The sequence below is a fragment of the Novipirellula rosea genome (assembly GCF_039541335.1).
Lineage (GTDB): Bacteria > Planctomycetota > Planctomycetia > Pirellulales > Pirellulaceae > Novipirellula > Novipirellula rosea.
Genome location: NZ_BAABGA010000073.1, coordinates 1 through 57,671, shown reverse-complemented (window position 1 = coordinate 57,671; position 57,671 = coordinate 1). Strand labels below are relative to the sequence as shown.

At 54.9% G+C, this 57,671-nt stretch carries 43 protein-coding genes (1 of these 43 running past the window's edge); 18 read left to right on the top strand and 25 right to left on the bottom strand.

Annotation, left to right across the window (positions count from 1 at the left end):
• The 5 genes from ABD971_RS25870 to ABD971_RS25850 form a co-directional block, all read right to left on the bottom strand.
• Positions 1–1,044, bottom strand: partial view of an efflux RND transporter permease subunit gene (locus ABD971_RS25870; protein ID WP_345326749.1) — the 5' portion only. 2,199 nt of this gene lie to the left of the window's left edge; 1,044 of the gene's 3,243 nt are visible here — the first part of the coding sequence; it begins with the start codon at positions 1,042–1,044; its stop codon lies off the left edge, out of view.
• On the bottom strand, positions 1,041–2,819 hold the full coding sequence (locus ABD971_RS25865; RefSeq protein ID WP_345326748.1) for an efflux RND transporter periplasmic adaptor subunit: 1,779 nt from the start codon (positions 2,817–2,819) through the stop codon (positions 1,041–1,043). The genes ABD971_RS25870 and ABD971_RS25865 overlap by 4 nt, the downstream gene beginning before the upstream one ends.
• A gap of 137 nt (positions 2,820–2,956) precedes the next feature.
• Complete coding sequence (locus ABD971_RS25860) at positions 2,957–3,670, bottom strand: TetR/AcrR family transcriptional regulator (RefSeq protein ID WP_339942219.1); 714 nt, start codon at positions 3,668–3,670, stop codon at positions 2,957–2,959.
• Between the two features lie 281 nt (positions 3,671–3,951).
• Positions 3,952–4,977, bottom strand: a complete 1,026-nt coding sequence (locus tag ABD971_RS25855) for a zinc-binding alcohol dehydrogenase family protein (RefSeq protein WP_339942220.1) — start codon at positions 4,975–4,977, stop codon at positions 3,952–3,954.
• Positions 4,978–5,086: 109 nt separating this feature from the next.
• Complete coding sequence (locus ABD971_RS25850; protein WP_339942221.1) at positions 5,087–5,917, bottom strand: amidohydrolase family protein; 831 nt, start codon at positions 5,915–5,917, stop codon at positions 5,087–5,089.
• A gap of 17 nt (positions 5,918–5,934) precedes the next feature.
• Here ABD971_RS25850 and ABD971_RS25845 point away from each other — a divergent pair, with 17 nt between their 5' ends.
• From ABD971_RS25845 to ABD971_RS25825, 5 genes are all read left to right on the top strand, one after another.
• Positions 5,935–7,332 carry an AraC family transcriptional regulator gene (locus ABD971_RS25845; RefSeq protein ID WP_345326747.1) on the top strand — a complete coding sequence of 466 codons (1,398 nt, stop codon included), beginning with the start codon at positions 5,935–5,937 and terminating at the stop codon, positions 7,330–7,332.
• A gap of 278 nt (positions 7,333–7,610) precedes the next feature.
• Positions 7,611–8,186 carry a superoxide dismutase family protein gene (locus ABD971_RS25840; RefSeq protein ID WP_339942223.1) on the top strand — a complete coding sequence of 192 codons (576 nt, stop codon included), beginning with the start codon at positions 7,611–7,613 and terminating at the stop codon, positions 8,184–8,186.
• A gap of 672 nt (positions 8,187–8,858) precedes the next feature.
• The gene (locus ABD971_RS25835) at positions 8,859–9,788 is read left to right on the top strand and encodes a sigma-70 family RNA polymerase sigma factor (RefSeq protein ID WP_345326746.1); all 930 of its coding nucleotides are present in this window, start codon (positions 8,859–8,861) and stop codon (positions 9,786–9,788) included.
• Between the two features lie 263 nt (positions 9,789–10,051).
• Positions 10,052–10,951: a leucine-rich repeat domain-containing protein gene (locus tag ABD971_RS25830; RefSeq protein WP_339942225.1), complete on the top strand. Its 900-nt coding sequence runs from the start codon at positions 10,052–10,054 to the stop codon at positions 10,949–10,951.
• Complete coding sequence (locus ABD971_RS25825) at positions 10,951–11,688, top strand: M90 family metallopeptidase (protein WP_345326745.1); 738 nt, start codon at positions 10,951–10,953, stop codon at positions 11,686–11,688. The genes ABD971_RS25830 and ABD971_RS25825 overlap by 1 nt, the downstream gene beginning before the upstream one ends.
• A gap of 5 nt (positions 11,689–11,693) precedes the next feature.
• On the opposite strand, the gene ABD971_RS25820 is transcribed toward ABD971_RS25825, so the two are convergent.
• A complete protein-coding gene (locus tag ABD971_RS25820; RefSeq protein ID WP_345326744.1) occupies positions 11,694–12,002 on the bottom strand; it encodes a Dabb family protein in 309 nt (102 codons plus the stop codon).
• Positions 12,003–12,119: 117 nt separating this feature from the next.
• Positions 12,120–12,584 carry an FHA domain-containing protein gene (locus ABD971_RS25815; protein WP_339942228.1) on the bottom strand — a complete coding sequence of 155 codons (465 nt, stop codon included), beginning with the start codon at positions 12,582–12,584 and terminating at the stop codon, positions 12,120–12,122.
• A 210-nt stretch (positions 12,585–12,794) separates the two neighbouring features.
• Between ABD971_RS25815 and mnmL the strand changes: the two genes are divergently transcribed.
• The 5 genes from mnmL to ABD971_RS25790 all read left to right on the top strand — a co-directional run bounded on the left by mnmL (position 12,795) and on the right by ABD971_RS25790 (position 20,490).
• A complete protein-coding gene (gene mnmL / locus ABD971_RS25810; RefSeq protein ID WP_345326743.1) occupies positions 12,795–13,904 on the top strand; it encodes a tRNA modification radical SAM protein MnmL/YtqA in 1,110 nt (369 codons plus the stop codon).
• Positions 13,905–14,116: 212 nt separating this feature from the next.
• The gene (locus ABD971_RS25805; protein WP_339942230.1) at positions 14,117–14,494 is read left to right on the top strand and encodes a hypothetical protein; all 378 of its coding nucleotides are present in this window, start codon (positions 14,117–14,119) and stop codon (positions 14,492–14,494) included.
• 368 nt (positions 14,495–14,862) lie between these two features.
• Complete coding sequence (gene cimA, locus ABD971_RS25800; RefSeq protein WP_345326742.1) at positions 14,863–16,452, top strand: citramalate synthase; 1,590 nt, start codon at positions 14,863–14,865, stop codon at positions 16,450–16,452.
• A gap of 13 nt (positions 16,453–16,465) precedes the next feature.
• Complete coding sequence (locus tag ABD971_RS25795; protein WP_345326741.1) at positions 16,466–19,558, top strand: valine--tRNA ligase; 3,093 nt, start codon at positions 16,466–16,468, stop codon at positions 19,556–19,558.
• 104 nt (positions 19,559–19,662) lie between these two features.
• On the top strand, positions 19,663–20,490 hold the full coding sequence (locus tag ABD971_RS25790; protein WP_339942233.1) for a hypothetical protein: 828 nt from the start codon (positions 19,663–19,665) through the stop codon (positions 20,488–20,490).
• A 116-nt stretch (positions 20,491–20,606) separates the two neighbouring features.
• Here the strand turns inward: ABD971_RS25790 and ABD971_RS25785 are convergent, their stop codons facing one another.
• From ABD971_RS25785 to ABD971_RS25775, 3 genes are all read right to left on the bottom strand, one after another.
• A complete protein-coding gene (locus ABD971_RS25785; RefSeq protein ID WP_345326740.1) occupies positions 20,607–22,250 on the bottom strand; it encodes an arylsulfatase in 1,644 nt (547 codons plus the stop codon).
• A gap of 64 nt (positions 22,251–22,314) precedes the next feature.
• On the bottom strand, positions 22,315–24,312 hold the full coding sequence (locus tag ABD971_RS25780) for an NHL repeat-containing protein (RefSeq protein WP_345326739.1): 1,998 nt from the start codon (positions 24,310–24,312) through the stop codon (positions 22,315–22,317).
• Between the two features lie 237 nt (positions 24,313–24,549).
• Positions 24,550–25,770 carry an OmpP1/FadL family transporter gene (locus ABD971_RS25775; RefSeq protein ID WP_345326738.1) on the bottom strand — a complete coding sequence of 407 codons (1,221 nt, stop codon included), beginning with the start codon at positions 25,768–25,770 and terminating at the stop codon, positions 24,550–24,552.
• A 915-nt stretch (positions 25,771–26,685) separates the two neighbouring features.
• On the opposite strand from ABD971_RS25775, the gene ABD971_RS25770 reads away from it, so the two are divergent.
• The 4 genes from ABD971_RS25770 (at position 26,686) to ABD971_RS25755 (ending at position 32,195) form a co-directional block, all read left to right on the top strand.
• The gene (locus tag ABD971_RS25770; RefSeq protein WP_345326737.1) at positions 26,686–29,862 is read left to right on the top strand and encodes a two-component regulator propeller domain-containing protein; all 3,177 of its coding nucleotides are present in this window, start codon (positions 26,686–26,688) and stop codon (positions 29,860–29,862) included.
• Positions 29,859–30,485, top strand: a complete 627-nt coding sequence (locus tag ABD971_RS25765) for a response regulator transcription factor (protein ID WP_339942238.1) — start codon at positions 29,859–29,861, stop codon at positions 30,483–30,485. Before ABD971_RS25770 ends, ABD971_RS25765 begins: the two co-directional genes overlap by 4 nt.
• A gap of 361 nt (positions 30,486–30,846) precedes the next feature.
• A complete protein-coding gene (locus ABD971_RS25760; RefSeq protein WP_339942239.1) occupies positions 30,847–31,218 on the top strand; it encodes a response regulator transcription factor in 372 nt (123 codons plus the stop codon).
• Between the two features lie 356 nt (positions 31,219–31,574).
• Positions 31,575–32,195, top strand: a complete 621-nt coding sequence (locus tag ABD971_RS25755; protein ID WP_339942240.1) for a hypothetical protein — start codon at positions 31,575–31,577, stop codon at positions 32,193–32,195.
• 147 nt (positions 32,196–32,342) lie between these two features.
• On the opposite strand, the gene ABD971_RS25750 is transcribed toward ABD971_RS25755, so the two are convergent.
• From ABD971_RS25750 to ABD971_RS25735, 4 genes are read right to left on the bottom strand one after another with little or no spacing between them, the layout of a single operon-like run.
• A complete protein-coding gene (locus ABD971_RS25750; RefSeq protein WP_345326736.1) occupies positions 32,343–33,107 on the bottom strand; it encodes a hypothetical protein in 765 nt (254 codons plus the stop codon).
• Positions 33,104–34,039: an ABC transporter ATP-binding protein gene (locus ABD971_RS25745; protein WP_339942242.1), complete on the bottom strand. Its 936-nt coding sequence runs from the start codon at positions 34,037–34,039 to the stop codon at positions 33,104–33,106. Before ABD971_RS25745 ends, ABD971_RS25750 begins: the two co-directional genes overlap by 4 nt.
• A 7-nt stretch (positions 34,040–34,046) precedes the next feature.
• Positions 34,047–35,039 (bottom strand): ABC transporter permease subunit, encoded by a 993-nt coding sequence (locus ABD971_RS25740; RefSeq protein ID WP_345326735.1) that lies wholly within the window; start codon positions 35,037–35,039, stop codon positions 34,047–34,049.
• On the bottom strand, positions 35,026–36,102 hold the full coding sequence (locus ABD971_RS25735) for an ABC transporter ATP-binding protein (protein WP_345326734.1): 1,077 nt from the start codon (positions 36,100–36,102) through the stop codon (positions 35,026–35,028). Before ABD971_RS25735 ends, ABD971_RS25740 begins: the two co-directional genes overlap by 14 nt.
• Between ABD971_RS25735 and ABD971_RS25730 the strand changes: the two genes are divergently transcribed.
• A complete protein-coding gene (locus ABD971_RS25730; protein ID WP_339942245.1) occupies positions 36,101–36,553 on the top strand; it encodes an FKBP-type peptidyl-prolyl cis-trans isomerase in 453 nt (150 codons plus the stop codon). The two genes, ABD971_RS25735 and ABD971_RS25730, sit on opposite strands and share 2 nt — an antisense overlap.
• A gap of 273 nt (positions 36,554–36,826) precedes the next feature.
• On the opposite strand, the gene ABD971_RS25725 is transcribed toward ABD971_RS25730, so the two are convergent.
• The 10 genes from ABD971_RS25725 to queF all read right to left on the bottom strand — a co-directional run bounded on the left by ABD971_RS25725 (position 36,827) and on the right by queF (position 52,058).
• Entirely contained in the window at positions 36,827–38,704 is a 1,878-nt protein-coding gene (locus ABD971_RS25725; protein WP_339942246.1) for a DEAD/DEAH box helicase, read from the bottom strand.
• 213 nt (positions 38,705–38,917) lie between these two features.
• Positions 38,918–39,427, bottom strand: coding sequence for a hypothetical protein (locus ABD971_RS25720; RefSeq protein WP_339942247.1), 510 nt, complete (start codon positions 39,425–39,427; stop codon positions 38,918–38,920).
• Positions 39,428–39,668: 241 nt separating this feature from the next.
• Positions 39,669–40,616 (bottom strand): patatin-like phospholipase family protein, encoded by a 948-nt coding sequence (locus tag ABD971_RS25715; protein ID WP_345326733.1) that lies wholly within the window; start codon positions 40,614–40,616, stop codon positions 39,669–39,671.
• Between the two features lie 235 nt (positions 40,617–40,851).
• Positions 40,852–42,849 (bottom strand): acyl-CoA dehydrogenase family protein, encoded by a 1,998-nt coding sequence (locus ABD971_RS25710; protein ID WP_345326732.1) that lies wholly within the window; start codon positions 42,847–42,849, stop codon positions 40,852–40,854.
• A 97-nt stretch (positions 42,850–42,946) separates the two neighbouring features.
• The gene (locus ABD971_RS25705; protein ID WP_345326731.1) at positions 42,947–45,163 is read right to left on the bottom strand and encodes a 3-hydroxyacyl-CoA dehydrogenase NAD-binding domain-containing protein; all 2,217 of its coding nucleotides are present in this window, start codon (positions 45,161–45,163) and stop codon (positions 42,947–42,949) included.
• A gap of 1 nt (position 45,164) precedes the next feature.
• Entirely contained in the window at positions 45,165–46,451 is a 1,287-nt protein-coding gene (locus ABD971_RS25700) for a thiolase family protein (RefSeq protein WP_339942251.1), read from the bottom strand.
• Positions 46,452–46,529: 78 nt separating this feature from the next.
• Complete coding sequence (locus tag ABD971_RS25695; protein ID WP_345326730.1) at positions 46,530–48,287, bottom strand: AMP-binding protein; 1,758 nt, start codon at positions 48,285–48,287, stop codon at positions 46,530–46,532.
• 543 nt (positions 48,288–48,830) lie between these two features.
• Entirely contained in the window at positions 48,831–50,099 is a 1,269-nt protein-coding gene (locus ABD971_RS25690; RefSeq protein ID WP_345326729.1) for a tetratricopeptide repeat protein, read from the bottom strand.
• A 363-nt stretch (positions 50,100–50,462) separates the two neighbouring features.
• Positions 50,463–51,461, bottom strand: a complete 999-nt coding sequence (locus ABD971_RS25685; protein ID WP_345326728.1) for a sugar phosphate isomerase/epimerase family protein — start codon at positions 51,459–51,461, stop codon at positions 50,463–50,465.
• Positions 51,462–51,686: 225 nt separating this feature from the next.
• On the bottom strand, positions 51,687–52,058 hold the full coding sequence (gene queF / locus ABD971_RS25680; RefSeq protein WP_339942255.1) for a preQ(1) synthase: 372 nt from the start codon (positions 52,056–52,058) through the stop codon (positions 51,687–51,689).
• 2 nt (positions 52,059–52,060) lie between these two features.
• Here queF and ABD971_RS25675 point away from each other — a divergent pair, with 2 nt between their 5' ends.
• A complete protein-coding gene (locus tag ABD971_RS25675) occupies positions 52,061–52,828 on the top strand; it encodes a 7-carboxy-7-deazaguanine synthase QueE (protein WP_345326727.1) in 768 nt (255 codons plus the stop codon).
• 172 nt (positions 52,829–53,000) lie between these two features.
• On the opposite strand, the gene alaS is transcribed toward ABD971_RS25675, so the two are convergent.
• Positions 53,001–55,826 carry an alanine--tRNA ligase gene (gene alaS / locus ABD971_RS25670; protein ID WP_339942257.1) on the bottom strand — a complete coding sequence of 942 codons (2,826 nt, stop codon included), beginning with the start codon at positions 55,824–55,826 and terminating at the stop codon, positions 53,001–53,003.
• A 113-nt stretch (positions 55,827–55,939) separates the two neighbouring features.
• Between alaS and ABD971_RS25665 the strand changes: the two genes are divergently transcribed.
• Both ABD971_RS25665 and ABD971_RS25660 read left to right on the top strand, forming a co-directional pair.
• Complete coding sequence (locus ABD971_RS25665; protein WP_345326726.1) at positions 55,940–56,098, top strand: hypothetical protein; 159 nt, start codon at positions 55,940–55,942, stop codon at positions 56,096–56,098.
• A gap of 111 nt (positions 56,099–56,209) precedes the next feature.
• Complete coding sequence (locus tag ABD971_RS25660) at positions 56,210–57,538, top strand: hypothetical protein (protein WP_345326725.1); 1,329 nt, start codon at positions 56,210–56,212, stop codon at positions 57,536–57,538.
• Positions 57,539–57,671: the final 133 nt, after the last annotated feature.

Genomic DNA, 57,671 nt, shown 5'->3' with positions numbered 1-57,671 from the left:
CAAGAACACAAGAAACAAGCCTTGGGCACCGTTTCGCAACAACAGCGAAAGGCGGTCTCGCACGTCCTTGCTGCTATCGCCCCAGATTTCGAATCGATAGCCCTCGGGAAGCTCTTTTGCTTCGACGTATTCGTAGACGGCGTCTACCATCGCCAACAGGTCTTCGCTTTTGGTGCGTTCCACGTTCACGACCATGGCCGGTTCCCCATTGATTTCGCCGGTCGCGGTGACATCAGCGAATTCGTCTTTGACCACGCCCAGATCGGCGACCGTCAACACGACACCGTTGGGCTGGGTGACCAGCGGAAGCTTGGCTATTTCTTCGCCAATGCGTCCTTTGTTTTTTGCACGCAACAGTACTTCTTGGCCTTCGGATTTAAGCAATCCGCCAGGCAGTTCGACGTTTCGAGCTCGCAGGATCGACGCCACTTGGCTAAGCGATAGTCCATAGCTACGCAGCGTCGCCTCGGGAATCTCGACATCGATCTGGTAATCACGTGAACCCATGATCGATGCGGACGAGACCGCATTGATTTGTAGCAGGTCATCACGCACCTCTTCGGCCACTTCGCGCAATCGCAACTCGGCTTCTCGCGAACGGTCGTCCGGACCGACGACTCCGACACGAATGGCAGCTTCGCGAAACGTGATCTGTTGAATCTGCGGATCTTCGGCCAACACCGGAAAGCTGGGAATGCGATTGACTTCGCGGTCGATCTCGGACATCACCTTTTGCACGTCTTTGACATCGCTGCGCAATTCTGCCAACACGTAACCCGAGCCTTCTTGGGCAATCGAGGTGACCTTTTTGATCCCGTCGATAGCGCGAATCGCCTCTTCAATCTTTTGACAGATCGCTTCTTCGGTGTCCTGAGGTGTCGCGCCAGGATAGGGAACGGTCACCATCACGACTTCGAGTTCAAATTCGGGAAAGACTTCCCGACGCATTTTCCAGAGCGAAATGCCGCCGACTAACATGAGCGCCAACATCAATACGTTCATGCCTGGCGAATTTTTGATCGCCCAACCAATAAACCGTTTCACTGAGCGGTCTCCTTGGTTACGTCCAATCGCAGGTCGGACGACACATTGCTTGTCGCCGGAGTCGTTTGAGTTGCCACCCCCGCCGCTTCAAGCGTATTCATTCGGGCGGGCATCGTGTCGCCATCGACCGTGCCCACGGGAGACACGACCACGTAGGCGCCCGCTTTCATGCGTTGGTCTTGGACTTCACAGACCCACCATTTTTTATCGCCATTTTGCAGCGGATTGTCTTGGTCCGAATCGGCGAACACGCCAGCGACCGACAACGAATCGACGGGAAAGATCGAGTCGCGATTGACAATGCGTCCGGCCTGCCATGCCGACGGATCAAATCCGTCCGTGATGGTGTCTGGTGTATTACCGGAATCTTCGTCGGTTGCGGGCGTGTCGGTTTTGGCAGACGCCGCATCCGCCTGCTCTGCCGCCTTGGAAACCAATGTTGTTGCCGGTGACGGGCCCTCGGATTGATTTCCGGGCACCGACGTTTGCGAGGAAATTTCGAGCACCGATTCGTCGGGGACAAATTCCCAAGCACGGTTACCCGGTTTCATCGCCGCAGCGGGGATCACGACCAGCGGTGTTTTGGGTTGGATCAGCAGTTTGACGGTCACGTACATGCCACGAACAAGCGTCGAGGGTCCCGACAGCGATGCCGATCCACCCTCGGTTTTAAACGCACTTGGGGCATCGACAAGAATACGAACGGGAACCGTCCGCGTTGTGGGGTCAAGTCCAATCCCGTCATAGCTCAACAATCGCCCGTCCCAGCGGTAGACTTTGCCTTCGCGACCCGAAATTTCAAATTCGACGATGGCGGGGGTTTCGGGAATATCGTATCCACGCCCCTCTCCACTAATCGGAGTGACCGATCGATCGGCTTGATCAAGCACCCAATAGAGTTGATCCATCCGTAAACTTGTAGCCACTTCGACTTTGGTGGTGTCTTCGATCGTGACGATCGTGCTGCCGCGGGCGACGAACGTGTTCAGTTCGGCATCTTCGTTAACAATCACGCCGTCGATCGGCGAACGAATTTCGGTTCGTTCGAGGTTGACGTTTGCAGTGTTCAATTGGGCACTGGCCAAACGTTCGGATGCTTCCAGTCGAGCGCGGCGTTTGCGGAGCAAATCGAGTTGGTTTTCGTAACCGACACGCTGCTGAGTGGATTGCAGTACGGCCCGTTTCGCTTTATCGATTTCCCCTTCGCTGGCAAATCCGCCTGGCAACGATTGCAGCCTCTGAACTTCACGCTGTTGCAATGCTTCGTCTTGGATCGCGACTTCGATCAAACGTTTGGTGTTTGCCATTTCTTGGTCGACTTCACCGAGCGCTTCGTACTCTTGTTCTTTTAGTCGTGTCAATCGTGTGACTTCGAGCTCGTAATCGGTCGGATCAATTCGCATCAACAGATCATCCTTTTTAACAAAGGCACCTGCTTCGCACTTGTCCGATTTGAAGATGATTTTTCCCGCCACCTCGGTGGCAAGACGCACTTCACGATAGGGCACCACAGTGCCATCGACATGCAACTGTAGTCGCTTGCCAAAGTCGCTTAACGATTTGACTCGCTCGGTTCGTACCGGCGTCAACGATTTCATTCGTCCCGCGTAACTCGCATCGGCCGGTGGCCGCTGGGACGGACCAACCTTTCCGAGTGCGATCACCGTCCCTACCGCGACCACCACAATCGCTAGCGGGATGATCAAGTTGAACAGGAACCACGATGGCGTAAAAACGTGCCGGGGTGCCGGAGGATGCTTTGGGGCAGGATTCATAGGTGAAACCGAGGGATCCGGTGAATGTCCAGTATCAATGGACCGAGAGGCTTCGGATGACGGCGGTGAAGCCACGTCGGTGTGTTTAGAAAGAGTCGGAGAAGGCATGATGAATATTGGGTGAAAACGACGTTCGGTTATTTTTCTTCGAGTGCTTTGGCACGAGCGTCAATCAACTGAGTCAGTTGCGTCTTGTGCTCTAACAATGCAGCCTGGTCCGCCGACGCCAGGATCACCGCAGTGATGTGATGGCTGAGCGATCGAACGTCATAGTGCTCGGCTCGCTCGGACTCGGGAATCAAAATCTTTACGACGCCGCCGCTGACTCGGTAATAAAGGCATTGTCCGACCGCACTGAGCGCTAATTGATCGATCACATGCTGCGATACGGGGCGACCGAGAATGGACTGCACCGCATTGCGAATCTGATCGAACATGGGGCGGAAAAAATCGTTCACCATCTCGCGAAACACCGAAGTGGGATTCTGCATCTCACGTAAAAACAACTCGGTTTCCCAGCCACCTTCGTCGTCGGTCAACATTCGCGAAAGCAGTGTGTGGACAAGACAAAAAAGGTCATAGCGTGGTTCGTCACCGAGACATCCGGGAACCGGGAAGGCATGCTCACGCGATTGACGTACGTACTCCATCACTTCGCGATAAAGCCCCAGCTTGTCGCCAAAGTAGTATCCCACCGAGGCAATGTTGACGTTGGCTTCGCCGCAAATCTCGCGAACCGTCGCTCGATTAAAACCGCGATTGGCAAACACCGCCCCCCCGGCCATCAACAGCCGGGTACGGGTATCGGTCGCCGCATCGGGCGGCGGAAGAGAAGAATTGGTTTCAGACAAGCGATCACCCTATGTCTCATTTTAAACAACTGTTTTAAACAATCGTTTGAAATCGCCAGGATGTCAAGCCGGAAAAGCGGAAATGCTCTCAGCCGCCCTTCCGCCAAACAGGACGCCCCGTGTCTCTAAGTGCATCGACAGAAAAGACTTGCGGCACATGGATCACCAGGTTTGGCGAGGTGGGAAGCGTGCTGCGAATGGACTCCAAGGGCTTCCGGAACGACAAACAAGGCGGCGAATTCCGATGAATTGCCGACCTGTTGCCGAAGTGTGGTGGGCGGTTAAACCACTTCGATGATCGCTTTGATCACGCCGGTTTCGGGCTTGGTGAACGATTCAAAATCATCCATCACCCCATCAAAACTGGTTCGGTGGGTGATCCAAGGATCGGTATTGATCGTGCCGTCTTCGATCAGCCCAATGATGCGAGTGAAGTCCGGTGGCAGCGCGTTGCGGGAAGCCAATATCGTCGCTTCGGGGCGATGCATCACCGGATGTTTAAAGCTCAATTCGTCGGTTGTAATGCCGACATAGACAAGTCGTCCGGTCGGCGCCAAGTACTGGAGCGCTCCCGACATCGAGTACTTGTTGCCCGTCGCGTCGGTGATCACTTGGTACATGTCACCGCCGGTAAGCTCTTTCATTCGCTCGACTTCGCTGCCATCCCCTTTGAACAGCACGGTGTTTTCGATCCCGTAGTTTTCACGAACAAAATCGAGGCGGCCTTGATTCATGTCCATCACGCTGATGGTCGCGTCGGTCAGCCGAGCGAATTCGAGTGTCGCCAATCCAATCGGTCCCATCCCAATGATCAACGCGTGGTCGCCTTTCTCGGGAGCCCCACGATCGTTTGCGTGACACCCGATCGCCAAGGTTTCAACGAGCGCCAATTGGTCATAGGACAACTTGGCCGACGGGTGCAATTTATCCGCACGTACCAAGAACGATTCGCAAAGCCCGCCGTCCATCATCACGCCAATGACTTTCAAGTTTTGGCAACAATTGATGGCTCCGCGGCGGCACGCGTAACACTCGCCGCAATTCATATACGGTTCGATGCTGCAGCGGTCACCGGCCTGGACATTGGTAACTCCTTCGCCGACTGATACGACTTCTACACCAAGCTCGTGCCCTGGAATCCGTGGGAAATCAAAGAAGGGAAACTTACCCAGGTAGCAACTGATATCGGTTCCACAAACGCCCATCCGATGAGTGCGAACGAGAGCTTGGCCGGCTGCCGGCGCTGCGGGCTCGTCGATGTCCACTTGCTTTAACGTTTTGAGTTCCGAGATTTGGATGGCACGCATGGTAACGATTTTTTGTCCGTACGAGATGGTTTGAAGATGGAAGTGGTTTTGCAGAGGAGAGCCGACGGCTCAAAGTGATGCAGTCGAAAGATATCGAAGCAGATGAAAATTAGAGTTGGTACTGGCGAATCGCATTGTTAGCGAAGAAGTCGTCTTGTTCGTCCTGTGACAATTCGCTCGCCAGTTGGCGAACGACGCCCAGCCAACGCGAGTATTCGCTGGCCAGCAGACACACAGGCCAATCACTAGCATACATCAACCGCTTTGGCCCAAAGGCTTCCAGCGCGATATCCCAATACGGTCGGAGCGTTTCAATATCCCACGAGGGGTCACGAACTTCGGTGGCGATGCCCGAGAACTTGCAAGCGACGTTGTCGCGTTTGGCTAATTCGCGAAAATGAATTTCCCAGTTCTGGTCAAACTCTGATTTTTTGATCGTCGGTTTCGCGACATGGTCCAGCACGAACACTTGGTCGGGATGTTGGCTGGCAAATTCGACTGCGGCGGGCAATTGACGAGCAAAGATCAAAATGTCGTAAACCAATCCGCGGTCTTTTAGCAGCGAGACTCCGCGATTGAAGTCGCTGCCGAGTAGGAAACGATCGTCCGGCTCGTCTTGAACCACGTGCCGAACTCCCTTTAGTAATTTGGCATCGGCATAGCGATCCAATGATTTTTCGACATCGTCGGCGGCAAGCGGAACCCAGCCCACGACGCCGCGAACGAGAGGCTCGGTTGCGGCGAACCGAAGCAAATCGTCCGTTTCTGACAATGATTGCCGAGCCTGGACCGAGACGAATCCGGTGATCGCCGATTCGCTGGAAATTTGACGGAGTTCCGCAGTCCAAAAATCCTGCTTCAACACCGACATTTCGTCTGAAATCCATCCGTATTGTTCGGCAGAATATTTCCACAAATGATGATGGCAATCAATCAGCATGAAACTTCAAGTGGCGTTTGAGTGAAACGATTCGCGGCATGCGAAACATGGGGGCTGCCGCAGGGGACAGGACCGATGAACGATACCCGCTGCGGTATTCGGCTACAATCCACTTTTGCGTCACGAACTATCAATTTTGCGTCAACCGTGATTTAAGAAAGAACCGAGCAATGGCAGTGGCGGATCGCAAGGTCGCGTTATTAGTCGAAACGTCCAAGGCGTTTGGCCGCGGTTTATTGGCGGGGGTGGGGCGTTATGCGCGGCTCCACCCGCGGTGGTCGATCTATGTCGAAGAGCGGGGGCTGGACGATCCGATCCCAAGGTGGTTGCTTGCCGATTCCTCGGCAGCCGATCGCTTTGATGGAATGCTAATTCGATCGCTGCGGCTCGAGACGATGAAGCAAGCGTCGGAACTGGGGATCCCGGCGGTCTATCTGGGCGAAGAAAATCCGGACGACGTGATCGCGGTGTCCAGCGATGACCGAGCCTGTGCAAGGCTAGCCGCCGAACATTTGCTCGAGCGTCACTTTCGGTCTTTTGGTTACGTCGGGCTCCGCGGTTACGGTTGGTCAGAATCGCGTCGCGATTGTTTTGCGCAGTGTATTGAGCAGTCTGGGTTTCCCTGTGCCATTATCGAGATGAGTACCGAACCACGACAGCATGAAGCTTGGTATCAGCATCGCAACGAACTCGCGAACTGGATCGAGTCACTGCCCAAACCGGTTGCGGTGATGGCGTGTTACGACGCCACCGCCCGAACGTTGTTGGACGTGTGTCGCCAACATCACTGGCTCGTTCCTGAACAGGTTGCCGTGGTGGGTGTGGACAACGACCAAGTGTTATGTGAATTGAGTGATCCCCCGCTGACAAGTGTTGCCTTGGATACCGAAACGATCGGTTACGAGGCGGCCCGCTTGCTCGATCAACGGATGCAGGCAAATTCTTGCGCCGACGTGAAATCGATCAAGTCGATCGTTGTGCCACCACGGGGAGTTCAGTTGCGGCAAAGTACGCAGACCGACGCTATCGACGATCCCGAAATCGCCTTAGCGCTCGGTTTCATTCGCCGCCATGCCTGTGATGGAATCGGCGTGCCGGACGTGCTCGCTCATATTGCGGAATCATCGAATAGGAACACGGTGCCAAAAACGGCCTTGTCGCGGCGAACGCTAGAGCGGCGGTTCCATGCCGCGACCGGCCATTCTCCACTTGATGCGATCCGCGAGGTGAGGATCCAGCGGGTAAAATCGCTGCTGTGCGAATCGACTATGAAACTAGAGGAAGTCGCATCTTCGAGTGGTTTTCAGTATCCCGCCTATATGGCGAGCCAATTCCGCGCTAGCGAGGGGATGACTCCGGGCGAATATCGGAAACTGCATTCAAACGTCTCCGATTCAGTAAGCCGGCCGCGTTAGTAGTGAGCTGGCCGACTGGCTGTGGGCCGGACACGTCAGCAACTAGCTGACCGGTTCGCTGACAAAAACGGGTAAAAGATAAAAATGCGACAGCCTGGATAATCGGAACGGGCTTTGCGGGCCTTTGCGAGCAAGATGCCAAGTCGAGAATGCATCGTTTTGAAAAAACATCATTTGGGCAAACGACTTGCATTCACTTAATGTGTACAATCGCTAACTTAGAAAAAGTGAACCAAATCGCTCCTTCCCCATTCCCCCCTTACAACGAGAGACGAACGATGAAACTGGGTTTTATGAAAACAATGGCACTGGTTGCGCTCGCCGCATGGTTTGTTGCTCCTGTGGCAAACGCCGAAGACAAGCACTCGCATGATCATGCTCACGCTGAATTGCCAACGCTTGGCGTTTGCGTGTTGATGCCGACCAAGGACAACAAGGCCCGCGGCACGCTGCGTTTGGTGCAAAAGGGCGACGAGCTTGTGATCACGGGTAAAGTTCGCAACCTGACTCCCGGCGAACACGGTTTCCACATCCACGAGTTTGGCGATCGTCGCGCAGCTGATGGAACCTCGGCTGGCGGTCACTTCAACCCAGCAGGACATGACCATGGCGCCCCCGGATCCCACAGCCACGCAGGCGACCTCGGAAACATTCTTGCTGACGACCAAGGAGTTGCCACAGTCAATGTGACGACCAAGGACACCGCGCTGCACTTCATCCTGGGACGTTCGTTTGTTGTGCACGCTGGCAAAGACGATTTGAAGAGTCAACCGTCGGGTGACGCTGGCCCACGTGTTGCCGTTGGAATCGTTGGAATCGGCAACGAAAGCTTCAAAGGCACTGCGAAGAAATAATTCGTTCGCTGCGAACGAAACCGAGTTGGCTTCAACGCGATTCGATTTTTCAAACGCTGTCGGATTTTGGTCCGGCAGCGTTTTTTTTGTTCTATCGGTGCGGGGCGAGCCGCCCGGTTGCAGCGAGTAAAACGTTCGAGATTTACCGGCCGGCTTGCGCCGCTCCGCTACAGGAACCACCCGGTTAGTGCCAAAGTAGATCGCACTGGGCCCGCGCCGCTAGGCATGAATCACTCGGTGAATCTCCGCTGGTTCCGGTTGAGTGTGGAAACCGTGGCTAGCGGCTTGTTGATTTTAGTGAGCCGCTCGCGTGTGAGCGGCCGGGGTTCCACACATAATCCGGTGCCTTGCGGCCCACGGCTCATCTCGTTTGCGCAACCGTTTAGCTCCGCCGTGTTCGGCAATCTTTGGGCAACCCAAGGGGGCCGCCTAATCGGAATAACCGGAAACACTGATCCGCTTTTCCGGAAACTGGAGTCAGAGTCAAGAACTTGCCGATGCTAGCATTGTTCACCTGACCTCCACCCCGTCGAATGCGACTTTCGCGTCACGTTTCCTCCCCTTTGTTTAATCCTTTTGGTGCTCACATCCTTCCAATGTGTGGCGCTGTCATTTGGATCGAACACGTGATGGACGAAAGCCGATGTTCGCCCCCTAGCGTCCGAGTAATCCATGTCACAAATCGAAGAACTGTCTAACGACTTCGAGTCGGAAGTTGATACCGAACTTGCGGAGTCTCGAATTCGTCCGTCCAAGCGAGCCACTCCCCGCAGCAATGCGGCTCAGTCTCCCTTGGAAACCTATTTGCGTGAGATCAACGAAACGGCGTTGTTATCTGCGGATGACGAGACCGAACTCGCCTCGCGAATTGCGCAGGGCGACGCGTTGGCTCGCGATCGTATGGTTCGCGCCAATTTGCGTTTGGTTGTTAACATCGCTCGCGGCTACACCGGCAAAGGCTTGGGGCTGCAAGACTTGATCGAAGAGGGCAACCTTGGCCTTTTGCGTGCTGTCGAAGGGTTCGACCCAACGATGGGTACACGCTTCAGTACCTATGCCAGCTACTGGATCAAACAATCCATCAAGCGTGCATTAATCAACAGTGCCAAGACCATTCGCATCCCCGCGTACATGGTCGAACTGCTAAGCAAATGGCGTCGAGCGACTGCACGTTTAAGTGAAGAGCTTGGCCGCACACCATCGAACGAAGAGATCGCTCGATTGCTGGGACTTCCGAAAAAGAAGCTGCCGATTATCCGCAAGGCGATCCGCATCAGCAACAGCACGCCTCAGAGCGACCAAACTGAAGCGGGATGGTCACTTGGCGACATGGTGATGGACGAACGCTTGAAGGCACCCGACGAGGAAATGCTTGACCATGACATCCTGCGTCATGCAATGGAATTGCTCGGAGACCTCGAAGAACGCGAAGCCACCGTGCTGAAGCTGCGTTTTGGACTCGGTGGATGCGAGCCCAAGACACTGAAAGAAATCGGTGCGGAATTAGGGCTGACCCGTGAACGTGTTCGCCAGATTGAAACCGAAGCGTTGCGACGTCTCGCTGATGGTTTGACCGATCCCCACGAGCGTTTGTTTGGCTGAGTCGCCTCGCGACCGCGAAAACAGCACGAACCATGGCCGATGCTCTGTCGGCCCGAGGTGCAAAGACGCTTGCGTCATGGCTTTCCGTTTTGTCGGGTGGGGTAGAACCGACGGAAAGCCATCTTCGGTGTGCTGCGGGGATGTGGGAACTCGGCAGGAATTGGATTAGAATAGGCAGCAATTCATATTGCCCCTTTCAATGCCTGCGACGCGGCTAACCTTCGCCGCCCAGGTCCCACCTGCTGTACTGGAGAGACTTTCGCATGCCAGTTTTGAATCCCACCTCTGCTTTTCTGTTCGCACTGCTCATTGCCATTCCTGCCGCTGCACTTCGAGGCGACGACAAGGAAAACGCTGCTAAAGAAGCCGCGGCCAAAGAGGCTGCCGCCAAACCCGTTCCATCGATTTTTCCTGACCCTGCACTCGAAGCCGCCGTGCGGGCCGAAGTCTTTGCGAAACGCCACAATAACGAAGCGATCACCAAAGAAGATGTCGCCAATATTTCTCGCGTGGTCGGCAAGGGAAAGAAGATCAAGAGCCTCGATGGTCTCGAACATTGCCAGGCATTGATGCTGATCGATCTTGCGGATAACGAGATCACCGATCTGACACCGATTGCCGAACTGAAGCGGCTGCAATCGGTGACGCTGGCCAACAACAAAATCACCGACATCCAACCGCTGGCAGGTTTAACCGCGATGCAGCTCTTGGATCTGGCGGGCAACAGCGTCAGCGATACCTCACCGCTAGAGAAAATGGCGAATTTGCGAACGCTTTATTTGGCGAAAAACAAGCTGACCTCGATTGACGGGATCAAGGGGCTAAGCAAGGTTTGGTCGTTGGATGTCTCGGACAACCAACTCACCGATCTGGAACCGGTTCGCAATTTGGGATGGCTGTCGACGCTGGATATCGCGGGCAATCAAATCACCTCGCTTGAACCGATCACAGGTTTGCGAGAGTTAAGCATGTTGATCATGTCGCGAAACAAGATCGACAACCTTTCGCCGTTGGTGGAGATGTGCCGCAAGGATTTCCAGGGGGAACGACGGTTTGCTCCGTTTTTGCAGGTGTACCTCGGGGAAAACCCGATCGATGCAAAGAAACTCGAGGCTCAGAGTGCCGAATTGGAATCCTTCGGGGTTGAGGTTAACCAGAAATAATGTGGTCCTTCTTTCGCAACCGTCGTCGACGAGGTTGGTTGGCGGTTGCGTTACCGGAACCACAACTGCAAGTGCTGAAACAGAACGTTCCTGCATTTAACCGTTTGCAACCTGACCTGCAGAATCGAATTCTCGATTGCGTTCGCATATTGATCGCCGAACGCAATTGGGAAGGCTGTGAGGGGCTGGACGTTTCGGATGAAATGAAGACGACGATCGCGGGGCACGCCGCGTTCATTTTGCTGCGTTCGGGAGACTATTATTTCGATGGCGTGACCACGATTTTGGTTTACCCCGATGTGATGGTGCGAAGCCACGGCGGCGTGCTCGAGCACACCGTCGGCGAAGCCTGGGACAACGGCGGCGTGATCTTGTCGTGGCCCGAAGTCCTGCTGGCAGCCGACCATGACGACGGACGCAATGTGGTGATTCACGAGTTCGCTCATCACTTGGACGGTCTGGATGGCGAAATGGGCGGCTCGATTTCGTTTGACAAAACGGCGGACCAAGCGGCGTGGGACGAAATTGCCGGTCAAGAATTCCAGCAACTTGTGCACGACGTCAAAGCGGGCCGCCGGACGCTGTTGGATCCGTACGGCGCGACCAATGAAGCCGAATTTTTTGCCGTCGCCAGCGAATGCTTTTTTGAGCGGCCGCGGCCGATGCAGGATCGGCATCCGGAATTGTTCGGCCTACTAAAAACCTATTACCGGATCGACCCTCGAGATTGGCATTAAACCGTTTAGCGAAGATTGCTGTCGCAAACCTTCACTTCGGCCCAGCTCTCTTTGTTTTCGGCAATGAATTGCAAATGCCGTTCGGCGACTTGGTAGGCATCATGGGCTGCGCGGTCGGCAAAAACGGTGTGCAGCGAGACGTCAAAATCGTGATTGACGGGACGATCGAGCTCTTTTTCACGCGTCCCCACGGCGAAATCGACCAGTCCGTCGTGGTCGTCGAGATACTTTTCACAAGCTTCGACAAGCGTTTGCACGGCTTCGTCGCTGCGGTCTTTCAAGGTGAAAAAAACGTGATGAGCCAATCGAGTCATGGGGAAGTGCTTTGCTGAACGGTAGGAAAAACGGCTAAATTCCCCATCCAGAATTCGGTAGAACCCTGGATGGAGCCAAGACAACGCAGGTGTGTCCTGATCGAGTAGCCGCTAAACTTAACCGCTTCGGTCTTGGTTTGAAGAGGGCTTCTTCGGATCGCGACGGGACAATCCGGCTCGGTCCATCAAGGAGCTCTTCATCAGGTCTTCCATGTAATCGTCGTCGGCCGGCGGAGGTCCAAAGGCCCCTAACAACTGCGGCTCATATTCAATCAGATACTCGTGCCGTGCGATGGACACTTTGCTGTTGGGGTCGATACGCTTACGCTGAACGGGACGACCATCGACCTTCAATCCATTTCGGCTATTCAGGTCACGAATGAACCAATAGCCGTGTTCGAGAGTCAACCGGCAGTGTTGGCTCGAAACGTTGGCGAACTTCAATTGAATATCGCACTCGTTACGACGCCCCACCAGCAACCGTTCTTTCACAAGCGGAATAGGGTCACCGCCCCCGCAAGGGGTAAGCTGTCCATAGGGGCCGGCAAATTGAGGTTTCGAAATTTCGTCGTCAAATTCCACGATCAAAGTCTTCCTGTCCGAGTAAACAAAAACGGGGAATTAGCGGCCAGCTTAGCGATTCCCGTGATCGCTTCGGTCCCATATTCCCCATCGTATGACGTGAGTGGCTCTCAGGCGATGGATTTCAAAAGTCGAATTCACCGTCCCCCGCCAAACGGGCAATGAATTCCCGTTCACGTCAGTAATCATATTTTGACCAAGTTTTCACAAATGGCAACGGTTTGTAAATTGATCGACTCCGAATTCAACGAACGATTGAAATGGCAATCGGAAAAATTGCCATTTAACGCATTTGGCGCTTCGCTACGGCGTCGATTTGGTGGCCGAATCCAACGCGTCAGCATCGATGCGGGGTTCACTTGCCCCAATGTCGATGGTGCGGTTGCACGCGGAGGGTGCAATTTTTGTGACAACCGATCGTTCAGCCCTTCACGCCGTGTGCGGCTGAAACAGGTCAGTGAACAATTGGCGACGGGGATCGAAACGGTCACCAAACGCTATGACAAAGTGGCGGGTTTTATCGCTTATTTTCAGCCCGCGACGAACACCTACGCTCCGGTCGAGCAACTCGAAGAGGTCTTTCGATTGGCGCTTTCGATCGACCCGCGAGTGGTCGGTTTGGCCGTCGGAACCCGTCCTGATTGTGTGCCCGAAAGCGTTTTGACGCTGTTGGAAACTTTGGCCCGCGAAACCTACGTCTCGCTCGAATTTGGGATGCAAACGATCCACGATGCCGGGCTGCAATGGATGAACCGGGCTCACGATCACGCCAGTATGATCAATGCAATCGATCGTAGCCGAGGCCGTGGATTTGAATGCTGTAGCCACGTGATTTTGGGGATTCCAGGCGAAACCCATGCGATGATGATGGAAACGGCCAGCGAAATCGGTCGACTCGGCTTTGATGCCGTCAAAATTCACAATTTGTACGCCGTCTTGGGCACCCCGCTGGGTGACCAGGTGCAAAGCGGGGAAATTGTCTTGATGCAGCGAGACGAATACATCCACACCGTGGTCGATTTTCTCGAGCGGATTCCAGCCGAGGTGATTGTCGAACGGGTCAGCGGCGATGCTCCGTCGAGCTATCTGATCGAACCGAAATGGTGTTCGGAAAAATCCTCGCTACGTTTGGCGATTGAACAGGAGTTCAAACGGCGAGGGACACGCCAAGGGTCGCATTTTGTTGCTCCGGAAATCCCACCTGCGCAGCGTCCCCGTCCCGCCGACGAGACCCCCGAATCAATCCGAGATCAAATTGATTTGGGACGCCGGTTGCCCGTGCTAAAGATGGAGAAAAACGGGGCGAATTCGCAAGAGTAGCTTTTCCTAGCTGGTGCGGAGACGGAGAAACCCGTCGAGGCCTCGTCGGAAATTCGGTAGAATCAGATTGCGATAGAACGAGTTTCGGTTGGGCGAATCGTGTGGCTTGTTACAGCCCCCTCGCCCAATCAAACATCGGCCGATACCATTTCGGCCTTCGGAAGCTGAGCGGCGGAGCCTCGGCCATTAATTTAGGAGCGGAGTGGCGACAAATGTCACGTATTGCGATCGTATTTGGCTTGATGCTCTGCGCTGTCACGATGCTGGCGTTGATGGTGACGATGCAGAAGATGCCGTCCCAATTTTGTCCGATGATGTTCGGAATTCCGATGTTATTTTGCGGCGTCGTCGGGTTGAATCCTCACCGTCGCAAGCACGCGATGCACGTGGCGGCGACGGTCGCATTACTGGGCACCCTGATCGGGGGAAGCAACACCGTTTTCTCGCTATTCCGCGTCCTCCGTGGAATCCAAGTGAACTCATTGGCGATGCAAGTGGTCATGGCAATGACGGTGCTTTGTACGATTTTCTTGGTCGTCAGCCTGATTTCGTTTGCCCAAGCACGCCGCCGCCGTTTGACCCCGGGATAGCTGCGATTGACAGCGTCCGCAAAAAAACTATCCTCTGTGCTTCAAAACCTTACAGAAACAGACAATTCCGTGGCACTTCACAGCATTATCCAAACCATGATTATCCGCGTCGTCGGCATTGATAGCCGGCCATAACGCGGGGAACGAATCGGACTGGCCGCAGTCAATTGCGGAGCAGGGCTCGAATCGAGATGCCACTTTGACATTCACCCCCGAGGCCACCCATAGCTTCGGGGGTTTTTTCGTACCTGAAACACCAACGACCGCAGACCGACCGCCAATTTTCCTACTTTCACTCCCCGACGCTTTGCCCCCCACACGTCTTTCGCTTCTCTGCACCTTCCCCTTCTAACTCCAACACGCCCGCGATGAACGCCAAACCCATCTTGATCTACGACACAACGCTCCGAGACGGTTCTCAGGGCGAAGGTGTCAGTTTCTCTCTTCAAGACAAGCTCAATATTGCCGAGCGGCTGGCCGAAATTGGCATCGACTTTATCGAAGGGGGCTACCCGCTGTCGAACGAGAAGGACGTGGCATTCTTTCGCGAGATCAAAAAACGCAACCTCGGCAACACCAAGGTCTGTGCGTTTGGAATGACGCGGCGGAAATCGATGAAAGCCGAAGACGATCCTGGCATGAAAGCGTTGGTGCAAGCCGAAACGCCCTGCATCACCTTGGTCGGCAAAACGTGGGACTACCACGCCACCGAAGTGCTTCGCGTCACGCTCGAAGAAAACTTGGCGATGATTGGCGAGAGCACCGAATTTCTTGCTCGCGGCGCTGAATTGATCTACGACGCCGAACATTTCTTTGACGGCTACGACGCAAACCCCGAATACGCAATCAAAACGCTGAAGGCCGCCGCGTCGGCCGGCGCGACTTGGCTCAGCCTGTGCGATACCAACGGCGGCACGCTGCCCGAGCGGATTCGCGAAGTCACCGAAGCGACTAAGGCCGCTCTTTCCGATTTCAATGTGCAAATCGGGATCCATTGCCACAACGATTGCGAGCTTGCTGTGGCGAATTCGTTAGCAGCGGTCGATGCCGGGGCAACTCAGGTTCAAGGAACCGTAAACGGCATCGGTGAACGTTGTGGCAACGTCGACTTGATCACGGTGATGGCGAATTTGTCGCTCAAGAAGAAAGGTTACAGCGTGCTGGGCGGCCGATCGCTACAACCGTTGACGGAACTGAGCCGCTTTGTCTACGAAACCGCCAATCTGCAATGGCGTAACAACCAACCGTTTGTCGGCCAAAGTGCGTTCGCGCATAAAGGCGGCATGCATGTCCACGCGATCAATAAAGCGGCCAAGACCTACGAGCACATTGATCCAGCCTTGGTCGGCAATGAACGTCGCATTCTGGTCAGCGAACTTTCCGGACGTAGTAACATCGCCGCGCTGGCGACCAAGCACAACTTGGAAGACGACCGCGAATTGATGGACAAGATTCTGGCCGAAGTCGTCCGACTGGAAAACGAGGGCTACCAATTTGAAAACGCGGGCGCGTCGTTCGATCTGCTAATCAAACGCGTTTCCGGTACCTACACGCCCCACTTTGAAACGATCAAGTACCGAGTCGTGGCGGGGGATCGCAGCATCGAGAGCAAACAGCGTAGTGTGTTTGCGGAAGCGATCATCAAGCTCAAAGTCGGCGAGACGTTGTGGTTTGATGCTGCCGAAGGCCACGGGCCAATCAACGCACTCGATGCCGCACTTCGCAAAGCACTTGCCGACGAATACCCGATGCTCGCAGAGATGCGTTTGACCGACTACAAAGTACGCGTCGTTGAATCGAGCAGCGGAACCGAGGCATCGATCCGAGTGAATATCGAAAGCTGTGATGACCACGAATCGTGGGGCACCATTGGCGTCAGCGAAAACATTATCGAAGCGAGCTGGAGCGCGCTGGTCGATGCCGTCGAATACAAACTTCACAAATCCGAAAAAAAGTAACGCTAGAAAAATCATGACGATTCCGACTCGATTTGACCATTCGGACGCTGTAGCGGACATTGCCAAAGCTTGGGAAGATGCAAGATGCGCTCACGCCGAACCCAATCCTGATCGCAAACCCTTTACGATTGTGATCCCACCTCCGAACGTGACCGGGGCGCTGCACCTTGGTCATGGCTTGAACAACACGCTGCAAGACATCGTCATTCGCACCAAGCGAATGCAAGGTTTTGAAACGCTGTGGATGCCTGGCACCGATCATGCCGGAATCGCGACGCAAGCGGTGGTTGAAAAACGACTCAAAGAACAAGAGAACAAGTCGCGTCACGATCTTGGTCGCGAAGCGTTGGTGCAGCGGATCTGGGATTGGAAAGAACAATACGAAAAACGCATCCTCGACCAACTCAAACGCATGGGATGCAGTTGCGATTGGGAGCGAGTTCGATTCACCTTGGACGACCGCTGCGCTGCCGCGGTGCGAGCGACCTTCTTTGATCTGTTCAGCAAGAAACGCATCTACCGCGGCAAACGTCTGGTCAATTGGGACACTTATTTGCAGACCGCGGTCAGCGATGATGAAGTGATCAACCAGACCGAGAAAGGCCATTTTTGGCACATCTTCTACCCGGTCGTTGATCCCAAGTCCGGCGAACCGTCGCGAATCGAAATCGCCACCACGCGGCCTGAAACGATGCTAGGCGACAGCGCCGTCGCGGTGCATCCCGATCCCGAAGCGGCGATGGACAAGCTCGAAGCGGATCTGAAAACAAAGCGTGAAACCGCATCAGCCGGCGAAAAGAGTGAGATCGATAAACAAATCGAAGCCCTCGCGGATCGCCGCAAAACGATGCTGCCGCTGCTGATCCAATTGCGTGACATGGCGTTGGACGGTCGCAAAGTGATGTTGCCGTTGATGAATCGTGAAATCCCAATCGTTGCCGACGAATGGGCCAAACCCGAGATGGGGACCGGATGCGTCAAGATCACGCCGGCGCACGACCCGAATGACTACGAAGTCGGAAAACGGGTTGGATTGGCGATGATCAATATCCTGAACGCCGACGGAACGATGAATTCCGAAACCGGCGCTTACGAAGGTTTGACGATCAAAAAGACACGAGCCAAGGTACTCGAAGATCTCGAGGCACTCGATCTGCTTGGCGAAATCGAGGATCGTGAAATCGAGTTGCCACTGAGCGACCGCAGCAAGACACCGATCGAACCGTACTTGGCCGACCAGTGGTTCGTGGCGATGGAAGAGTTGGCTCAATCCGCCATGGATGCCGTTTCGACCGAGCAAGTCAAGATTTTCCCCGAGCGTTATCGCAAAGGCTATCTCGATTGGTTGAGCGAAAAACGCGATTGGCCGGTCAGTCGTCAATTGTGGTGGGGGCATCAAATTCCGATTTGGTCGCTGGGTGGGATCAGCGAAGCCGATGCAAACGCGGCCGCGGAAAAGATCAAAGCGTTTTCGGAATATGCATCGGGCAAGATTGCCGATCGGATTGATGAAAACGAAGATGGCACCTACTCGCTATTCGTTTGTTTGCGAAGCGATGATCCAAAGCTCGAAGCGAAAGTCGAGGGGTTGGGGTTGGTCCGCGACCCCGATGTTCTGGATACGTGGTTCTCATCGGCGTTATGGCCTCATAGCACGCTCGGATGGCCCGAGCAAACTGCGGAACTCGAGTACTTTTACCCGACCAGCACGCTGATCACCTCGCGTGACATCATCACGTTGTGGGTCGCGCGAATGGTATTGATGGGGCTCAATAACGTCGGCAAGATCCCATTTAACGAGGTCTTCATTCACCCCAAAATCCTCGATGGATTGGGGGAAACGATGAGCAAGAGCAAAGGCAACGGCGTTGACCCGATTGACGTGATCGAAAAGTTTGGTCCCGATGCACTGCGTTTTGGATTGGCTCGGTTGGCAACCGAAACGCAAGACGTGCGGATGCCGGTCCAGTACGAGTGTCCGCATTGCGAAAAATTGATTGACCAAACGAAGAAGAACCGATCCTTGCCGAAGCTGGATTGCCCAGAGTGCAAGAAAACATTCTCGACTCAGTGGGCTGAATCCGCCGCGGACAAGACGCATCCGCGAGCCGCGGTGGTCAGCGAGCGATTTGAAACCGCTCGCAACTTCGTCAACAAGTTGTGGAACGCAGCTCGGTTTGCCTTGATGAATTTCGAAGGCTACGAAGCACAGGAAATCGATGTCAAATCGTTGCCGCTGGAAGACCGCTGGTTACTCAGTCGATTGTCGACGGTGACAAAGCAGGTAACCGAAGCAACCGAGCACTACCATTTTGCCGAAGCCTCGCGAATCCTTTACGATTTTGCCTGGGACGAATTCTGCAGCTTCTACGTCGAAATCGCCAAACCACGATTGTCCGACGATTCGCTTCGTGGGGTCACTCAGTCGGTGATGGCTCACGGGCTCGATACGCTGCTGCGTCTATTGCACCCGATCATGCCGTTTGTGACCGAATCAATTTGGGGTTACTTGAACGAAGCGGCTCCAAAACGGGGTGTTCCGTCGCCTGCGGATGCTCCGCAGTTTGTGATGACCGCGGCTTGGCCGATCGCCGAAGCGGCACATTACGACGAGGGCATTGAACGGCAATTCAACGAGTTCCAAGAAGTCGTCGGAGCGATCCGCCGCATCCGTGCGAGCCAAAACATTGCTCCACGAGATACGGTGCCCGTGGCGATCCGCTGTAGCGAGTCATCGCAAGCACTTTTGGAACCGATGCGGACCTATTTCCAAGGACTCGCCGGCGCCGATGTTGTGGAACTGAGCCCCACGGCGAAGCCGTTTGAGATCGATGCCCCCTTGGCGATCACCGGACTGGACATCGAGGTGCACGTCGACTTAGAGCAGTTCATCGACTTTGCAGCCGAGTTGGCTCGCTTAGAAAAACTGCGAGACCAGGTGGTCAAACAGATTGGCGGAAAAGAGCAGAAGCTCTCGAACGAAAACTTCGTCGCTCGCGCCCCCGCAGAGGTAGTAGCGAAAGAACGCGAGTCGCTCGAAGAATTGAAACGACAACTCGAATCAGTTGAAAATGACATTCAGCGACTCAAAACTAAACTCGGTTAAACGCTAGACTCGGGTCGCAAAGCAGTTCAAGATAGTTTGCGGGGGCAACCGCGAACTTTTGGCCGCTGCGTTGTCGCACACATTCTCCTTATTGGCTTTTTGCAATGCCTATTAAAATGACTTGCCAATGTGGCAAAGTGCTCAATATTCCGGACGCTGCGGCTGGCAAAGCGGTCAAATGTCCTGGCTGTCAAACGGTATTGAAAGTGCCTGCGGCAACCGCAGCAGCTAAACCCAAGCAAGCGGCCGCTCCGGCACAACCGGCCCGTCGTCCCGCAGCGGCACCTGCACCGGCGCCCGCAGCGACCAGCAATCGCTTGGATGACTTGTTTGACGAAGAAGGGTTTAGTCAACAAGTCGCTGCAATCTGTCCGGCATGCCGGGCAGAGATGAAAGCCAACGCGGTGTTGTGCACTCAGTGTGGTTACAACAAGCAAACCGGTGACCGGCTGTCCGGTCATCAGACGCCTGGATTGGATGTATCGCACGGCACTCTCGCTCTGCAAAAAGCGGCCGCCGATATGGCGCGTGCCAAAGAGACGCAGGATCGGTTGTCAGGCAACAATGGGATGCCGACCTGGATGTTGGCGCTTGTGTTGTTTTTGATCGTCAGCTCGACGGGGATTGCCGTGGTTGCGATCAATGTGTCGCGTCAACTCGATGGCGGAGGCGGCTTCAATCCAATCGCGACGTTCCTTGTGTTAGGGTTCGGAGCGTGCATGGTGATCTCGCAAGGAGCTCAGCTGATGGTGATCGTCAAAGCGTTCAAAAAGGACATCAAAACTGGTTTGTTGACCCTGTTTGTTCCGTTTTACATCCTCTATTTTGTCATCAAGAATTGGCGCGAGACCGGGCGACTGTTTATCACCGCTGTGTTGATGGGGATGGTCGCGGGTGGTTTTCTCGCAGGCGCGATTTCCGCAGGCCTGTGATGAGGCGGTGATGCTGCCTGGGGGGGCTCCGATGCGACCCCCGTAAAACTGTCCCGGTGACTGCGGCTCGATGGACCGAGTTGGGTTTCGCGTCGCCACCGACCCTGTTGCGGTTCTCACCCACCATGATGAGACTGTACGGCTGCCTGGATTTGTTCCTTCACCGCCTCGAGATTAAATGATGCCCCCTTTTGCATCGGCGGAAACTCGATGGCCGTTTTCGCGAGTTCCGCTACCTTCTTTTGCACGAAGATGAATCGCCAAAATTCGCGAGCATAGAAGGACATCATGTAATCGGACGAACCAACGCCCCAGTTATGATCGCTATAGCGTTCAAACGGGTCACGCCGCAGGTTGTGAATGATTGGCATGTTCAATTTGTTTTTGGCACCCGGCCATCCTTCGGGTTGTTCGATGAACACATATTTCCAATCACCGATTCGCACCGCTCCGAGACTCGATTCACTAAAATACCAAACCTCTTCCCGTTGACTGCTGTCACCCTTGGTAAGCATGTCCAATTGGTTGTAACCATCCAAGTGAACTTTGTAGGTTCGGTCGCCCATTTTCTTACCCTGCTTTAGCTGTTCCGAGATATTCGGATTTCCCGCGGCGGCGGCCAATGTGGGCAGCCAATCCATGCCGGATGTGATTCCGTTTTGCACACTGCCAGCAGGGATGTGTTTTGGCCATCGCATAACCATCGGTGCGCGAAAGCCTCCTTCGGTCGTCATCCCCTTGGTTCCTTTGAACGGTGTATTTCCACCATCGGGCCACGTAAACACTTCGGTGCCGTTGTCGGTGGTGACGCCGATGATGGTGTTGTCGGCAATTCCCATTTCTTCCAGCTTGCTGATGATCGATCCGACGATGTCGTCAAACTGGGCCATGCCCGCTTCTTGTAGACCGTAGTTGTCTTGCCCCTCGAGTGCTTTGTATTTGTCATTCAAATGAGTGAAGATGTGCATCCGCGTGGGGTTCAGCCAAACAAAGAACGGTTTGTCATCCTGCTGCGCTTTCTGCATGAAATTGGTGGTCAGTTCTAAGATGTGATCATCAATGTCTTCCATGTTGTGCGTGATGCCGTCGGTGGGATGCGGCGGCAACGGGCCTTTGTCCTCAATCTTTTGCTTGCCGATTTTTCCCCAACGAGGTTGCACGGTCGGATCGTCCACGTCGCTGGCCCAGGAATGAACAAGATTGCGTGGTCCGATCTGGTCAAGCAGATCTTTGGGATATCCAGGCCAAAAAGGATCGGACATCGCATCAAGGTGATACAGGTATCCAAAGAATTCGTCGAAGCCGTGGACGGTGGGCAGGAACTCGTTCAAGTCGCCTAAATGGTTCTTGCCAAACTGGCCCGTCGTGTACCCCATGTCTTTTAGCACCGTGGCGATCGTTGGCGCGTCGGCGGGCAAACCGATCGGCGATCCTGCTTGCCCCACCGTGGTCATTCCCGTTCGATAGGGAAGCATGCCTGTAATAAAGTTGGCGCGACCGGCCGTGCAACTCGCTTCGGCATAGTAGTCGGTGAACATCATCCCCTCGCGTGCCAAACGATCAATGTTCGGCGTCTTGCCCGACATCATGCCACGGTGATAGGCGCCGATGTTGAACCAACCGATGTCATCGCCCATGATCATGATGATGTTGGGCTGCTTGGTTTGGGCGTGCAAGGTTGCGGGAATTGCGATCAGCGCAATCGCCAGCAGAGAGAGACGAATTTTTTGAAGGTACCGCATGTCGGGACTCATTGGCATCGAGAAAAGTTTGCTGGAATTGGGCCCAGTGCCCTATCGCGTTTGTTGACTAAGAAATACGAACTCAATTCGCTGCGCGAACGACCCCCATTCGTGGCGATTGCACCGGAGCCGCCACGCCGTAGATGATCGTGATGCCGGAACCACCACCCCAAGTCGAAGTGGGGCGGTTTGGATCCGGGGCAGCCGCAGCGTTGAGATTGTTCCAATTGTTCGCCGCCCAAACGTTGCCTGCCGGATCGATCGAAACATCGGTCAGCATCTGGATGCTGCCGCCTTTGAAGACGTGAAGCACATCGCCGGTCTTGATGTCCGCCGCGTGTCCTCGGGGGGTGTCGCCGGCCATCAGCACCACGCCGCGCCCCCAGAAATTGCCGATCCAAACGTCGTCGTTGCCATCCACATTCAAACCCCATGGGACGCTAACCTGTTTGTCGCCACTGAATCCGTTGGGCGCGGGCTGGCTGCCATCAGGGCGGATCATGTTGACTACACCGGTGACCATTGTGGGATCGCTCGAGAGCACCTTGAGCATATGTGCAGCAGCGATTTTAAATTGCTGCATGATCGATGCCCCGTCGGGGATGACGGGGGGCGGGAAGTCGAGTGACATGTTGCTAGCGACCCAAACATTGCCTTTCGAGTCGAGCGCGAGGGCACGAACGCCCATTCCCACACGGAACGATTCTGCCTTGGAAGGATCGTCGACAGGAAAGCGAACCACTTTGTCGGATTGCGAGTTGCTGACCCAGACGCGGTTCTGGGGATCGATGACGATGTCAAACGGTGACTTCAGACCCGGGACCTTCACGATCTGACCTGCCTTTACTTCTCCGCCGCGAAAATAGAGCAGTTGATTTTGGACACCGTCGGCGATCCAAACATCTCCGTTTGCGGCGACCCCGATGCCCATCAGGCCAAGTAACTTCTCTGTAAATGGCAGATCGCTTTCGACGGCGGCGGGTTTGCCGGCAAAATCCAAAACGAGAATTTTTCCGTTGAAGCTCGTCGCCCAAACCTTGTCACGCGTGACCGCAGTGCCCCAGCCGACTCCGTCGATTCCCATGCCGGTGTAGCCGGTGATCGGTGGCGATAGAGCTTTACCATTTGGCGAGAGTTTTGAAACGCCTCCACCAATGCTTTGGTTGACACCCGACTGCGATCCCGCCATCCAATTCTGACCGCTCCAAAGGTTACCCTCGGCATCAAACATCAGCCGTCCAGGCGAGTAAACACCGCCGCCAGCAAAGCACAGCGAGAGGGTGAAGTCATCTGGAGCGTAGGCGAGATAAGGGACAAACGGCGCGCTCCGTCGCGAGCCGTCCTTGGGTTGCGGATAGGCTTCCTCGAACAGCGAAAAGATTTCCTTAGGGGCTGCCCACGGCGTGCGAGCGATGCTGACCATCGCATCAAGCGTATCGACCGGAGCGGTGCCGCCAGGCGGGGTTGCTGCCTTCAGCAACTTGGCACCCCATGCGTCATCTGTGACGCGGGCAAACGCGGTGATCATCGACCCGAGCGTGTTCAGAGTTGCAAGTGTCGTGGTTTGGGTGCTATTGAGCGGGTTAAGAAGCACCTGTCCCCACTGACCTGTGACCGGATCGACCAGATTGGGAGTGTTGCTAGCTGCAATTCGCAGCCCTAATGGATTTCCACGAATCGAGTGTCCTTCAATAAACTGTGCGGCCGTGAAAGCGGATGCGACTGTGGTCAATTCGTTAACCACGACGTTGGCACGCGGGACGTTGTCGAGCAGCGAAAGTAGGACGAGAGGTTTTGCCGGATCGCTGGCGATCAGGTACAGCACCCCATCCTCGCGACCCGAATCGCTGGAAACCAAAAAAGAACCATCGTCACGTGTGACGGCGGTGGCGAGCTTGAGTGGTGCATCGCTGCCTTGAGTTGCAAAAAGCGTGACCTTGACTCCGCTGATCGGTTGACCGCCAAGTTCAACACGCCCCAGTATATCCGCAGCCGAAATCGTCAAGCACGGCAAGCAGAACGCCAAAAGAAACAGTGCGAAACCAAGGGATTGGTTTCGGTTCAGAAAAACGGGTTTCATCGAATTTTCCCCGGGGGTAGGGGCCTAGCTCAAGTATGCAGGCCGGTACCACTAATATCGGGGACGCTAAACCAATCACAATTACACCTTGGTGTAACTTGGCCTCAAGAGAGTCAAACGACCTCTGTCACTTGACCCGTCAAGCCTTGAGCTGCTTGCCGACGGATCGGGTCGGGCTTCTCTCCCAAAACACTGTGAAGATCTCTCAAGACAATGTGAAAAACTCGATGCGGCGATTTACGATCCGCGGCAAAAACGCCAAGTCAAACCGAAGCCAACCCAATAACCTTCCAACGACGCCGTTGTCGTCGAAAACGTTTGCGATTCCTTGAACATGCCCCCGGCGAAAAGATCAAGATCGACGCCTGGTAGCACATCAAGAACGCCGACGCCTGCGGTAATGCGGTGCTGCGTGATCGCCGCAAGTTGGCCTTGGATGTAGCGAATGTGGTCGCGGTCGCCAGGCGGTGAAACTCCGCCGATATTATCCGCTACATTCCCTCGCATCGGGTTTTCGTTGAATGCGTAACCCATTCGCATTTTCAGTCGCGAGCTATACGAATATTGCGCACCGCACTGCAATGACCACTGATCGTCGTAAATCGCTCGAAAGAAATCAGTATCAGAGTAATTCTGGTAAACACCATCGATCGCCAACAACAACTTGCCGTCCATCAGCGACGTATTGGAGATCCCCAAACCCAAGATTTCAGGCCGGTCAACGGAAACGTTTAAAGCGGGACCTACAGAAAATCGAACAAGGTTATCAAACGTGTAATCGACTTGCGATTTCCAATACATTCCAACAGTCGTATCGACCGGCAATTGGTAGTTGACGCCCAGGCCACCACGTAGCGCGTAATCGGAAGAGGCACCGGTGATACCCACAAACGGTCCGTCCATGGTGGCGCTGGAGAGTACAAATGTGGATCCGATCGAGAGTCGGTCGGTCAGATCAACGCCAGCACTCGCAACAATATCCAACGCGGAAAGATAGACGTGAGTCCCGTTGGACTCGGGCACGTTACGAAAATCGCCGGACGCGCCCGCACCCGACATCAACCCGAGTCCGGTCGTGATCGGAAATCCCATCGCGGTAAAGTCTTGAGTGACTCCGATGTTTGCCGCAGCAATCCCTTGAGCATCCGATTTGGATTGATCAAACTCGGAGACACCAAAGGCGGGTAGGTCAGCGGATTGGGTGACGTTGTACGTCGGTTCGATCCAAGCACTACTGAGCGAAAACTGCGTGCCACGGAATTGGGTTAGCGTTGCTGGGTTACCATAAATCGCTGATTGCAGGTCTTGTGGTTTGGCAATACTCGCCCCCGCCATCCCGCCCGAGGCCGGCATCACATTGTTCATTAGCTCGATCCCAAACGATTGAGCTTTTGCGTCGGTAGTACACATCGTCGCCGCAACGACGGTTACTCCAATCCATACGATTCGCTTGAACATACTGGCCTCCTGCCATTTGAATCTTCGCTCGCGAGTAACCAACGGTGGTACCGGCACGGCATCCCCTGTTGTGCCTATCGTCGCGGGTGTTGCAAGCGGTACAACCCAAACACCGCAAGGGGGGCGGGATGAGCACGGGGCGTCCGGTGATGCGAAACAATCGGCACAAATTATCACCGAGTTTGAATCACCTTGCGAAGCCCACGTGTGTTCCGTCTGTCCTTCCCAACCGCATCGCGGTCGAATCATTCCCACTGGCTTTGGTCAGTTTTTTGATCGCTGCAACGCGATCTCAAAGCGGTATTTATCCCATTAGATGAACGCAGCAAAATGCAGCGGTGAGCAGCTTTGTTTGGAATTGCTCGTAAATGAACCTGAGTTTTCGGCGACTACGGAGTGACGTTTGTGTTCGGTATTCCGAAGTCGAGTGCAGGAGAGTCTTAAGCGGATCGATTAGGATCTACATTTGCTCTTTGAAATGGGGTGGGTCGCCGACTTCATGAACCGCAGCAATTCCCGTTGCAGCGTTCGTCTGCGCTGTGACGGATAGGCACAATGTGTGACGTAAAGGGCCAGTGGCAGGTAAATCCTCGTTGTAGTTCGAAGCCCCGAACCCAAAAGTTGCATCCGATTGTTGCTACGGGTTACGAAAACGCCCCTGGCCAAAATGCCGCGTGGCGCTACGATTAAAAATAACTTTAGCATGAACGCTTCAGATAGGCAGTCCTTTTCGTTCGCGAACGACTACACTTTCGTAGGACACCGCGAACTCTTTTCTTAATCCTCTGCTGGTATCTGATCATCGTTTTCCGTTCGAAACGTGTCAGGCCAGATTGCGAAACTTTTGTGAATCGTCGCTGGGGTGATGTCCCCTTCATCAGAAATGCGAGAGTCTGGATTGCATCAGCTTTGCTGATGCATGCGGTTGCAATCGGCCGCGGCGAAGGTCACTCCGCGGATCGAAAACTTTCTTCGCAATCACAAACGCTACAGCTCAATCCTGGGCTATCGCTGGATCAATACGTGTCTCGTCACTGGACAATGCAGGACGGGCTGCCCTCGGACCAAGTGGTCGACATCATCCAAACGTCCGATGGTTATCTGTGGCTGGCGACAGTGCGCGGATTGGCACGGTTTGATGGATTGCATTTTACGATCTTTAATCGTGCCAACACGCCGGTGTTTGTCACGAATCAAATCAGCAAGCTTTGTCGGAGTCGAGATTCCGCGTTTTGGATCGGCACTGAGCGTGGCGGGCTGATTCATTGCCGACTTGGCCAACCACCTGTGTTCCAGCGTTCTGACGAATTGCTAGGACATCCGATTCAGTGTTTGTTTGAGGATCGTGAGGGCACACTTTGGATCGGAACGGAGGCGGAAACATGGACCGTCGTCGACGCCCAGTGCATTTGTCGGCCCGATGCTCCACTGAATGTACGAGCCATTTGTGAAGATGAAAATGGAACGCTGTGGCTGGGCGCGGCGATTTGGATGCAGTCTCGACCAGACCAACTGGCGGCAACAACGATTCAGCCCAAACCCGGACTGTATCGCCGTGACGATGATGGCTTTTACCGGTTCACGCAGGCCGACGGATTTCCCGACGTGCCGTCCGCCGACTCGATCACGGCACTTTGTTCGGATCACCAGGGTGGGTTGTGGATTGGCACGCTAGGTCGTTCCTTGTTCCGTTATCAGAACGGAAAATTTCAAGACCACGCTGCGGCGCTCGGTCCAAAAGCCTCAAATTACTTGCGGCTATATCAAGACCGCAGCCAGCAGTTATGGATTAGCACTTTTGCCGCCGGTTGTTACCGTCTTGTTCACGACAAGGCCACGAAGCTTTCCATCGGAAACCGGCCGGTGGTTTGTCTTGCCGAGGACCGTGAAGGAAATCTTTGGTTTGGCGGCGGTCAACGCGGTCTTCGCAGCATCCGCAATCCGGAACTTGCCAAGCTCAAACTCGATCAACGAGTCATGATGCGATGCGTCGTCGAAGACGCTGCGGGGGATCTCTGGTTCGGCAGTGGCAATCCTGGATCGAAAGATCGTCGAACGGGACTGCATCGTTTAGACGACGGAGTTTTTGTAAATTTCGGCACCGATCAGGGGCTGCCGACAAATCTGGTAACGGGACTGGCCCTTGGATCGGAGGGTCGGTTATGGATCGGTACGAACAAGGGGTTGGTTTGTCGTGACCAGGATCGGTGGACCACGTTTACAACCGATGACGGACTGGGACGAGATTGGATTCGTAACGTCTACGTTGACCACAACGATGTGGTGTGGATCGGTTTTTGGGAAGGCGGTTTGCAACGAATGCAGGACGGCACTTTCACTCGCGTCGCGGAATTTAGTGATGCCGATGTCAACTGGTTTCATGAAGATGCCAGTGGACAGCTTTGGATTGGATCCAATCGTGGATTGTACCGCTGGATCGACGGCAAGCTGCAGCGAGTCCGCGACGTTGTGCTCGACGAGCTGTCGACGATCAGCTATACGGCATGCTGCGAGAACGATCAAGGTAATCTTTGGATCGGGACCAGTGGCGGCGGATTGTGTCGCTATGCAGCGGGTCGTTTTTCCAATTGGACCAGCGCCCAGGGATTGTACGAGGATTGCATTCATGCGATCGCCGAGGACAAACAGGGGTGTTTGTGGCTTGGAGGACCCCATGGTCTGTCATCCGTGTCGGTGCAGGCACTCGAGGAAATCGACGCTGGCATCGAAACACGACTCCAGGTTCGAGTGCATCCGATTAGTAGTGGATTGGACCAACCTCGCATCGAACGCAACTACCGTCCCAATGTTGCGCAGCGAAAGGACGGATCCATCTGGTTTGTGACCACCGGTGGTACTGTGATCGTACCGGCGAACGGACCTTATCAGCAACCGCTTGCCCCGATCGTCCACATTGAAGATGTTCAGGTTAACGGCAAGTCACGACTTCCCAGCTCGGTGCTCGAGATACAATCGGGATCAAGGCACGTCGACTTTCATTTTACTGCGAATACGTTTACCGCCTCGGAGCAGGCGGTTTTTCGCTACCGGCTGGACGGATTCGATGATGAATGGATCGATGCTGGCGGTCAACGATCCGCCAGTTATACCGAATTGCCCCCGGGCGAATACGTCTTCCGAGTCACTGCGGACAATGGACAAAGCGTCTGGAGCGAAGCCGGAGCGACGGTGGGATTAATGGTGATTCCTCGCTGGTGGGAAATCAGCTGGGTGCGAGTCGCCGGTCTGCTGGCGACGATTGCCGTGGTGGTCGGTTACGTTCGGCATCGGATACAGGCAACCCACAAAATTAACGTCGCGTTGCGGCGTGAAATCAATGAACGAAAGCGAGCGGAAGAGCAGTCCCAGACGAATTTCCTGCAGCTTGCTCGCGTCTCTCGCGCGGCAAGCATGGGAGAGTTGACCACGTCGATAGCACACGAAGTGAAGCAGCCACTTTTCGCGATCGTCAGCAATGCACAAACGGCCCAGCGGCTGCTCGACCGCGAGCAACCGGATGTCAATGAAGTTCGCGAGGCTTTGATCGATATCTCCAGCGATGGTAATCGTGCCGCTGATATCATCGATCGCGTGCGTTCGCTAGTGAAAAAAGAACACTGCCCTTGCGTCCTGTTGCACTTAGACGAGGTGGCACGTGAGGCGATTCGATTGGTTGAACCAGAGATCTGTCGACGAGGATTAGTCATCGATACCCAATTTGCAAACCATCTTCCGGCGATTTATGGCGATTCGGTTGAACTGCAACAAGTCATCCTTAACTTGTTGATCAACGCGGCTCAAGCGATCGACCCGTTGGCATCCGATTCCGATCGGCTGACGGTCAGCATCACGGCCGGCGACGATGCGGTCGAACTTGCGGTCAAGGATCATGGCAAAGGCTTCGCCGAGGGGCGAGTCGATCGATTGTTCGAACCGTTCTACACCACCAAGCCTGATGGCACAGGGATGGGGCTTGCCATCAATCGTACTATCATCCAGGCACACGGTGGACGGATCTGGGCCGAGAAAAATAGTGATCACGGGATGACTTTTCGATTTGTATTGCCTACGCCTCAGGAGATTGCGTCATGAGCGACCCCAACGCCACTGTGTACGTTATTGACGACGATGCATCGATCCGTAAAGCGATGACACGAATGTTTAAGTCGCTTGATTTGCAAGTCCTTACCTTTGAAAACGCCGACGAATTCTTGCACTACCCGCGACCGGATCAGGCAGGTTGCCTGATCTTGGACGTCTATATGCCGGGGCTCAGCGGCATTCAGCTTCAGCAGCAGTTAGTGGCCAGCGATTTTGATCTGCCGATTGTGTTCATTACCGGCGAAGGCGACATCCCAATGACCGTCCAAGCCATCCAGGCCGGCGCGATCGACTTCCTGCCCAAACCGGTCGATGATCAAAAACTGATCGATACCGTGCAGCACGCGATTGATCGCAACGCACACGATCGAACCGAGTTTGCCCAACGGCGTGAATTCCGCGAGCGATTCGATTCACTTTCGAAACGAGAAAACGATGTCATCATGCTCGTGATCTGTGGGCTGTTGAATAAACAAATTGCCAGACGGTTGGGGATCACCGAAAACACCGTCAAAGTCCATCGGGGTCGCGCGATGGTGAAAACTGAAGTCGATTCGGTTGCGGAATTGGTGCGGCTTTGCGAACACGCCGGTATCGCACCAGCGGAAGATTGATCGCACGCCGCCGATCTCACGACACTCCTCACTGGAAAACAAAATGCGGGGGTGAAACGCCTAATACCATCTGCTTTCGTCCTAACCGGGTGGTTTCTATAGCGGTGCGGCGCGAGCCGCCCGGTAGATTTCGAACGTTTAACTCGCTGCAACCGGGCAGCTTGTGTTGCGGACGCTAGCTAACCTAGATGGCATTGGACGCGACCAAAGTAGATGGGGAGACACCCGCGCGACCGCCGCCAATAACACTAAAGTCTAATTTCTCTTCAACCCCTTGCCCTCTATGGTGAGTATCAGAGAACGATTAACACGCTGGTGATCCTGAATACAAACGTACGCATGCTAGAACAAAAATACACGCATGGACGAGCCCCTCCGAATTTCGATTGTGGATGATGACGCATCGGTGCGTCGAGCGTTGGACCGACTGTGCAGATCCGCAGGATACATGGTGCTGGCGTATGAATCCGCTGAAGCTTTCTTAGAATTCGCAATCGATCCAATCGATTGCTTGATCCTGGATGTCCATCTGCTGGGCCTCAGCGGACTGCAGCTACAACAGCATTTGCACGATCTCGGCAAACACATCCCAATCGTTTTTGTTACCGCGTTTGAAGATGATTCAACGCGGGGTCAAGCAATTGCAATGGGGGCGTTAGCCTTCTTGCAAAAACCACTCGACAACGAGCAACTACTCGATGTCATTGAAACGACGTTCCGTCATAGCGAATGACGTAACCATTTGCCTTTCCAGGACTTTGATGGTCAAAGTCAATCATTGATTGATACACTTCAAGAAATGGGTCAGCCCGCGTACCGAAGTTCACGCTACGGCGAGTATCCACTACTGGAGTGCTGGGTTGATATCGGAAACCACGCATCAAGGGGACAGTTATGAAACTTCTTACATCGATCTTGGCACTAAGTGGGGCTTTAGTCATCTCCACGGTTCTGGCCCAAGAACCGAACAATGAACGGCCGAATCAACGCGAGCGTCCAAATGCCGGAGAGCGTCCCAATTTACGCGATCGTCCAAATGCAAATGGATCCGAACGTGGGCCGGCAAGAGAAGGAGAGAGAGGCAATCGGATGAACTCGCCCGAGATTCATCATCATTACTATCACCCGGCGGGTGGCTACGGTTATGGCACCAATTATGGGTATGGTTCGGGATACCAATCACGAGGTTTCTCGGGCGGGTTAGCCAGTGGGATTGGCGAAGCACGCGAGGACACTGCCCAAGCCGCCAATACCTATGCGGAAACAGCACATATGGTACAGGAAAACCATAATTACGCAGTGAACAGCTACTATGCCAACCGCGAGGCACGTGACCGATACGTCGCCGCGCATCGCGAGGCGCCTCCGACGGAGCAGGAATTGGAGGCGTTCGGCAAGTCGGCGGAACCAGGACGATTGTCCAACGCCCAGTTTGATCGGTCCACTAATGTGATTCATTGGCCAGGCTTGTTGCGTGATTCCGATTTCACAAGCGATCGTCAAGCGTTGGATCATCTTTTCCACGATCGAACGCCTGACGACAGTGGTTCTATGTCGGCTAGCTATGGCCAGATCCAAAAGGCCTGTGACTCGATGATGAAAACGCTGGGTAAAAAAGATATGAAGGAGCACATGCCAACGGTGACGTTCATTGGATGTGAGCACTTTATCAAGAGCCTAGCCTACGAAGGCAGTTTTGCCGTTAAGTAGACGAGGCAGGATCTGTTGGAGGTTCACGTCCGCTGCCGTGGTCTTACGGTCACGGCAACGACGTATCGGGAGATGGTCTTGGCGGGGAACCGGTATCTGCCCGCAGGCCCGCGGTCAACATCAAGGCTAGATGGGGAGGGACTGTCGTTAATCCTCTTGCTGCGTGGGGTACTCGGTCCGAGTCACTTTGTAAATTGCCACGGCCAATAATGTGATTGTAAAGGCGAATAGCACCAACAGATGCGTTTCCGCTGGTTCGGCCCCGAACACATTTTCGGCACGACTGCGAGCTTCTTCCCACCCCATCCACTGAGCCAATAAACCACGCAGTCGATAGTTAATCGTAAATTTGTTGATCAGCGCCGGCACAAACGAAACACCGTACTCAATTGCCAAGGTGTAAAAGACGGCGCTGACCATCGTGCGTTTGTAAAAGATCACTCCGATCAAGATGTACAGGGCGGCATGCGCAAAGCACGATAGCACCGCCAAAACACACATCACCCACCACATTTGAAATCCTGCGGCCGGTCCGATGATCAATACAGACAGCGTGATCGCGGTGATTGCAGCCGACAGAGTCCATACCACTGCGGTCAAATATTTTCCCAGCAATACCATGGAACGTCCCGACCGCCGCATCGCCAAGTAGATCCATGCTTGGCCTTCCAGTTCGGTACTGATCGCGGGTGTGGCCCACAATAATAGTCCTAGTAAACAGACGACTTCCGGAACGAGGAAGTAGAGCGTGATCCCCCACGGTTCGATGGGATCGATCGGCTCGACCGAGCGCAGCGTGGCAATCAAGGCGACGGGAAACGCGACCAATAGAAACCACATCGCAATGCGGCCAATCGTCAACGATCGACCGAGTTCGAACCGCATCACGTCCAGTGGCAATGTCGCGATCATGCTGATTCTCCGCGGTGATGTTTCAATAACGACGCGAACAAGGCGGCCAAGTTGCCGTCGGCGGTCTGTAATTGATCGATTTGCAGTCCATCCGCTGCAATCCAGCCAGCGATAAGCTCGTAAAACTGACTTGGGTCCCGCAGTGCAATTCGCAATTCGTTTCGTTGATGAGTCAACTGCAACGAATTTACCCAAGGCATGTCCACCAAGTGGTGAATCAATTGCGGCGCATCTCGCCCAATCACGCGGACTTCCTGGGGTGTGTCCGATAGCATCGACTCGATTTCGTCGGCGGTTCCCGAGGCTAGCAATCGGCCTCCGAAAATCAACAAAAACGACGACGTCACCGCCTCGATCTCTTGCAACACATGGCTGGCGAACAGCAGTCCTTTGCCCTGCCGAGTCCACTGCTTCAGTAGCGTCGTCATGTCGTCGCGGCCGACCGGGTCCAACCCATTGTAAGGTTCATCCAAGATCAACAAATCAGGATGATGGGCAATCGCTTGGGCAATTTTCGTACGTTGCCGCATCCCCAACGAATAGGTGCCAATCGGGCGATCCATGGCGGAGGACATGCCCACCAATTCCAATGCCGCCTCGGCCATCGATTCGCTCTCGCTGCGTGAATAGCCGTGCAAGCGAACCAGATACGTCACCCAAGATCTTGCGGAAATATTGGGGTACAAGATGTCTGTCGCTGGGCATAATCCAATGCGCGAAAGCATTTCCCGATGCTGAAATGGATCCTTTCCAAATACGGAAAGACTTCCGAGCGTTGGCCGTAGATGCCCAATCAATAAATTGATCAGCGTCGTTTTTCCAGAGCCATTAGGGCCCACCAAACCGTATGCTCCGGTTGGAAGTGTCAGGGTCAAGTCGTTGACACCGATGACATGGCCATACAATTTTGTGGTGTTGTTAAGTTCGATCATCGCTTCATTAAACACTTAACCTCGAGATCAAACGACGGCGAACCACCCAGAATCCGATGACGGTAATCGAAACGAGCATGACCATCGAGGGGACGACACTAGCCGATGTCGGATCAAGATCAAACACCCATGCTTCGACTTTGCCCAACGTATGATACGGCGACAACAGCCGCCATCGGTCCACATCGATTCCCAACGCCTCGTAATCGATCCGTCCACGTCGCAGCGATCGCGGTGGACGTTGACCGACCATCGCCGAATAGGTCAGTATTTGATAAGCCACAAACCCCATCGCCCAGGTTGCGAACCAAGCAAAGGTGGCGTAACGACTTTCACTTGTCAGTGACGAATAGCCCACCGCAAGCGCCGTGGTCGGAATCATCAACACCCCCGACGCCGCGATGATACGCAGCGGAATGTCCCACGTTTGCGAAACCACCGACAAATCGGGCGACAACAACACGCCAACACAATACAGCATGAAGGCTGGAACAGTGACGATCATGGAAAGCAAAAACCAAATCACTGCCGATTTTCCAATAATGTATTCGGTCGGTGAAAGCGGCCGCGAGAAATAAAGCAGATAGGCTTTGGTTCTCAAGTCATACGAGACCAACATTGGCGCGATCAGCCCGATCAACAACACCATGGCGAACAATTGCGGGTAGCGAAAGAACGCCAAGATTAGCGTCGACCAAACTTCATGCCTCGCCGCATCGGGATCCGAGATCACCAGCGTGGCTAGTTCCGGTTGTTGCAGCGGCCCTCGTAGCAAGGTAAAGACAAACTGCTTCATCTCGGGACTGGTCGACGAATATTCAAAGGCAAAGATGCCAAACGCGGGAAGCATCACTGGCAACCATGCGAACACCAACATCATTCGCAACCACTTGCGACGCCAAATCAGCGAGATGCCGCTGCGGGCAACCACGATGGGCCGCAGGATCCGTGCAACACGTCGGCCGTTCCAGCCGCGATACCCAAGATCATTGACCGGCACTGAACGACTCCAGCGGTGTATCAGATGGCAACGAGTCTCGGCCTTTTGCCACGTCCATAAAGATCTTGTCGAGCGAATTGAGGGCGGGCTGCATGCGGCGAATCGACGTTTGTGTCTCTGCCGCCCAGTCCCAAAGTCGTGCCGTGTCCGTCGCTTCGATCCCCTCGATTCGTAACGAACCATCCTCGTTTTGCAAAACACGATATCCCGCATCGGTGGCCTTGGCGATCAATGCCGCCGGATCGCCCAAGGTTGTTACATGAAGTGTCGGCGAGCTTGGCCGGCTGAGGGTTTCAAGCGAATCGACAACACGGACGGTGCCACCCACCAGGATAATGACGTTGTCGCAAACCGCACGCACGTCGGGCAAGATGTGAGTCGACAAGATCACCGATTTGCCGTGCCGCAGCGCCAACGTGCGAATTCGATTTAACATCGACGCTCGCTGATCGGGATCCAAACCGGTCGTCGGTTCATCCAAAATCATCAGCGGCGGGTCATGCACGAGCGCCTGAGCAAACTTTAGTTTTTGACGCATGCCGGTCGAATACGACTGGATCTCGCGGTACCGCTCTTCGCCAAAGTCGCAGAAATCCATCATCTCATGAGCCCGCCGCAACGCTTCGGTGCCCGACAGCCCTGACAAGCGAGCCATCAACGCCACCGATTCGACACCAACCAATCCGGTGATGTAACAATCGTCTTCGGGCAGATAGCCTACCGAGTCACGGATGCGTCGCACGTCGCCAGGCCACGCGTGCCCCAACACTTGTCCCGATCCAGATTGCGTTTTCACGAGTCCCAAAAGCGCTTTGATCAACGTGCTTTTGCCCGAACCGTTCGGTCCCAACAACCCCGTAATGCCTGATGCCACGGTCAGCGAAACGTCGCGCAGCGCAGGCACACCTCGATAGAGTTTGGTTACGCCTTCGACTTGTACGACCGCGTCAATAATTCCGCTCCCACGTAGTGGTTGATGAAACAAGCGTGTATTGTAACGGTTGTAATGTCGCGATGGTTCGGCAACCCGTCGCTTGATTCCATCATCAAGGAACAAACGCATGAAAATATTTTCTACAATCGCCACTCTGTTTTTTGTAAGTGGACTGATTTTCGTCTACGGATGTGGGAGCCAACCCGAGGTGGGGCTGAGTAAAGTCGATGCCGATGCGCCGACTGAATTCACCGAGACCGAATCGGGATTGAAGTATCGCATCTTGCGAAAAAGTGATGGCCCGAAACCATCGGCGACCGACCGTGTGACGGTGGACTACACCGGCTGGCTCGACAACGGGACCGAGTTCGATAGCTCGTACGCTCGACGCCAACCCGCCACGTTCGGTCTAAACGAAGTCGTTCCGGGTTGGACCGAAGGACTGCAATTGGTGGGCGAGGGAGGCATGATCGAGCTAGAGATTCCTTACCAGCTCGGCTATGGGGCTCAGGGAAGCCCCGGCAGCATTCCGCCGTATGCGACGCTGCACTTTAAAGTCGAGCTTCACGAGATCCAGTAGCGAGCAGATTCAATCGAGCATGGTCGAAATTCCTGCCGCTTCGGAACGTTTGTCGGTTTGTTGATTTAGTGAGCCGTGACGCGTCAGCGGCCGGGGCCCACGCACTACCCGGTTAGTGTCAAAGTAGATGGCATGGCCTTAACGGCCCTCGGCTCACGAAGCGTGTTTGCGTGTCGATGAGTTTTGTTAGAGAGTTGTTGTGAGGGGGCAACGAAAAAGGCACGCCCGAGAGCGTGCCTTTAAAATGTGGATGTCTTGCTAAGCTTTGCTTGACTACTTGGCGTGAGCCGGCTTCTTGAAGTGCTTTTTCTTGCCAGGCTTTTTGCCGGCCATGTTCGCTTTGCCTGCTTTGCCGCCTGATTTGAACTTCTTGTCTTTCAGCCCAAATCGTTTGCCCGCTGGCCGACCGCTGTCGGTATCGGCGTAACGATTGGTGCTACGTTCGTCGGCAACGCTAATGTTGAGTTGTTTTCCAGCAACCCAGGTATTGCGAAGCGTTTGGAAAATCTCGTTAGGCATTCCCGCGGGTAGATCCACGGTGGTGTAGTTGTGCTGGATATCAATCGGGCCAATGAATTCGCCGTTGATTCCCGCTTCGTTGGCGATCGCGCCAACCAAGTTACCTGGCTTGACGCCATCGGCACGTCCCACATCGACACGGAAACGCTGCATTCCGTCACGCGGTGCACCGCCGGTGCGACGTCCACCCCGTCGTTGCGGTGGTCCATCGTCGGATCGATTGAATCGTTCCCGTTTGGAAGGTCGCGAATCGTCGTAACCGTTCTCTCGAGGCTTTTTGGATTTCGGTACGTCTTTGAGCAAGAGGGGACGACCGTTCTGAGCCATATCCGCAAGCGCGGCGGCGATCATCTCGACGGGTTGGCCCGATTTCTCGGCAAAGTCCGCGATCATCTGTTTGAAAAACGTCATATCGCGAGTTGCGATCGTTTCGGTAATGCGTTGATTGAAATTATCGACGCGTTTGCGGTTGATGTCGGCGGTGGATGGCGGATCGACGATCTCGATCGATTGACGCGTGACGCGTTCGATCGAACGCAAGCGTCCTCGTTGGGAGTGTGACAACAAGATAATCGCTTCGCCGCTTCGTCCGGCGCGCCCGGTGCGGCCGATTCGGTGCACGTACGACTCGCTGTCGTGCGGCGGGTCAAAGTTGATCACGTGACTGATTCGCGGCACGTCCAAACCACGCGCGGCGACGTCGGTTGCGACAATGATGTCCAAATGGCCCGACTTCAGCTTTTCCACTGTTCGCTCACGCAGTGCCTGTGGCATGTCACCATTGAGCGCCGATGCGGTATGTCCCCAGCGAACCAATTTGTCAGCCAGCGTTGTGGTCGCTTCTTTGGTTTTGGTGAACACGATCACGCCATCGGTATCTTCCGATTCCAGCAATCGCATCAACAAGTCGGTCTTGTCGCGTGGGGTCACGTACAGACAACGTTGGCGGATGTTCGCCCCCGTCATCGTTTTGTGCTTGATTTGGATAGTTTCCGGATTCTTCAGGTGCTTTTGAGCAATCCGGCGAATCGGATCAGGAAGGGTCGCTGAGAACAGCGCGATCTGTGTCGTATCGGGAGTTTGATCCAACACGAATTGAACGTCTTCCAAAAAGCCCATGTTGAGCATTTCGTCCGCTTCGTCGAGCACCAAACAATCGAGCGACCCGACTTCGAGCGAACCACGCTTGATATGGTCGATCACGCGGCCTGGGGTACCGACGACGACTTGCACGCCGCGGCGAAGGGCTCGCAATTGGGGTTCGTAATCTTGGCCACCATAGATTGCACAAACGGAGAAACCGTCCATGCAGGATCCGTAGGTCGAGAATGATTTGGCAACTTGAATCGCCAGCTCGCGCGTTGGTGCGAGCACGAGGACTTGGACGGCTTTTTTGGCAGGATCGATTCGCGAGAGGACCGGCAACGCGAATGCGGCGGTCTTTCCGGTTCCCGTTTGAGCCTGGCCGATGACATCGCGTCCCTCAAGCAGATGGGGGATGACGGCGGCTTGGATCTCGGATGGCGTTTCGTACCCAGACTTCACAATCGCTTCTTGGACTTTGTCCGCAAGCGGTAATTCGGCAAACGTGGGGGTTTTCACTTCGGCGGGGCTGCTTTCCAGCTGATTCATAAAGGGCTTCACATATCGAAAGATGTCTGCGCCGAAAGTGCTCTGGCGCCCTCTTGACTGTAAGCGTAGCTCCTGTTTTACACAACTCAAAGGAACGCAATCGCAGCCAATTTTGCTCCTAAAACCACCGCTTTGCGTTACCATCATGCGTACTGCATCGGCTGTACGGTTGCCGAATGCCCCCTTGCAAATTAACGCAAATCTTTCGCTTTTCTAACTTTGCCCACCCCCAACGCTCGCCGATGAGGCCGAGTAGCCAAACAAGGCTTTGACACTTGGACGCATCAAAACGAGGATGGTGAGTACCCCCAATACGGTTCCAAACGGCATGAACATGCACTCTACCCCGGCGATCACCAGACAGTAGGTATAGCCCTGATACGATCCGAGTTTGCGTCCCGCCACGATCACGCAGCACGCCATCGCCATCCCCATGCCGATCATCAACGCCGGAAACAAGATGAAAAACCAGCCAAAAATTGCGGGGGAAGGAGACCCATTTGCGTTCGCGTCATCCAGCGCTCCCGAGACGATCGCGATTCCGATCACCACATGGATGATCGGAAACAGCGATATCAATGCGAGGATCCCGCCGGCAACATAGTGAAAGATCGAAAGCAATCGCAGTTGATCGATGTCCTCGCTGCTGGGCCGAGGAGGCGGCGGATTTGACGTTGGCTGTGCAAATGGATTGTCGTGGGGTTGCGGAGGGATCGCGGTCATTCACAGTGTCTCGTCAATCAGAGCCGCCTACGTGTCTGTTGCCATATCCAGCGAACAGCGAAAAGGTCATCGCAGCGAAAAGGTTATCGCAGCGCAATGGGATACGTAGTCTAGCAAACAAACGCGCGGCGCTGCGTGTCGGTTCACGCCGCGTAGTCGAAAGTCACCCGCGACTTCCGCTACGCTTAATTAGCACCAACGGTACAAGAAAAAACACTTCACCGCGTTGGCAATAACTGGACTAGGTCACAAGGGCTGCGATTCGTCGTCGCGCTGCCTCACGCCCCGCGTCAATGATGCGTTCGGGATGGCTAAAGTCGAACCAATCGACGCCATGCAAATCGGGGCGAATGACGAGATCGGCCAAATCCGCTTTCTCACGACGCATCATACACTCGCCAATATCCTGCATCCGCATGATCACATCGAGCGCGGTGCTGCAATCGTCGACATGCGAGTGCGATTGGCCGACATCGACGGCGATGGTCAAATCGTTGGCACACGACTTGGCGATCATCGATGGCAACGCATCGACGACTCCGATGTCACACAGCTGCATGCCGTCCCATTGGACGGGAGGAAAGATGCCGGGGATCGCCATCGAAGCTTGGATTGCTTTTCGCAGCGGGCCATTTTCGATCACGATCCGGTTGCCGCTCCGCAAGTCGGCTGCCACGATGCTGAGCGGTGTGGGAAGGTCCGAGAACTCGATGTCGGGGACCAACGCTTCGATCCCATCGGACAAAATCGCCTCGGGCATCAACGACGCCCGCGTCGCCGCTCGCGTGATCCGGCGGTGAGCCGAATACAGATAGCGAACACGGTTGTACCACGCCATGACACCCGATTCGGCATCCTCCATTCGCGAGCCCGTGGACCCAAATAGCAGATGCTGGTTTCGAGAAAAGGCCGGCGAGAACAGAAATTCGATTGTCTGAGCCTGCACGCGGCGTGTGACTGAATCGAGAGCACACATGGCCCCGACCAGCGCCCCGATACTGACTCCGACAAACCGCTCGGTTTGAATTCCTGCCTCACCGACCACCTGTATTGCACCAAGATGGGCGAGCCCGCGCGCTCCGCCACCTCCCAACGCGATGACCGCGCGTCGCTGACGATTTTGTGGTTCCAGCCTTGGTGACTCCGGCCTCGAAGACGCGCGAAAACCAAACAGGTCGACCAGATTCATGTTGCAGCTCCTTCACCTCTTCGGACTTTCATTTATCGTGACTCTCCCACGTCATCCTCTACTGTGCATTGTCTGTTCCCAAAATCGCGATCGGTTCCCAAAATCGAATTCGTCAGCGTTTGATTTGTCGTTTGCAAATTTGTCACTGCTAAATTCAGTTGAGGGCATGAGCCTTGCCAACGATCCAGCCGTCTGCGGATATTTGACAACACGTTGATTGATTCGAGATTCTCGGTTACTTGTACGGCATCATGATTTCTCCCGATGTCACTCCATCAAGTTCGCTCCATCCCTGCTCGGCAATCTGGTTACCGAGATCCGTCACTTGACGGAAATCGGCATTGCTGGCTTTCCCACCGCTGATCTTTAACTGCAGTTCGCGGCACACGGTATCGGCCGCAGCGCGAGTGATCGGGTCATTGGAGGCTTTGGCATACAGGCTGGTCACCAACATCACGACCGCGTTTTGGATATCCAACGACAACGCGGACATACGGCATTGACGGTCGGCAAGCTTTAATTGAAAGGTTCGCATCGTTGTGCTAATTCGCATGCCGCTTTGCGACAGATAACGCTGTGCGAATTTTGTATGCCCCGCCAGCTTTGCATCTGACATTGGGAGCGGTGACCAACGCGCCGCCGAGACTTGGTGGCCAACCCACCATTTCGCATAGCTCGACAGCGGTTTGCGAAGTGCCCAGGCGTGACGTGGATTCAGCGGATTGGGTTGCGAGGTCCCGAGTTCACTAAGGGTTCTGCCGATCGGTTCAAAGAAGAGTTTGCCATGATGTTTGACCAGCGATTTAAAGAACGCCATGCCTAACATTTCGCCTTCGCCTTCGTAGATACAGGGTGCTAAAAACTCGTGCACGTTATCGCCAAACAAATGGCCTTCCAAGAATGATCGGCCTCCATGCGTTTTCATGAACAATTCGATCGCAGCTTCCTTTTGGGCCTCGCTGCCGAAAATTTTTGCCACGATGCATTCCATCTCGCCACGGTACCCTTGGTCAAGCAAATCGGCACACCAAGCGGTCATCGCGTCACAGGCGACAATCAAACCGGCAAGCCGTCCGATTCGGCGTCGGACTAATTCCCGACGGTCAATCGATTGACCATACGTCTCTCGGTAGGCTCCCCAAGGCAACATTTCGGCAAGCATCCAACGCATCGCACCGGCAGCGTTGGCACACAGCGAAACGCGGCCCAAATTCAAACCGTGATAGGCAATCGTCAATCCGTCGCCCTGCGAAGGGACTAGCAAATTATCTTTGGGCACACGGAAATCTTGAAAGATCAATCCGTTGTTGTTCGCACGACGTAGGGCGTAAATGCCGTAGCGTTTTAGTCGAAAATGTTCGTTTTCGTCGTCCGGTAAATCGACGACCAAGACGCTCGGTTTGCCATCGATTTTGCAAACCAATCCAATCGTGCGACCGGGGATCGCATTTGTGATAAACAGCTTCTCGCCGTTAACAACGTAGTCATCACCGTCGAGCACCGCGGTGGTGCGAAGTGCGGTCAAATCGCTACCGGCACCAGGTTCGGTCAATGCAAATGCTGACAAACGACGGCCATCGGCCAATTGCGGCAGAAACCGCTTCTTTTGCTCGTCGGTTCCAAAGGACCGCACCGGATCGACCGCACCGATACAGCCGTGAACCGACGCCAACCCCGCTACCGTCGGGTCGATTGTCGCCATCTGTGTGATCATTTCGGCAAACTGACGCATCGTGGCTCCCGATCCGCCGAACTCCGGTGATACCAACAGCCCCCAATAGCCGACCGATCCCAATTCGGCCAACACCTTGGCCGTAATCTTTCCCTTGTCGTCCAGCAGCGTGCCACCATCGCGATGTTTGCGAACGATTTTCAGTGATTGTTCGACGACCAACGATACCGATTCGTTCTGCGACATCGCATCGACCTCGAACAATTCGGTGGGAACCTGTTTGTCCCAAACCGCTCGGTGAACCGGGCTGTTGGTCGTTTTGTATTGAGCCGCAAACAAGTCCTCGACTTGATCGTCTGCGGTATCGATCAATCCGGTGCGTTTGGATTCGTCAACCGATGCGCCACCGAGTCGGAGTGCCACCTCGGCGAACGATTCACTGCTGGGTTTGGCGTCCGCTTTGGGCTGTGCCGCGTCCGGCTTTGCGTTTGACTTTGAATCCGACTTTGCGGCTGACGAGTTTGGTTTGGTCGGTTCCGAAGGATGAATATCGAGGCTCATGGGATTACTCCTCAAAAATTGACAATGTTGTAAACGGCTGCGGCAATCGTTTCAGTGGCGAATGACGCCAAAACCTTGGGCTCGGTCTGATTCGGAATCACCCCTTGGTTACCGCGTGATCGTTGTCCTCCGATTCCGTGTCTGTAAAGAACAACTGATGCTGTTCGGCCATCTCTTCGAGCAACAACGGGCTGGCGAAGCGATCTCCGTAGATCGATTGCAGGTAGCCCAAGTTGGCGTGCACGATGTGTTCGCCAATCGTATCGACCACATGCAGCGGTCCACCGCGGTGGGGGGCAAAGCCTGTCCCCAGTACCATCGCCAAATCGATCGCCCATGCTTGGTCCACGATGTTGGCTTGTTTGCAGCGAATCGATTCGGCGAGCATCGGGTAAATCAGCCGGCGTTGTTCGGACGTCAATCCATCGACAACGAAGTGATCCTCGCGGACACGTTGCACCGTACGGTGCCCTGATTGTGGATTCGTTCGTGGGAAATCGGCCGTTCCATCGCGACGGCCCTTCTTGTATTGGTAGAACCCGCATTCCGTCTTCTTGCCCAACATCTCGTCGTTGACCATCAACTTCAATTGATCGACCACGGGGCCGACGCCGACGAGCACACTGTCGAGTGATTTTGCCACATGGTAGGCGACATCGATGCCGACTTGGTCTAACAATTCCAGCGGCCCCATCGGCATTCCAAACGCTCGCACTTGTTTGTCGATGCGGTGGACATCGTGTCCTTCGGCGACCATCATCACCGCTTCACCCAAGTAGGGGAACAGCACGCGGTTGACCAAGAATCCGGGAGCATCGGCGGTCACGATCGGAGTTTTTCCGAGCGCGCGAACAAAGCTGACCAATCGGGCAATCGTCGCGTCGCTGGTCTGTTTGGCTCGCACCACTTCGACCAATTCCATCTTGTGGACGGGATTAAAGAAATGCAGTCCCGCGACTTTATCGGGCCGTGTGGTCGCATCGGCCATGCGAGCGATCGACAAGGATGAAGTATTGGAGGCCAGGATCGCGTTGGCCGCTAACAATTTATCAAGTCCGGCAAAGACCGCGTCTTTAACCTCCGCGCGTTCGACAACCGCTTCGACGACCAAGTCGGCGCCGTTCATCGGTTCGTCACTGGTCGTGACATGGACTCGGTCCAGGATCGCCTCACGATCTCGTTCGGACAGGTTGCGGTGCTTGGCCAATTTGTCGACCAGCGAAACGACGCGTTTGCGTCCCGCCTGGGCCGCGTCTTCGTCGATTTCTTTGATGACCACGTCATAGCCGTTACAGGCAGCCAATTGCCCAATCCCCGCTCCCATCGCGCCGGCGCCGATCACGCCAATCTTACGAATCGGTTCCTCATGCACCGCTGTGGTCGGTGATGCCCAGGTACGAAGATCGCGAGCCGATTCACGAGCAAAGAAAAGCTGCAACAGATTGCGGCACGTCGGCGTGGCCAACAAATCAACAAACTCGTTCCGCTCGGCCATAAAGCCATCGGGACGCAATCCGTAGCTGCATCGCACCGCCTTGATCGCCGATTTGAGTGCCGGATAATGGGACGCCTTGGAGCGGATTTTCTTCTCTGCTGCGGCAAAGATCAGCGAGCGTCCCAAGGCCGTCGCCTCAAGCCACTTTTGAATGATCGGCTGCTTGCGTCCGCTCTGGCTGACCACGTCCTCATCGAGAATTTGGACGATAAAATCAGCAACTTCGCTTTCCCAATTCTCAGGATCGATTGCACGGTCGATCAATCCGATCTTCGCCGCCTCACTCGCCGACAAGTGCTTGCCTTGCAAGATCAAGCTCAGTGCATTGGTCAATCCGACCACACGTGGCAGCCGCTGGGTACCGCCCCAACCGGGAATCAAACCCAATTTAATTTCAGGCAGCCCGATCTTTGTACTGCTGTTGTCGCGAGCGATGCGGTAATCACACGCCAGCGACCATTCCAATCCGCCGCCTAGACAGGGACCGTGGATCACGGCAAGTGTTGGCATCGGTAACCAATTGATCCGGTCAAACAGTTGTTGTCCGCAATCAATTAACTGCGTCGCCTGGGCGGGCGATTCAATATTCACGATTGCTTTGACATCGGCGCCCGCCAAGAAGCCGCTTTCTTTGCCGCTACGGAATACGACTAACTCGCAATCGCCACGATGTTCCAAATCGTGAACGATCGCTTCGAGTTCGCTCATCACGTCACGATCAAGAATATTCAGGGGACGATCGGGCACGTCGAGCGACACGGTGGTGACACCTCGCACATCGGTCGTGACGCTGAATGCTTTGTAACGATCAATACTCATACTAGGACTCCAGTTCGGTTTCGAGAGCGATGGCGACACCTTGGCCTCCACCAACGCAAAGTGTGGCAAGTCCTCGGCGTTTGCCGGAGGCTCGCAAGGCACGAAGCATCGTTAAGATCAGACGGGTGCCAGTGGTACCGACGGGATGGCCCAGCGCGATAGCCCCGCCGTGGATGTTGACGATGTCAGGATTCATTTGTCCGATCGCGGTGGGACGCGATAGTTCTTTTTCAGCAAACGACTTCGATTGCATCGCACGGTCACAACCGATTACTTGCGCTGCAAACGCTTCGTTGATTTCAATCAATTCAAAATCCGATAACGACATTCCCGTTTCGTCTAACAGCTTTGCCGTGGCATAAACTGGGCCGAGCCCCATTCGTTTCGGATCACAACCGGCGATCGCTGCGGCGGTGATATACCCCAGCGGTGGACGCGAAAAACGATCAAGATTGTTTGTGGCGGAAAGCACCACCGCGGCAGCCCCGTCGGTCAACGGGCAACTATTTCCAGCGGTCACGGAGCCATCGCGTTTGAATATCGGTTTCAGTTTGGCAAGCTGCTCGAGCGTTTGTCCTGGGCGGATGCAGTTGTCTTTGTCCATCGGTTTGCCGCGATCCAGGGGAACCTCGACAATTTCGCCTGACAGGAAGCATTTTTCTTGAGCCGCAGCCGCCTTGTGATGGCTCGCCAAAGCAAACTCGTCCTGCTGAGCTCGCGTGATCGCGAAATCATGAGCGAGCACCTCGGCGGTCTCGCCCATGTTCAATCCCGAAACCGGATCGGTCAGCCCCAGTTCGACTCCGGCGACCGGTTTAAAATGTTTTGGGCGAAAGGCCGCGAACGCAGCGATTCGTTGTGGAAGCGTCTTGGCCCGCGCGACTCGCATCCACGCTTCGGTTGCCTTGCGGCTGTACAGCAGAGGGATCTGCGACATCGACTCGGTACCGCCCGCGACAATCGTTTTCGCGCGACCCCCGCTGATAATACTGCAGCCTTGCAAAATCGATTCCATGCCCGATGCACAGTTGCGATTGACGGTATGCGCGATACGGTCGATCGGCACGCCGCTTTTCAGCGCGATCACGCGAGCCACGTTGGCTGAATCGGCGGGACCTGCGACATTGCCGATGATGACTTCGTCCACCGCATCGGGCGTCAACTCACACCGCTGCAGCGCTTCGGTGACGGCTATTCGACCTAACTCGACCGCAGACACATCGGCGAGTTTGCCAAACGCTTTTGCAAATGGGGTGCGTACTCCCGCGACAATGGCAATGGGTTCCATCAATGAATCTCCTTTTTCCGTAAACACTCAGCTGTCGTTTCGTAATCAAACGTTGCAACGCAAACCAAACTTCGCAGCTCACTCTCGCAATTTGCGCCGCACTACCTTGCCCAAAAAGTTTCTCGGAAGATCGTCAATACACTGCTCGTAGAGTCGAGGTTGTTTGTGTTTGGAAAGGTGGCTGCGGCAATGAGCACGCAGGGCATCTTCATCCCAGTCGGCTTTGTCCTGCATCCGCACAAACGCCTTGACCACCTCGCCTCGTTGTGGGTCGGCGAATCCGACTACCGCTGCATCACGCACACCGGGAGCGTCACGCAACACCGCTTCAACCTCGGACGGATAGACGTTAAATCCTGAGGTGATGATCAAGTCTTTTTTGCGTCCCACAATGCTGTACAAGCCGTCGGGATGACGCACTGCCAAGTCCCCGGTGTAGAGCCATCCATCGCGAATCGTCGTGGCCGTCGCTGCGGGATCGTTCCAGTAACCGAGCATGACTTGCGGGCCGCGAACGATTAACTCTCCGACCTGTTCGTCCCCCACGTCGCTGACGCCGTCGTCTTGGTCGACGATCCGGCACTCGGTCTCGGGCAGCGGCAATCCGATCGTTCCATATTTGGGTTCGGCAAATAGGTTGCCGACGTGCGTCACCGGCGAGGCTTCTGAGAGCCCAAAGCCTTCGACGACCAAGGCTCCACTGTGTTCGCTAAATGTCTCGCCCACCGTTGCATCCAACGGCGCGCCTCCGGAGATCACCCAACGAATCGAGCTCAAATCGGCCGGATACTCACTCAAACGGTCGTTCAGCGCCACCAACATTGCCGGTACGGCGTGCAGCACCGTGGGGCGATGCGTTTCAATCAAATGTATGACTTGGCGAGCATTGAAGCGATGGTGTAGCACCAAGGTGGCTCCCATCGCCGCGCCCCCGAGCACGATTGCCGAAACGCCATAGCTGTGGAAAAACGGCAACACGGCGATCATCGTTTCGGTCGCAAACGATCGATCGGTCCATTCAAATTGCTGCCATGCGTTGGCGACCATGTTTTGATGACTGAGCGTCACCGATTTCGGTGTTCCCGTCGTGCCACCGGTTGGCAAGATGTAGGCGGGATCGGTTTCCGGGTTGATTTCGACTGGCTTCCATTCTCGACGCAGCCCCTTTAGTTCTTCCCAAAACCAAGCATGCGATGCGTTACTGGGCAACGACCACTGGCCGGTGCGTTGATGACGTGCCCACAAGTATCCAAGCTGCTTCAGCGAGGGTAGATGTTCACGAATCGAGACATACAGCGTTTTGGTCAATTCGGAATCACAGCCGACCAACATCTGGGCCAGCATGTCCAGGGTGATCACCACCTTGCAATCGGTGCGGCGAACGATATCGGCCACCTCGTCTTGGACCATCAGCGGGCTGAGTGCGACCGCGATCCCGCCCGCCCGCCAAATGCCGTTGACCGCAATAATGAACTCAGGAACATTGGGAAGTAATACGCCAACGCGATCTCCCTTTTTAATTCCAAGATGCTGCAACAGAGCTGCCGCGCGTACCGCGTCATGATTCAGCGTTTGGTACGTCCAAGTCATATTGCCATAGATCACTGCCGTCCGGTCCGGGATCACATCGGCTGCATGACGCAACAAGCCAAACGCGGGGATGCCGCTGTAGTGCGGGATCCCTGCGGGAATATCCAACGACGCGTCCGGTTCATTGACGCTAGGCATCGATTCTTCGGCAATGCGAAGGACACTTGCATCACTCGGCACCTCGGTCGATCGAAATCGATCGTCCGATTCGGGATACCCTGGATTCCCTTGCAGCATATGGCCCATGGCTGAAACTCCCTGATAGAAGCCGCTGTGGCGAACTCGATCTTCCGTGAGTTAAGTGCGGGATGCTCGACGTTTTTTCGACGAGTCAAACCGCTCCGATGGAAGTCGGCTAAAGAAAGGGCGTTTGACGGCACTCTCAAAGCCGACCGCAGTTGCGGCTGTCGGCTCGGGGCCAGCCAAAATCAATCAAAAAGAAAAGAGGTCGCGGCCTGGTTGAACTTGTGGCGTCTCATGTCCGTCAACGCGAACACAAGTAGGGTGGCCGTGATAAGCAACAAGAAACCGATAACCGAGCCGTAGTCGCTTCTCATTGCTTACAGTTGATCTTACGTTGCGGAGTGACGAAAGGCAACTATTTTCACGCCACAAACTTGCAAAGTTAGGTTGCGCCCCTTTGTGAAGTTTGTCACGAGGCTGCGTTTAAATCTAAAGTGGGGTGGTTAATGCGGGGGGGTGAGGTCTCGAAGGGGCGGTGGAGCGAGTGTGCGTATCGATCCCGACATCTGCCAGCGAAATGGCAGGCGATGGGCGACAGAACGCCATTCATTTGCGGGGTCCCAATCGCTGCAGCTCGGAGACCACATCGGCAATGACCGGTTCCCATTCACCAAGTTTTTGCTGACGAAACAGTCGCATTGAGTCGTACCAAACGGTATCGCTGGCTTGGGTCATCCACCGCCAATCACAAGCAGTCGAGATCAGACACCACACCGGAACCCCCGCGCCGCCGGCCAAGTGTGCCAACGCCGTGTCAGAAGTCACTACCAGATCGAGGTGCTGGAACACGGCGATCGTATCGAGGAACGCGCCGTCCGCATCGAGATCGTCGTAGCGGACCAGCGGAAACGCAGTGTCGTTCTCAGCTAGCTGATTCAACCCGTCGTGTTTCTGCAGACTGACCAGCGTGACATTGTCGACGTTGGTAAGTGCGGCAAAGCACGAAAGCGGAATCGAACGCCAAACGTCACCTTTGAACGTTGGGCTGCCCTGCCATCCGATTCCAATCTTTAGTCCCGACAAGCTCTCGATCCGACCTCGCCACTTTTCGACCCGATCCGGTTCCGCATACAGATAGGGTGTCGCGACTCGAAACCGCTCGGGATGATGCAGTTGTAACAGTGCTGGTAAACTCAATAATGGCGAGTACAGATCAAACGCAATCGGAGCCGGCTGATCCACCGGCATCCAGTGATCAACACCCTGAATGTCGCGAAGCAATCGACTGAGGGGTTTTTGTGCCGCCAGCCAAACGGTGGCTCCAAGCTGCTGCAATCGAGGCAGAAAACGAATGAACTGGAACGTGTCACCAAATCCTTGTTCGGTGTGAATCAAGATCGAGCGTCCCTCGAGCGACGAACCGTCCCATCGCGGCAATGGAATCTCGGGTCTCGGTACCGCAGCCGCCTTCCAGCGCCATTCGTATTCGATCCAGCCCTCGTCGAATCGAGCAAGCTTCAAGAGTGACAACGCTCGGCTAAAACGAATGCGGTCATGCCCGGGGTCCAGCAGCAAGGCTCGCTCAAAAACTTGAACCGCTCGTTCGGGCTCGCCGCGGGATTGATACAGCAAACCGAGATAATAATGTGCGGGTATCAAGTCGCAGCGGATTCGCAGCGCGTGCTCAAGTGTTTTAACGGCCTCGTCGACTTGGTGACGACGCGATTGAACAAGGCCAATGATTTCCAAGGCTTCGGCACACGCGGGGTGTGCTGCCTGGACTGTGGTGGCAATCGCAAGGGCCTCGTCGATTCGGTTCTGATCAAAGGACTGCTGGGCAAGCAACAAATCCGATTGCCAAGTGGCACCATTCATGGATGTCCTTCCTCAGCGATAGCGAAGATCAGCAGCGACAAACACAGCCCACAATCGTATGCGATTTGGCAGCCGACGTGTCAATGTAGCCCGCATCATGTCGCACGATAGCGACGTCGATCCGGCTGAAGCGGCTGACCTCCCCGAAACTCGTTTTGGGGAAAGGGGCATCGCAACGCTTCTAGCTTGGAAAGCTGGGCGACAATGGATTCGACCGCAAACTCTGGGTGTGGCCTCGTTGTGGTCAGAGAGCGAGCGTGCAGGCTCGCCGCAACCAGCCCTCCCCGGCCACTATCGCGGCCGACCCTCCCGCACACGAGAGGGTAAAACAGTCGTACCGGATCTGTGATCCGGCCCACAAAACTACGAGGCTTTGATGTCTTCGAACGTTCGCAATCCGTAGGGGATTCCGACGTAGTCGAGCACGCGGCAGAGGCCTCGCAACGCGACACCAAATCCATCGGGGCCGCTGAAGCCACCGAATTGTCCGCCACCTTTGACGTGCGGCTCGAGATCCATGAAGACTCCATCGGCTCCGCGCGCGGTCATCCGCTTGTGCAGTTCGGGCAAGAAGTCCTTCATGTCACGCAAGATTGCTTCGTGACCACTGTCGCCACGGTCCGCAGGCACAAAGTTGCTGAGGCTTGCTTCGTCCACATGATCGATCCGCGCCGTCGGCGATGGATCGTGGTAATCCTTGATGTGAACCCAACCCAAGCTCGGCTTCATCGCCAAGTATTGGCCGTACGTTTCATCCGGTGTGAAGCCTTGCGTGACGATATTGGCGGCGTCAAAAATCGTCAGCATCGCGGGATGATTGACTTTTGCTGCGATCGCTTCGAGCAATTGACCGGTTTGGCCAACCAAGTTGGCTTCGACTTCCAAACCAAACGTCAAACCACGCTTGTCGCACGCTTCGGCGATTTGAGTCAGTTGGTCCGAAACTTGATCAATGTGTTCCTCGGGCTTGGTTCCTTTGGGGTGATAGAACGCAAAACCGCGAATCAACTTGGCTCCGAACGCTTCGGCACGATCACAGGCGCGAGCGACGTCTTCCTTCATGTAGTGATCAAACGGCACAAATTTGTTCGCCGTTCCATCGTCAACATCTTTTAGTTTCACCTTACCGATTGGCGAACCGATGCTGCTGACCTTCAATCCATAATCACCCTGCATTTTGACGAGATGGTTGATCTCGGCATCGCTGAGCATCATGACGTTTTTGATTCCTTCGCCGGCATCGATGAAACGAATCGAATAGTACTTTAAACCGAGGGCGGCGAACGCAGAGTACTGTTGAACGGCAAGCTTTTCGTTGGCGGCTTCGTCAGCAAATCCGCTAAGCAAAATCGGAGTCGTCATGATGGAGATTTTTGGGGTTCAGGAAGGGAAGGGAGCAGAGGATCGCCCGACTGCGGACGGGCACAATAAGTAAGTTATTCGGGACCGTCGGAAGGTGTGGTGACGGTCCTCGCTGGTAGCGGAAGTCGTCAAGACTTTCGTGAATAACGGCAAGACTTTCGTGAATAACGGCGTAGGTCGAAACGCTTGACGAGTTCCGCTACGTCAGTAATTATGCCGACGGCACTAACCGAGGGGAACGTCGGGATATTGCACGATGATATTGCTGTTCAGACCGCCGCGAGGGGTCCAACGGCTTTCGACTGTTGCTTGTCGTGGCTTTACGACAGCGAGAAAGTCGTCCATGATTCGGTTTGTCACGGCTTCGTAGAAGATTCCTTCATTGCGAAACCGCTGCAAATACATCTTTAAACTCTTCAGCTCGACACATATTTTGTCGGGCACGTAGGTAAAGATGATCGTTCCGTAGTCGGGTTGCCCTGTTTTAGGACAAACCGAAGTAAATTCGGGACAATGGTGTTGGATCGTAAAGTTTCGTGTCGGGCTGGGGTTGTCGAAGACTTCCAACAGCTCGCGAAAATGATTTGAGTCGTTCAATTTTGATTTCTCCACTTCGTAATTCAGGATTTTTGCAGGCTTCGACGGAATCGACCAGGGGGACCCTGGCCGAAACATCGTCGCTGCGCATTTCCGAGACCTTCGTCAGCCGCCAAGGCGAAGGCGAACTGACGGGAACCAACAGTTTTTTCGTTCGCACCAGCGGTTGTAATTTGCGTTGCTGGTTCTGCGATACCCCGTACGCGTCGTGGCGTCCCGAGGGGGATCAGATGTCGATTGCCTCGCTTGTCGAGTCGATTTCCGATTCGGACGTGCGTCATGTCGTGCTGACAGGCGGCGAACCTCTGCTGCCCAAGGAATCGGTGCTGTTGTGTGAGATGCTGCGAGAGCGTGGCTACCATATTACGATCGAAACCGCAGGCACGATTGATCGCCAGATCGCTTGCGATTTGATGTCGATCAGCCCTAAATTTCGTACCAGCACCCCGGACGCGGATCAACATCCGCGTTGGAGCGAACTGCACGAGCAGCGGCGGATGCCCATCGGCACGATGCAAAGGCTGATGGAGCAATCGGTCGACTACCAAGTAAAGTTTGTCGTCGACGGAGAGCGGGATCTGCAGGAGCTTCAAGAAATTGTCTCGCAACTTGACGTTCCCGCAGACAAAGTTTGGGTGATGCCGCAAGGAATCAGCAACGAGGAACTTGACCAGGCGGCGACGTGGTTACGCCCTTGGACGGCCGAGCACGGGTTTCAATATTGCGACCGCATGCAAATCCGTTGGTACGGCAACCGCCGCGGCACGTAAGTGATGCGGCGGCTTTCGAGAGCGACATAACCGTGGCCTTGACGGCCACGGCAGAGAATCTGACGGCCTCCGGCGTAATAGGCCTGCATACGCTGCTCGCAAGACCAACGAAACTCTTGGCGAGTTTCGCTACGATTTTGTGCCGATGACGCATCTGGGAAGCCTATCCCACTTAGCTCAGCGATTGTCGCATCGAGACTTTGGCTTGCTCGAGTGCTTCGGGCAGCTTTTCCGGATCCTTTCCGCCTGCCTGTGCCATGTCGGGACGACCACCGCCGCCTCCGCCCACGACCGTTGCGGCGGCACCGACCCATTCGCCTGCTTTCACGCCACGATCGACCAATTCGCGACTGATGCCGCCCACCAGCAATACCTTGTCGCCTTGCACGGACGCCAACAGGACAGCGGTCGGCTTGTCGCTTTTCTTGCGAATTTGATCGATCCAGCCACGCATCACGTTCGGGTTCGCACCCGGCGTCTCGGCCACAATCAACATCGAATCGCCAACGCTTTCCGCACCCGAAATTAAATCATCGGCGGACAACTTTCCGCCTGCGGTGACTTCACGTAGCTGTTTGACCAAATTTGATCGGTCCGCGAGCAAGGCTTCAAGCCGAGTGACGACATCGTCAATCGAAACATTCAAGCGTCGCGTGATATCGCGGACGGCCGAACGGATCGCGTTGTAGTCCGTGGTATCGGTTGGCGATTCTGGCTTTTTGACGACAAACGTTTCGGAGTGTTCGACTGGCTTGCCAGCGGAGAGTTCTTTTTTCAGCTGACGCACTTCGGTGAAAAGTTGTTTTGTCGCGGCGACTGCATGTTCCCACGGACATCCGAGCGTCTTGGCAACCTTTTCAAGCAGTTCACGCGTTTGAACACGATGTGCCTCGGCACGATCGCCGGTCAACGCTTCGATACGTCGTGTTCCCGCAGAAACACTCTCTTCGACGACCAACTCAAACGCTTGAACCTGTTTCGTGTTGGTGAGATGGGTTCCGCCGCAAAGCTCTTTGCTGAACTCGCCCATCGATACCATTCGAACGGGATCGGGATACTTTTCGCCGAACAACATCATCGCGCCGGCGGTGCGTGCATCGGCAAGCGGCACGGTTTTCCACTCGATCGGCTGGGCTGCATCGATTTGAGTCCACACGTCTTTTTCGATTTGCACGAGCACGTCGTCATCGATCGCATGTTGATTGGTAAAGTCGAATCGCAAGCGGTCGGCTTCCACCTTGCTGCCTTGTTGCTGAGCGTGATCGCCCACGTTTTTGTGCAGTGCGTAGTGCAGGATGTGAGTGGCCGAGTGGGCACGACAGAGCGCATCACGCTGAGCCGAATCCACGATCGCGGTGCATTCATCGCCCTCGTGGATCTCGCCGCGCGTCAATTTGCCATGATGAACGATCAATCCGGCATGTCGCTGAGTGTCGATCACTTGGAATTCGAACTTGTCGCACTTGATGACTCCGACGTCACCGACTTGACCACCCGATTCGCCATAAAACGGCGAGTGGTTCAGCACTAAACGCAGTTCGGCATCGCTGGCGCGATCCAAATGGCTGAGCAACTGCCCTTCGTCGTCTTTGCCACCGACACCTGTGATGATGCCCTTGACCGTGGCGGTCGCTTCGATCGTTTCGTAACCGAGGAAAGGCGTTTCGCGAAGCGCTTCTTTCAAGGTCTCCAAAGGTCCGGTTTGGAACAATTCTTTTTGTCCCGCACCACTTTTGATCGAATGCTCGTGCATCGCATCGCGATAGCCGGCCCAATCGAACGTAAAGTTCTGCTCGGCGCTCAGCGTTTGCAGTAATTCCGGAGGCACACCGTAGGTCGTGTTCAGTTCCGCCGCTTCCTCGCCCGGAACCATCACTGCGGCTTCATCCCGCATCTGCTCGAACAGTTGTCCAATTCGTTTCATGCCGCCATCGATGGTGCCGAAGAATGCTTTCTCTTCGGCTTCGATCACATCGGCAACTCGCTTGGTCGTTTCGCTTAGCTCGGGATAAGGAACCTTTGCGCTCTCGGCGACCGCGTCGACCAATTTGTAAAGAAATGGCTCGCGGAGATCCATTTGGTAGCCGTCCAAGACCGCGCGGCGGATCAAGCGTTTGACCACGTACTTGGCATCTTTGGGACCGGGGTAGACGTTTTCGTGAATCGCGAATGCACACGCGCGAGCATGGTCGGTGATGCGGCGCAGGCGACGGCCGTTGTCACTTTCGTATTCGTATTTGACGCCACAGACTTCCGACGCCGCTTGGACGATCGGGAACAAGTTGTCGATATGGAAGTTCGTCGGCACGCCCTGCAACACGCTGGCGGTTCGCTCGAGCCCCATCCCGGTATCGATGTTTTTGCTTGGTAGCGGCTTCAGGTTGTCTGGTGGATCGCCAACGCGATTGAATTGGGTGAACACGAGGTTCCAAATTTCGACATCACTACCATCATCGAGGTGGTAATAAATTTCGCTACAAGGACCGCATACCCCATCGGGGCCTTCGCTGGGTGCCGAGGCAGGCCAAAAGTTCTCGTCCTCTTCCATGCGGGAGATTCGCGACGTTGGCAGACCGATTTTTTCGTTCCAAAACTGGAACGCTTCGTCATCGTCCTTGTAAACGGTCACGCTTAAACGCTCGCCAGGAATTCCGAGCCATTTTTTATCGGTTAAAAATTCCCAAGCCCAGCGAATGGCGTCTTCTTTGAAATAGTCGCCGAAGCTGAAATTTCCCAGCATTTCAAAAAACGTATGGTGAAATGCGGTGCGTCCGACATTATCAATGTCGCCGGTTCGCAAGCATTTTTGACAGGTGGTCGCCCGCGTGAAATCGAGTTTAACCTTACCGAGAAAGTGGTCTTTGAACTGATTCATTCCCGCCGGCGTGAACAAAACGGACGGATCCCAGGTCGGAACCAATACGTCGCTCGGTTTGCGGACACATCCTTTTGACTCGAAAAAAGCAAGGTATTTTTCGCGTAGCTCGTCGGTTTTCATATCGCTCGTCTATGTTCAAAGCTGGGTAATGACTTGGTCCAAAGAGGCTGAAAATTCGCCAATCGGTGAACAAACCGACGCGATATTGCCTCGTCTTCGGACGCGAGTGTTGAATGATCATATCGAAACGAGTCATTTCGGCAGAGGGCACGTCCGCTATCCAACAGAAATCGCCGCCGGATTTCTTGTTGCCCCCATGTCGTCACTGCCCTGGATATCGCAAGCTGCGAGTATGGATTGGCACGATTCGCAACCAAGAAGCAGATTCATAGCCAAGAAGCATGGGATAGAATCGAATCCCAGTTAAAATCAAACGGACAGTCAATCGTGACGACCGATTCGCCGCCAAGCTTTATCCCTTACTACGAAAAACGACCAACCTGATGGCAATCCCTCCCTGGACCGTTGAATTACTGCGACGTGGACTCAACGACGTGGCTCGACGAGCGCGTGAGCCTGAGACACTCGAAAAACTGAAAAACCAAGCCACGGAGATCATTCAGGATCTACCCCAAACGGCGGCCCGCGGGCTGGACGCGGTGATGCGGGCGACCGAGGCAGGCAAAAAAAATGTGCAACGCTGGTCCAAGAAACAAGTCGCGATCGCGATCCCGATGGTCAACGCATCGGGCACGTTGATGACCCCGCTGGGAACTGGCGTTCCTGTGGCCGAAGAGGCGGTCGAGGCGGCGTATGCCTGTTTGCACGGCGATGTTCGCCGGGACCACTATGCGAACCAGCGACTGACTCGCGAGCTGCACCGACATCTCGATTCGTCGGCGAACCTGGAAATCGCCGTCGCAGCAAATCTTAATGCGATTCTGACCGCGCTGGTGATCGGCATGAGCCAAGAAGATATCTTGATTCACCGCAGCCAAGCGATCCGGCTCCGTAGCGGCGATTCGCTGGTGGACGCGCTCAATTCGCTGGTGCCAATCGTTCAGGAAGTCGGAGCGAATGATTCGATCGAAGCGTCAGATTTCGCTGCTTTCGACTCCTTTTGCCTGATCGTTGCCGATGACGAAACCAAACCCAATCCCCCCGAGCCACTGCGTCTCGACAAACCAGCAGTGACGCAAGTTGTCGTACTGCCGGTCGCCACGCTCCGCCAAACCAAGGACTCGCAATTGGCGTCGGTCGAAGCGGCGATCGATGCGGGGGCGGATCTGGTTATCGTCGAAGGCGGCGGTGTGTTCGGAGGGCCGGAATGTGGCATCCTGATCGGCAAACGCGAAATCGTGGACGCGATTATCGAGTCCGCTGTTTGGAAGTCACTCGAAGCGACCAGCGCGGTGCAAGCGATGTTGGTCAGCACATTGGGCAAATCGGCCACCGGCGAGCTGCCCATCGACGCTCTGCTGCAAACGGGCGAAGAGAACCTGAAAGCTCGAGCCGAACGGCTGGCGATGCGGTTGACCGCGAGCGATTCGATTAAAAGCTGCCAAGTGACCGCGGAAGACGCCCGCATCACGCCAAAAGGCCGATGGCGGTACCCGTCTCGGCAAGTTCGTGTGGAGCATCGCTCGTTGACCGCCAAAGAGTGGGCCGAGCAACTGCGAGAGGAGTTGCCGTCGTTGATCGTTCGCGAAGATGAGCAAGCGATCATCGTCGACTTGAAATGGGTCAGTCCAGCCAGTGACGGGAAAATTGGCGAATTGATCGGAGGATTGCAATCCGCATCCCCGAGTGAAACGACAAGCGAAATTCCCTAGTCGCCCTGCGTCACCCGGCAATTGAGGGGGCAATCATGGTTTCACCAGCCCTCCTGGGACGCTTTCAGCGGCCGACCCTAGTATATGATCATTGTGGTGTTTCGACCGGTTTTCACGTCGATTCGCTGTGATG

What these genes read in the sequence shown, in the direction of transcription:
- ABD971_RS25820 (WP_345326744.1), bottom strand. Translation starts at nt 12,002, where the DNA reads ATGACTCGATTGGCTCATCACGTTTTTTTCACCTTGAAAGACCGCAGC.
- ABD971_RS25855 (WP_339942220.1), bottom strand. Translation starts at nt 4,977, where the DNA reads ATGCGTGCCATCCAAATCTCGGAACTCAAAACGTTAAAGCAAGTGGAC.
- ABD971_RS25710 (WP_345326732.1), bottom strand. Translation starts at nt 42,849, where the DNA reads ATGAGCCTCGATATTCATCCTTCGGAACCGACCAAACCAAACTCGTCA.
- ABD971_RS25755 (WP_339942240.1), top strand. Translation starts at nt 31,575, where the DNA reads ATGAACTCGCCCGAGATTCATCATCATTACTATCACCCGGCGGGTGGC.
- ABD971_RS25690 (WP_345326729.1), bottom strand. Translation starts at nt 50,099, where the DNA reads ATGAATGGTGCCACTTGGCAATCGGATTTGTTGCTTGCCCAGCAGTCC.
- ABD971_RS25865 (WP_345326748.1), bottom strand. Translation starts at nt 2,819, where the DNA reads ATGAATCCTGCCCCAAAGCATCCTCCGGCACCCCGGCACGTTTTTACG.
- ABD971_RS25715 (WP_345326733.1), bottom strand. Translation starts at nt 40,616, where the DNA reads ATGAATCTGGTCGACCTGTTTGGTTTTCGCGCGTCTTCGAGGCCGGAG.
- ABD971_RS25730 (WP_339942245.1), top strand. Translation starts at nt 36,101, where the DNA reads ATGAAAATATTTTCTACAATCGCCACTCTGTTTTTTGTAAGTGGACTG.
- cimA (WP_345326742.1), top strand. Translation starts at nt 14,863, where the DNA reads ATGAACGCCAAACCCATCTTGATCTACGACACAACGCTCCGAGACGGT.
- ABD971_RS25775 (WP_345326738.1), bottom strand. Translation starts at nt 25,770, where the DNA reads ATGTTCAAGCGAATCGTATGGATTGGAGTAACCGTCGTTGCGGCGACG.
- ABD971_RS25685 (WP_345326728.1), bottom strand. Translation starts at nt 51,461, where the DNA reads ATGACGACTCCGATTTTGCTTAGCGGATTTGCTGACGAAGCCGCCAAC.
- ABD971_RS25790 (WP_339942233.1), top strand. Translation starts at nt 19,663, where the DNA reads ATGCCTATTAAAATGACTTGCCAATGTGGCAAAGTGCTCAATATTCCG.
- ABD971_RS25765 (WP_339942238.1), top strand. Translation starts at nt 29,859, where the DNA reads ATGAGCGACCCCAACGCCACTGTGTACGTTATTGACGACGATGCATCG.
- ABD971_RS25725 (WP_339942246.1), bottom strand. Translation starts at nt 38,704, where the DNA reads ATGAATCAGCTGGAAAGCAGCCCCGCCGAAGTGAAAACCCCCACGTTT.
- ABD971_RS25745 (WP_339942242.1), bottom strand. Translation starts at nt 34,039, where the DNA reads ATGATCGAACTTAACAACACCACAAAATTGTATGGCCATGTCATCGGT.
- ABD971_RS25840 (WP_339942223.1), top strand. Translation starts at nt 7,611, where the DNA reads ATGAAACTGGGTTTTATGAAAACAATGGCACTGGTTGCGCTCGCCGCA.
- mnmL (WP_345326743.1), top strand. Translation starts at nt 12,795, where the DNA reads ATGGCAACGGTTTGTAAATTGATCGACTCCGAATTCAACGAACGATTG.
- ABD971_RS25705 (WP_345326731.1), bottom strand. Translation starts at nt 45,163, where the DNA reads ATGAGTATTGATCGTTACAAAGCATTCAGCGTCACGACCGATGTGCGA.
- ABD971_RS25750 (WP_345326736.1), bottom strand. Translation starts at nt 33,107, where the DNA reads ATGATCGCGACATTGCCACTGGACGTGATGCGGTTCGAACTCGGTCGA.
- ABD971_RS25780 (WP_345326739.1), bottom strand. Translation starts at nt 24,312, where the DNA reads ATGAAACCCGTTTTTCTGAACCGAAACCAATCCCTTGGTTTCGCACTG.
- ABD971_RS25695 (WP_345326730.1), bottom strand. Translation starts at nt 48,287, where the DNA reads ATGGGCCATATGCTGCAAGGGAATCCAGGGTATCCCGAATCGGACGAT.
- ABD971_RS25785 (WP_345326740.1), bottom strand. Translation starts at nt 22,250, where the DNA reads ATGCCAATGAGTCCCGACATGCGGTACCTTCAAAAAATTCGTCTCTCT.
- ABD971_RS25700 (WP_339942251.1), bottom strand. Translation starts at nt 46,451, where the DNA reads ATGGAACCCATTGCCATTGTCGCGGGAGTACGCACCCCATTTGCAAAA.
- ABD971_RS25805 (WP_339942230.1), top strand. Translation starts at nt 14,117, where the DNA reads ATGTCACGTATTGCGATCGTATTTGGCTTGATGCTCTGCGCTGTCACG.
- ABD971_RS25665 (WP_345326726.1), top strand. Translation starts at nt 55,940, where the DNA reads ATGATCATATCGAAACGAGTCATTTCGGCAGAGGGCACGTCCGCTATC.
- ABD971_RS25660 (WP_345326725.1), top strand. Translation starts at nt 56,210, where the DNA reads ATGGCAATCCCTCCCTGGACCGTTGAATTACTGCGACGTGGACTCAAC.
- ABD971_RS25720 (WP_339942247.1), bottom strand. Translation starts at nt 39,427, where the DNA reads ATGACCGCGATCCCTCCGCAACCCCACGACAATCCATTTGCACAGCCA.
- ABD971_RS25835 (WP_345326746.1), top strand. Translation starts at nt 8,859, where the DNA reads ATGTCACAAATCGAAGAACTGTCTAACGACTTCGAGTCGGAAGTTGAT.
- ABD971_RS25795 (WP_345326741.1), top strand. Translation starts at nt 16,466, where the DNA reads ATGACGATTCCGACTCGATTTGACCATTCGGACGCTGTAGCGGACATT.
- ABD971_RS25760 (WP_339942239.1), top strand. Translation starts at nt 30,847, where the DNA reads ATGGACGAGCCCCTCCGAATTTCGATTGTGGATGATGACGCATCGGTG.
- alaS (WP_339942257.1), bottom strand. Translation starts at nt 55,826, where the DNA reads ATGAAAACCGACGAGCTACGCGAAAAATACCTTGCTTTTTTCGAGTCA.
- ABD971_RS25770 (WP_345326737.1), top strand. Translation starts at nt 26,686, where the DNA reads ATGCATGCGGTTGCAATCGGCCGCGGCGAAGGTCACTCCGCGGATCGA.
- ABD971_RS25830 (WP_339942225.1), top strand. Translation starts at nt 10,052, where the DNA reads ATGCCAGTTTTGAATCCCACCTCTGCTTTTCTGTTCGCACTGCTCATT.
- ABD971_RS25825 (WP_345326745.1), top strand. Translation starts at nt 10,951, where the DNA reads ATGTGGTCCTTCTTTCGCAACCGTCGTCGACGAGGTTGGTTGGCGGTT.
- ABD971_RS25735 (WP_345326734.1), bottom strand. Translation starts at nt 36,102, where the DNA reads ATGCGTTTGTTCCTTGATGATGGAATCAAGCGACGGGTTGCCGAACCA.
- ABD971_RS25850 (WP_339942221.1), bottom strand. Translation starts at nt 5,917, where the DNA reads ATGCTGATTGATTGCCATCATCATTTGTGGAAATATTCTGCCGAACAA.